48 protein-coding genes are annotated in these 57,671 nt (G+C 41.1%); 25 read left to right on the top strand and 23 right to left on the bottom strand.

Going from position 1 to position 57,671, the window contains the following annotated elements:
* Window positions 1-37: 37 nt before the first annotated feature.
* From dapD to map, 3 genes are read right to left on the bottom strand one after another with little or no spacing between them, the layout of a single operon-like run.
* On the bottom strand, window positions 38-862 hold the full coding sequence (dapD, locus tag Q4600_RS00240) for a 2,3,4,5-tetrahydropyridine-2,6-dicarboxylate N-succinyltransferase (RefSeq protein ID WP_102527878.1): 825 nt from the start codon (window positions 860-862) through the stop codon (window positions 38-40).
* Between the two features lie 20 nt (window positions 863-882).
* Window positions 883-3,462, bottom strand: coding sequence for a bifunctional uridylyltransferase/uridylyl-removing protein GlnD (glnD, locus tag Q4600_RS00235; protein ID WP_303512844.1), 2,580 nt, complete (start codon window positions 3,460-3,462; stop codon window positions 883-885).
* Between the two features lie 25 nt (window positions 3,463-3,487).
* Window positions 3,488-4,279, bottom strand: coding sequence for a type I methionyl aminopeptidase (gene map / locus Q4600_RS00230; protein WP_303512846.1), 792 nt, complete (start codon window positions 4,277-4,279; stop codon window positions 3,488-3,490).
* A gap of 336 nt (window positions 4,280-4,615) precedes the next feature.
* Here map and rpsB point away from each other — a divergent pair, with 336 nt between their 5' ends.
* The 17 genes from rpsB (at window position 4,616) to tilS (ending at window position 24,597) form a co-directional block, all read left to right on the top strand.
* Window positions 4,616-5,344 carry a 30S ribosomal protein S2 gene (gene rpsB / locus Q4600_RS00225; protein ID WP_102527881.1) on the top strand — a complete coding sequence of 243 codons (729 nt, stop codon included), beginning with the start codon at window positions 4,616-4,618 and terminating at the stop codon, window positions 5,342-5,344.
* A 116-nt stretch (window positions 5,345-5,460) separates the two neighbouring features.
* Entirely contained in the window at window positions 5,461-6,312 is an 852-nt protein-coding gene (gene tsf / locus Q4600_RS00220; RefSeq protein WP_102527882.1) for a translation elongation factor Ts, read from the top strand.
* A 67-nt stretch (window positions 6,313-6,379) separates the two neighbouring features.
* The gene (gene pyrH, locus Q4600_RS00215; protein WP_102527883.1) at window positions 6,380-7,111 is read left to right on the top strand and encodes a UMP kinase; all 732 of its coding nucleotides are present in this window, start codon (window positions 6,380-6,382) and stop codon (window positions 7,109-7,111) included.
* Window positions 7,112-7,229: 118 nt separating this feature from the next.
* Window positions 7,230-7,787, top strand: a complete 558-nt coding sequence (frr, locus tag Q4600_RS00210; RefSeq protein ID WP_102527884.1) for a ribosome recycling factor — start codon at window positions 7,230-7,232, stop codon at window positions 7,785-7,787.
* A gap of 83 nt (window positions 7,788-7,870) precedes the next feature.
* Window positions 7,871-8,695 (top strand): isoprenyl transferase, encoded by an 825-nt coding sequence (locus tag Q4600_RS00205; RefSeq protein WP_102527885.1) that lies wholly within the window; start codon window positions 7,871-7,873, stop codon window positions 8,693-8,695.
* A gap of 22 nt (window positions 8,696-8,717) precedes the next feature.
* Window positions 8,718-9,575: a phosphatidate cytidylyltransferase gene (locus Q4600_RS00200; protein ID WP_248954665.1), complete on the top strand. Its 858-nt coding sequence runs from the start codon at window positions 8,718-8,720 to the stop codon at window positions 9,573-9,575.
* A 6-nt stretch (window positions 9,576-9,581) separates the two neighbouring features.
* Window positions 9,582-10,772, top strand: a complete 1,191-nt coding sequence (gene ispC, locus Q4600_RS00195; protein WP_102527887.1) for a 1-deoxy-D-xylulose-5-phosphate reductoisomerase — start codon at window positions 9,582-9,584, stop codon at window positions 10,770-10,772.
* A 14-nt stretch (window positions 10,773-10,786) separates the two neighbouring features.
* Entirely contained in the window at window positions 10,787-12,172 is a 1,386-nt protein-coding gene (gene rseP / locus Q4600_RS00190) for a sigma E protease regulator RseP (RefSeq protein WP_102527888.1), read from the top strand.
* 30 nt (window positions 12,173-12,202) lie between these two features.
* The gene (gene bamA, locus Q4600_RS00185; RefSeq protein WP_303512864.1) at window positions 12,203-14,686 is read left to right on the top strand and encodes an outer membrane protein assembly factor BamA; all 2,484 of its coding nucleotides are present in this window, start codon (window positions 12,203-12,205) and stop codon (window positions 14,684-14,686) included.
* Window positions 14,687-14,742: 56 nt separating this feature from the next.
* The gene (locus Q4600_RS00180; RefSeq protein WP_102527890.1) at window positions 14,743-15,240 is read left to right on the top strand and encodes an OmpH family outer membrane protein; all 498 of its coding nucleotides are present in this window, start codon (window positions 14,743-14,745) and stop codon (window positions 15,238-15,240) included.
* Window positions 15,240-16,259 (top strand): UDP-3-O-(3-hydroxymyristoyl)glucosamine N-acyltransferase, encoded by a 1,020-nt coding sequence (gene lpxD, locus Q4600_RS00175; protein WP_303512867.1) that lies wholly within the window; start codon window positions 15,240-15,242, stop codon window positions 16,257-16,259. Before Q4600_RS00180 ends, lpxD begins: the two co-directional genes overlap by 1 nt.
* Before the next feature lie 38 nt (window positions 16,260-16,297).
* Entirely contained in the window at window positions 16,298-16,759 is a 462-nt protein-coding gene (gene fabZ, locus Q4600_RS00170) for a 3-hydroxyacyl-ACP dehydratase FabZ (RefSeq protein WP_303512870.1), read from the top strand.
* A complete protein-coding gene (gene lpxA, locus Q4600_RS00165; RefSeq protein WP_102527893.1) occupies window positions 16,756-17,526 on the top strand; it encodes an acyl-ACP--UDP-N-acetylglucosamine O-acyltransferase in 771 nt (256 codons plus the stop codon). The genes fabZ and lpxA overlap by 4 nt, the downstream gene beginning before the upstream one ends.
* An 8-nt stretch (window positions 17,527-17,534) precedes the next feature.
* Window positions 17,535-18,683 (top strand): lipid-A-disaccharide synthase, encoded by a 1,149-nt coding sequence (gene lpxB, locus Q4600_RS00160; RefSeq protein ID WP_102527894.1) that lies wholly within the window; start codon window positions 17,535-17,537, stop codon window positions 18,681-18,683.
* A 44-nt stretch (window positions 18,684-18,727) separates the two neighbouring features.
* Window positions 18,728-19,357 carry a ribonuclease HII gene (rnhB, locus tag Q4600_RS00155; protein ID WP_102527895.1) on the top strand — a complete coding sequence of 210 codons (630 nt, stop codon included), beginning with the start codon at window positions 18,728-18,730 and terminating at the stop codon, window positions 19,355-19,357.
* A gap of 208 nt (window positions 19,358-19,565) precedes the next feature.
* Window positions 19,566-23,039, top strand: a complete 3,474-nt coding sequence (dnaE, locus tag Q4600_RS00150) for a DNA polymerase III subunit alpha (protein WP_303512877.1) — start codon at window positions 19,566-19,568, stop codon at window positions 23,037-23,039.
* Window positions 23,040-23,115: 76 nt separating this feature from the next.
* Window positions 23,116-24,597: a tRNA lysidine(34) synthetase TilS gene (gene tilS / locus Q4600_RS00145; protein ID WP_303512879.1), complete on the top strand. Its 1,482-nt coding sequence runs from the start codon at window positions 23,116-23,118 to the stop codon at window positions 24,595-24,597.
* 76 nt (window positions 24,598-24,673) lie between these two features.
* On the opposite strand, the gene Q4600_RS00140 is transcribed toward tilS, so the two are convergent.
* Window positions 24,674-25,567 carry a GGDEF domain-containing protein gene (locus Q4600_RS00140; RefSeq protein WP_303512881.1) on the bottom strand — a complete coding sequence of 298 codons (894 nt, stop codon included), beginning with the start codon at window positions 25,565-25,567 and terminating at the stop codon, window positions 24,674-24,676.
* 192 nt (window positions 25,568-25,759) lie between these two features.
* Between Q4600_RS00140 and Q4600_RS00135 the strand changes: the two genes are divergently transcribed.
* Together Q4600_RS00135 and Q4600_RS00130 are read left to right on the top strand one after the other, a co-directional pair.
* A complete protein-coding gene (locus Q4600_RS00135) occupies window positions 25,760-27,712 on the top strand; it encodes a monovalent cation:proton antiporter family protein (protein ID WP_229367432.1) in 1,953 nt (650 codons plus the stop codon).
* Window positions 27,713-27,832: 120 nt separating this feature from the next.
* Window positions 27,833-31,093: a DEAD/DEAH box helicase gene (locus Q4600_RS00130; protein ID WP_303512885.1), complete on the top strand. Its 3,261-nt coding sequence runs from the start codon at window positions 27,833-27,835 to the stop codon at window positions 31,091-31,093.
* 849 nt (window positions 31,094-31,942) lie between these two features.
* Here the strand turns inward: Q4600_RS00130 and Q4600_RS00125 are convergent.
* From Q4600_RS00125 to Q4600_RS00110, 4 genes are all read right to left on the bottom strand, one after another.
* The gene (locus Q4600_RS00125; protein WP_303512888.1) at window positions 31,943-32,170 is read right to left on the bottom strand and encodes a hypothetical protein; all 228 of its coding nucleotides are present in this window, start codon (window positions 32,168-32,170) and stop codon (window positions 31,943-31,945) included.
* Window positions 32,171-32,321: 151 nt separating this feature from the next.
* Window positions 32,322-33,404: an L-dopachrome tautomerase-related protein gene (locus tag Q4600_RS00120; RefSeq protein ID WP_303512891.1), complete on the bottom strand. Its 1,083-nt coding sequence runs from the start codon at window positions 33,402-33,404 to the stop codon at window positions 32,322-32,324.
* A gap of 82 nt (window positions 33,405-33,486) precedes the next feature.
* Window positions 33,487-33,777, bottom strand: a complete 291-nt coding sequence (locus Q4600_RS00115; RefSeq protein WP_055026561.1) for a putative quinol monooxygenase — start codon at window positions 33,775-33,777, stop codon at window positions 33,487-33,489.
* Window positions 33,778-33,976: 199 nt separating this feature from the next.
* A complete protein-coding gene (locus Q4600_RS00110; protein ID WP_102322248.1) occupies window positions 33,977-34,267 on the bottom strand; it encodes a putative quinol monooxygenase in 291 nt (96 codons plus the stop codon).
* A gap of 216 nt (window positions 34,268-34,483) precedes the next feature.
* On the opposite strand from Q4600_RS00110, the gene Q4600_RS00105 reads away from it, so the two are divergent.
* Entirely contained in the window at window positions 34,484-35,407 is a 924-nt protein-coding gene (locus Q4600_RS00105; protein ID WP_303512894.1) for a LysR family transcriptional regulator, read from the top strand.
* Between the two features lie 60 nt (window positions 35,408-35,467).
* On the opposite strand, the gene Q4600_RS00100 is transcribed toward Q4600_RS00105, so the two are convergent.
* The 3 genes from Q4600_RS00100 to Q4600_RS00090 all read right to left on the bottom strand — a co-directional run bounded on the left by Q4600_RS00100 (window position 35,468) and on the right by Q4600_RS00090 (window position 37,421).
* Window positions 35,468-36,247, bottom strand: a complete 780-nt coding sequence (locus Q4600_RS00100) for a glycine betaine ABC transporter substrate-binding protein (RefSeq protein WP_102475383.1) — start codon at window positions 36,245-36,247, stop codon at window positions 35,468-35,470.
* A gap of 44 nt (window positions 36,248-36,291) precedes the next feature.
* Window positions 36,292-37,032, bottom strand: a complete 741-nt coding sequence (locus tag Q4600_RS00095; RefSeq protein ID WP_102531179.1) for a sulfite exporter TauE/SafE family protein — start codon at window positions 37,030-37,032, stop codon at window positions 36,292-36,294.
* 98 nt (window positions 37,033-37,130) lie between these two features.
* Entirely contained in the window at window positions 37,131-37,421 is a 291-nt protein-coding gene (locus tag Q4600_RS00090; protein WP_136974663.1) for a putative quinol monooxygenase, read from the bottom strand.
* Between the two features lie 299 nt (window positions 37,422-37,720).
* Here Q4600_RS00090 and Q4600_RS00085 point away from each other — a divergent pair, with 299 nt between their 5' ends.
* Window positions 37,721-38,749 (top strand): radical SAM protein, encoded by a 1,029-nt coding sequence (locus Q4600_RS00085; protein ID WP_055023927.1) that lies wholly within the window; start codon window positions 37,721-37,723, stop codon window positions 38,747-38,749.
* Between the two features lie 17 nt (window positions 38,750-38,766).
* The gene (locus tag Q4600_RS00080) at window positions 38,767-39,324 is read left to right on the top strand and encodes a DUF1349 domain-containing protein (RefSeq protein WP_303512906.1); all 558 of its coding nucleotides are present in this window, start codon (window positions 38,767-38,769) and stop codon (window positions 39,322-39,324) included.
* Window positions 39,325-39,614: 290 nt separating this feature from the next.
* Here the strand turns inward: Q4600_RS00080 and Q4600_RS00075 are convergent, their stop codons facing one another.
* The 6 genes from Q4600_RS00075 to Q4600_RS00050 all read right to left on the bottom strand — a co-directional run bounded on the left by Q4600_RS00075 (window position 39,615) and on the right by Q4600_RS00050 (window position 47,451).
* Complete coding sequence (locus Q4600_RS00075; RefSeq protein ID WP_303512908.1) at window positions 39,615-40,865, bottom strand: CDP-glycerol glycerophosphotransferase family protein; 1,251 nt, start codon at window positions 40,863-40,865, stop codon at window positions 39,615-39,617.
* 111 nt (window positions 40,866-40,976) lie between these two features.
* Window positions 40,977-41,372 carry a glycerol-3-phosphate cytidylyltransferase gene (gene tagD / locus Q4600_RS00070; protein ID WP_303512910.1) on the bottom strand — a complete coding sequence of 132 codons (396 nt, stop codon included), beginning with the start codon at window positions 41,370-41,372 and terminating at the stop codon, window positions 40,977-40,979.
* A 58-nt stretch (window positions 41,373-41,430) separates the two neighbouring features.
* Window positions 41,431-42,825, bottom strand: a complete 1,395-nt coding sequence (locus tag Q4600_RS00065) for an NDP-sugar synthase (protein ID WP_303512912.1) — start codon at window positions 42,823-42,825, stop codon at window positions 41,431-41,433.
* An 8-nt stretch (window positions 42,826-42,833) separates the two neighbouring features.
* Window positions 42,834-44,822: a WecB/TagA/CpsF family glycosyltransferase gene (locus Q4600_RS00060; RefSeq protein WP_303512915.1), complete on the bottom strand. Its 1,989-nt coding sequence runs from the start codon at window positions 44,820-44,822 to the stop codon at window positions 42,834-42,836.
* A 228-nt stretch (window positions 44,823-45,050) separates the two neighbouring features.
* Window positions 45,051-46,109, bottom strand: coding sequence for a glycosyltransferase (locus tag Q4600_RS00055; protein WP_102527906.1), 1,059 nt, complete (start codon window positions 46,107-46,109; stop codon window positions 45,051-45,053).
* Between the two features lie 10 nt (window positions 46,110-46,119).
* Window positions 46,120-47,451 (bottom strand): oligosaccharide flippase family protein, encoded by a 1,332-nt coding sequence (locus Q4600_RS00050; RefSeq protein WP_303512919.1) that lies wholly within the window; start codon window positions 47,449-47,451, stop codon window positions 46,120-46,122.
* A gap of 335 nt (window positions 47,452-47,786) precedes the next feature.
* Between Q4600_RS00050 and Q4600_RS00045 the strand changes: the two genes are divergently transcribed.
* The 3 genes from Q4600_RS00045 to Q4600_RS00035 all read left to right on the top strand — a co-directional run bounded on the left by Q4600_RS00045 (window position 47,787) and on the right by Q4600_RS00035 (window position 49,781).
* Window positions 47,787-48,116, top strand: coding sequence for a hypothetical protein (locus tag Q4600_RS00045; protein ID WP_303512921.1), 330 nt, complete (start codon window positions 47,787-47,789; stop codon window positions 48,114-48,116).
* Between the two features lie 306 nt (window positions 48,117-48,422).
* Window positions 48,423-48,968, top strand: a complete 546-nt coding sequence (locus tag Q4600_RS00040) for a thioredoxin family protein (RefSeq protein WP_303512924.1) — start codon at window positions 48,423-48,425, stop codon at window positions 48,966-48,968.
* Between the two features lie 156 nt (window positions 48,969-49,124).
* Window positions 49,125-49,781: a nitroreductase family protein gene (locus Q4600_RS00035; RefSeq protein ID WP_303512926.1), complete on the top strand. Its 657-nt coding sequence runs from the start codon at window positions 49,125-49,127 to the stop codon at window positions 49,779-49,781.
* 203 nt (window positions 49,782-49,984) lie between these two features.
* Here Q4600_RS00035 and Q4600_RS00030 read toward each other — a convergent pair whose 3' ends face one another.
* The 6 genes from Q4600_RS00030 to Q4600_RS00005 form a co-directional block, all read right to left on the bottom strand.
* Window positions 49,985-51,268, bottom strand: coding sequence for an O-antigen ligase domain-containing protein (locus Q4600_RS00030; RefSeq protein ID WP_303512927.1), 1,284 nt, complete (start codon window positions 51,266-51,268; stop codon window positions 49,985-49,987).
* Window positions 51,208-52,785 carry an exopolysaccharide biosynthesis protein gene (locus tag Q4600_RS00025; RefSeq protein ID WP_303512930.1) on the bottom strand — a complete coding sequence of 526 codons (1,578 nt, stop codon included), beginning with the start codon at window positions 52,783-52,785 and terminating at the stop codon, window positions 51,208-51,210. Before Q4600_RS00025 ends, Q4600_RS00030 begins: the two co-directional genes overlap by 61 nt.
* A 10-nt stretch (window positions 52,786-52,795) precedes the next feature.
* Window positions 52,796-54,004: a polysaccharide biosynthesis/export family protein gene (locus Q4600_RS00020; RefSeq protein ID WP_303512931.1), complete on the bottom strand. Its 1,209-nt coding sequence runs from the start codon at window positions 54,002-54,004 to the stop codon at window positions 52,796-52,798.
* A 59-nt stretch (window positions 54,005-54,063) separates the two neighbouring features.
* Window positions 54,064-54,459 (bottom strand): STAS domain-containing protein, encoded by a 396-nt coding sequence (locus Q4600_RS00015; RefSeq protein WP_102527913.1) that lies wholly within the window; start codon window positions 54,457-54,459, stop codon window positions 54,064-54,066.
* Between the two features lie 812 nt (window positions 54,460-55,271).
* Entirely contained in the window at window positions 55,272-56,399 is a 1,128-nt protein-coding gene (locus tag Q4600_RS00010; protein WP_303512934.1) for a zinc-binding dehydrogenase, read from the bottom strand.
* A gap of 121 nt (window positions 56,400-56,520) precedes the next feature.
* Window positions 56,521-57,198, bottom strand: a complete 678-nt coding sequence (locus tag Q4600_RS00005; RefSeq protein WP_303512937.1) for a glutathione S-transferase family protein — start codon at window positions 57,196-57,198, stop codon at window positions 56,521-56,523.
* Between the last annotated feature and the right edge of the window lie 473 nt (window positions 57,199-57,671).

The following is a 57,671-nucleotide window of genomic DNA, read 5'->3' as shown; positions in this document are numbered from 1 at the left end:
TGGTCGTTATGACTTATCACACTCAGTGTTTTATCGATTAATCGACGATACGTAATAATTCGTTAATGCCTACTTTACCGCGAGTTTTAGCGTCAACTTTCTTAACGATGATAGCTGCGTATAAGCTGTAAGTACCACATTTAGATGGTAGGTTACCAGAAACCACTACAGAGCCTGCAGGTACGCGGCCGTAATGCACTTCGCCAGTTTCACGGTCAAAGATACGTGTGCTTTGGCCAATGTATACGCCCATTGAAATTACGCTGCCTTCTTCAACCACAACGCCTTCAACAATTTCACTACGTGCGCCAATGAAACAGTTATCTTCAATGATTGTTGGGCCTGCTTGTAATGGCTCAAGTACGCCACCAATGCCAACACCACCTGATAAATGCACATTCTTACCAATTTGTGCACAAGAGCCAACTGTTGCCCATGTATCAACCATGGTACCTTCATCAACGAATGCGCCTAGGTTAACGTAAGATGGCATTAATACGGTGTTCTTACCGATAAATGAACCTTTACGAACGGTTGCTGGTGGAACAACACGAATAGCTTCTTCTTTAAAGCGTTCAGCTGTGTAGTCTGAGAATTTTTGTGGCACTTTATCAAAGTACTTAGTGTCACCGCCTTCAACAACTTCGTTGTCGAAAATACGGAAAGAAAGTAAAACAGCTTTCTTTAACCACTGATGTACATGCCATTCGCCATCAATCTTTTCTGCTACGCGAGCTTGGCCTTTATCAAGCATGCTAATAACAGTTTCGATATCTGCACGAACACTCGGCTCTACCGTGCTAGGTGTGATGTCCTGACGAGCCTCAAATGCAGCTTCTATGCGTTGGCGTAATGCCTCCATTACTTTCTCCCAAATTGTGTTTATTGATGTAAAGGTTGAGTAAGCGCCTCTGAAAGCGCTTCTGATAATTGTGTTTGTTGAGCTTCGTTGAGCGCTTGGCCTTGAGCTGTTTGTAAAATAAAGAAATCTTCTGCTCTTTCACCAATGGTGGTAATTTTTGCTGATAATAACGTGATATCGCAGCGGTAAAGTACATCACCTACTTTGGCGAGTAAGCCAGGGGTGTCCAGCGCAATTAGCTCCATCATACTTGTATCATGCTTCGCACCCGGTAAGAAACTCACTTGTGTACGAACTTTAAAAGGTTTCATGATTCGTGACATCTTTCTAAACTTTGGAGGTTTAGATTTTTGTGTCGCCAATCTCTTTTCAAGCGACTTTTTAATCGATTGAATACGTGAAAGCTGGCTGATTGGTTCGCCATCTTGCTCTAATATAACGAATGTATCTAAGGCGAAGTCATCGTTTGATGTCATGATGTTAGCATCATGAACATTTATGTTTTTGTTATCTAACACTGTCATAACAGTGGCGAATAACTTGGGTTTGTCTTTGGCGTAAACAAACAGCTCGCTGCCACCACGAGTCGTGTGCTTTGAAATTAACACGAGTGGCTTCTGTTTATCATGTTTGAGTAATGCTTCAGTATGCCATGACACTTGATTGGGTTGATGACGTAAAAAATAATCATCTTTGAATCGGCTCCACAGCTCATTAATCGCTTTTTGTTTAACGCCACGTCTTAATAATTCTTTTTGGGCTTTTTGCTGAATTTCAAGAACCCTGTCAGCCACATCGATTGGTTTTTCTTTGCCACGAGATAGTACCCGCTGAGTTGCAAAATATAAGTCTCTTAACAGAGAGCCTTTCCAGTTATTCCAAGCTTTGTGGTTAGTTGCGCAAATATCTGCCACGGTGAGGCAGTATAAATAACTTAAATGCACTGCATCTTGAACACGATCAGCGAATACTGCGACCACTTCAGGATCTGAAATATCGCGGCGCTGAGCGGTAACTGACATCACTAGATGGTTTTCAACTAACCATGCCACAAGTCGCCCATCGTGATCGCTTAACCCATGTAACTTACAAAAGTCTAATGCATCAGTGGCGCCTAATTTACTGTGGTCGCCACCTCGACCTTTAGCGATGTCATGAAATATGGCGCCTAACACGAGTAAGCCTTTCTTTGGCAATTGATTTATTAGGATTGCGCCCAGTGGGAACTCATCTTTTTGATCGGGTTGGGCAAAGCGTTCAATATTTAGCAGTAATCTATGTGTATGTTCATCAACCGTATAAGCATGGAATAAATCAAACTGCATTTGGCCTTCGATTTTACGCCATGCAGGTAAATAGGAAGATAAAATTCCATGTTTGTGCATTAACGATAATGCGGCAATCCCCCGAGGATGCTTCAAAATTGCCATGAAATACTTGCGGCATTCTGGGTTATCTTGCAATGGGGCTTTTAGACGACGTCTAGCTTGTCGCAATAGACGCAATGTTGGTGCATATATACGACGGACATTAGAGTTTTTGGCAACAAGTAAAAATAGATTTAGAATTTGCTCTGGTTGTTGTTCAAATAACTGGTCATCTAATACTTCAATGTATCGACCACGGCGTTGATACTTGTCATTAATTGGGTAAATGGTTAGCGAAGATGACAAGCTTAATGTGGCACGCTTAAAAAGCTGTAGCAGCATTTCATTAAGCTCCATCACACGTCTTACCGTGCGATAGTAACGCTTCATCATCTGCTCTACAGCGAGCTGAGTACCATCTTCAAAGCCCATCATGCTGGCGACTTGCCTTTGTAAATCGAATAACAATCGATTTTCGTTACGTCCCGAAATCATGTGCAGGCAAAAACGCAGTTGCCATAAAAAATCCTGACATTCTAGAAATTCTGTAAGCTCAACAGGCTCTAAGAAGTCGTGTGCAACTAATTCAGATAGTGAGGCCGCATCAAAGTGGCGCATGGCAACCCATGCGACAGTTTGAATATCACGTAACCCGCCAGGGCATGATTTTAAATTGGGTTCTAAGTCAAAGGCATTTGCTCTGAGGTGGCGTTGGTGCTGCTCTTCAATTTTGCCTAAGAAAAAAGTATCAGACGGCCAAAAATCTTCTTGTCTAATGGCATCATAAAGTTCATCGAACAATGCCTCTTGGCCAATAAGCAACCTGGCTTCAAGTAAATTGGTGGCGGTAGTGATATCGAGCTGACCTTGCTCTAATGTTTCTTCAATAGAGCGAACACTGTGACCGAGTTCTAATCCTGAATCCCAAAGATAGGTAATAAACTGACTGATGGCATCTTTAGCTTGTTGGCTGACACTATCTGATTGGGTTAATAATAGGAGATCGATATCTGAATGGGGATGAAGCTCGCCGCGACCATATCCGCCCACGGCAATAAGACTCATTTGATGATTATCTAAATCAAATTTGAGCCAGCTTTGTTTTAAAAGGTCATCAACAAATTGGCAACGCTGCTGCACGAGATCCGTTATTGGTTCATTAGCAGTAAATTGCTCCAATAAGCGCTGGTTAAATTCGATGAGCGTGTTTTTAGCTACCAGCGCAGTGTTCATTGATGTCCTTATTTTTACTTAAAAGTTAAATTGATCTTGGGAGGTCTTCTTCGCTTCGCAAAGTCAGAACTTCAACACCTGTTTCAGTGACAAGTAATGTATGTTCCCATTGAGCTGATTTTTTACCATCTGAAGTAGTTACTGTCCAGTTATCTTCTTTATCTAAAACAGTTGTGTAACGTCCAGCATTGATCATTGGCTCGATAGTAAAACACATGCCGGCTTTTAATACTGTGTTGTCATTATTTTTATAGTGTACGACTTGTGGCTCTTCGTGAAAGCCTTCGCCAATACCGTGACCACAGTAATCTTGAACGATTGAGTATTTATCTAAACCAGATTTACTGGCTTTAATAAATTTCTCAATGGCAGTACCAATTTCGCCTAGTTTAACCCCTGGACGAACTTTTTTAATCGCAAGGTACAAGCTTTCTTGAGCAATGCGAGCCAATCTTCTGTCTTTTGGGCTCACATCACCAATTAAAAACATTTTTGATGTATCACCATGGACGCCATCTTTAATGACTGTGATGTCGATATTCAAGATATCGCCATCTTTTAATGTGTAGCTACTAGGGATGCCGTGACAAACCACTTCATTTACTGAAGTACAAATAGATTTTGGGAATCCGTGGTAGTTAAGCGGTGCAGAAATAGCGCCGTGTTCTTCGGTAAATTTTGCACAAATGTCGTTAAGCTCATCTGTGGTTACGCCTACCTTGACGAAAGGTGCAATCATTTCTAATACTTCTGCAGCTAACTTACCAGCTACACGCATTTTTTCGATTTGTTCTGCTGTCTTGATGACTATGCTCATGAATTATCTCTTACCGTTATATCAGTCAAAAAAGGCGCAAATAAATTTGGCAAAATTTGTGCTTTACACCTAGTTATGGTATAAAGCGCGCCGTTGTGTTTAAGTCTTAATGAAGCTGTAATTTGAATAAAGTATAAATACTTTCTTCACTTACTGTTCCACTAAGCGTAAAATATGGCGGCCATTATACATGTTATAGATGGCAATTTAACTAAATACTAAATCACACACGTATCGACACATTCTTCGGGGTGCTCTTAGTGCGCTTTTTAAGCAAGCAAGAGTCGAAGGTATGGGATCCGTGGAGGTCTAACCCCCCAAATTAAGGTATATAAAATGACTACTGTTTCAATGCGCGACATGCTTCAAGCTGGTGTTCACTTCGGTCACCAAACTCGTTACTGGAATCCTAAGATGAAGCCTTTCATCTTCGGTGCTCGTAATGGTGTTCACATCATCAACCTTGAGCACACTGTGCCAATGTTCAACGAAGCACTAGCGTTCATCAGCAACGTTGCTTCTAAAAAAGGTAAAATCCTTTTTGTTGGTACTAAGCGCGCTGCTGGCGAAGCTATCAAAGAATCTGCAATGTCTTGTGACCAGTACTACGTTGATCACCGCTGGTTAGGCGGCATGTTGACTAACTGGAAAACTGTTCGTCAGTCAATCAAACGTCTTAAAGAGCTAGAAAGCCAGTCAGTAGACGGTACTTTCGACAAGCTTACTAAGAAAGAAGCGTTAATGCGTACTCGCGAGCTAGAGAAGTTAGAAAAATCTCTTGGTGGTATCAAAAACATGGGCGGCTTACCTGACGTATTATTCGTTATCGGTGCTGACCACGAGCATATCGCTATTAAAGAAGCTAACAACTTAGGTATCCCAGTTGTTGCTGTTGTTGATACTAACTCTGCTCCAGATGGCGTTAACTACATCGTTCCTGGTAACGATGATGCTATGCGTTCTATCCGTTTGTACACTTCTTCTGTTGCTGCAGCTGCTAACTCAGGCCGCGGTCAAGATTTAGCTGTTCAAGCTGAGCAAGACGGTTTCGTAGAAACTGTTTAAATAAGGCGTGATGGTTTCCATCCCCCTTATTAACCAATAAAAATTGGTGAGCAGGGGCCTTATGGGCCCCTGTTTTTAAATGCAATATTAGACGAATTAAAATAGAGGATTTAACAATGGCAATTACTGCTGCCCAAGTTAAAGAACTTCGTGACCGCACTGGTGCTGGCATGATGGACTGTAAAAAAGCATTGACTGAAACTAACGGTGATATCGAGCTAGCTATCGATAACATGCGTAAAAGTGGTGCTGCTAAAGCTGCTAAAAAAGCAGGTAACATTGCTGCTGAAGGTACAATCCTTATTCAAGGTGGCGAAGGTTACACAGCTTTATTAGAAGTTAATTGTCAAACTGACTTCGTTGCTAAAGATGGTAACTTCTTAGCGTTTGCTAATGAAGTACTAGCTGTTGCAGCTGCTTCTAAAGTATCTATTGAAGATCTTAAAGCACAATTCGAAGAAACTCGTGTTGCGCTAGTCGCTAAAATCGGTGAAAACATCAACGTTCGTCGCGTTGAATACATCGATGGTGCTGATCAAGCTTCTTACCGTCACGGCGACCGTATCGGTGTTGTTGTAACGGGTGAGGCAGATGCTGAAACGCTTAAGCACATCGCTATGCATGTTGCTGCTTCTAAGCCTGAATTCGTTAATCCAACTGACGTACCTGCTGATGTTGTTGCTCGTGAGCAAGCGCTTCAAGTAGAAATCGCGATGAACGAAGGTAAGCCTCAAGAAATCGCTGAGAAAATGGTTATCGGTCGTATGAAGAAGTTTACTGGTGAGATCTCTCTTACTGGCCAAGCTTACATCATGGAACCAAAGAAAACTGTTGGCGACATTCTTAAAGAGAAAGGCGCTTCAGTAACTAACTTCATTCGTTTAGAAGTTGGTGAAGGTATTGAGAAGAAAGAAGAAGATTTCGCTGCAGAAGTTGCTGCACAAATTGCTGCTACTAAAAAAGCGTAATTAAACATCTCTTCATACCCTAAAGCCGCAGCAACCGCTGCGGTTTTGTTATAATTAGGAAAAAATTATGAGCACCAATCCAAAACCTGCATTTAGACGCGTTCTTTTAAAGTTAAGCGGCGAAGCGTTAATGGGCGAAGAAGGCTTCGGTATTGACCCTAAAGTTCTTGACCGTATGGCGCAAGAAGTAAAGGAGTTAGTTGAACTTGGCATCCAAGTTGGGGTTGTTATTGGTGGTGGTAATCTATTCCGTGGTGAAGGCTTAGCACAAGCTGGTATGAACCGTGTTGTTGGCGACCATATGGGTATGCTTGCAACCGTAATGAATGGCTTAGCAATGCGTGATGCTTTGCATCGTGCCTATGTCAATGCTCGTTTGATGTCTGCAATTCCTTTAAAAGGTGTGTGTGACGATTATAATTGGGCAGAGGCAATCAGTTTATTAAAGTCTGGCCGAGTTGTTATTTTCGCTGCTGGTACAGGTAACCCGTTTTGTACAACTGATTCAGCTGCGTGTTTACGTGGTATTGAAATTGAAGCGGAAGTGGTATTAAAAGGAACAAAAGTTGATGGCGTATACTCAGCTGATCCTATGAAAGACCCTGAAGCTGTAAAATACGACTCATTAACTTATGATGAAGTATTAGAAAATGAATTTAAGGTGATGGACTTAGCTGCATTTACGCTAGCCCGTGACCATGACATGCCTATCTTAGTTTTCAACATGAATAAACCTGGTGCTTTACGTCGTGTTATCATGGGTGAAGAAGAAGGCACGCATATTAAAACTAAATCTTAATAGGTTAGTTTTTAGCTGACAATTTTCATTTGTACGACTGTCGACATAGTAAAATCTATGTGCCATTTTCAGAGAGTCGTTCAAATTATAAGTATTTGTGACCAAAAGGATATTTATCGTGATTGATACAATTAAAGAAGATGCTCAAGACCGTATGAACAAGTGTGTTGATGCTACTAAAAACCAAATGGCTAAAGTACGTACTGGTCGTGCTCACCCAAGCCTACTTGATTCAATTCAAGTGTCTTACTACGGTTCAATGACACCGCTTAAGCAAGTTGCAAATATTGGTATTGAAGATTCTCGTACCCTAAATGTAACCGTATTCGATGCGACTATGGTTCAAGCTGTAGAAAAAGCGATCATGAGTTCTGATTTGGGTCTTAACCCAATGACTGCGGGTAACGCAATGCGTATCCCATTGCCTGCATTAACTGAAGAACGTCGTAAAGATTTCATTAAAGTAGTACGTGGTGAAGCTGAAAATGGTCGTGTTGCCGTACGTAATGTACGTCGTGACGCTATCAGTGAAATCAAAAAGCTTGAAAAAGCGAAAGAGTGTACTGAAGATGATGTTCGTCGTAGTGAAGATGAAATTCAGAAGTTCACCGACGCAAGTATCAAAAATATTGATGGAATTTTAGCTGCTAAAGAAAAAGAATTGATGGAAGTCTAATTCTCGTCCTAGCAAAGCTAGAGTTAAAGCGCCGTGTAAGGTTATACTACACGGCGTTTGTCTATTTGAAAGGGTTGTAATAGATGTCATCCACTGTTGGATATGAGCCAAAAACACAATCGAGTGCTGATATAGAATCGTCGGAAATTTTGCCTGGTCAACTTTCTGATGTGGTTAAGCAGTCGCTTCCTAAACACGTCGCTATAATTATGGACGGTAACGGTCGCTGGGCTCAGCAACAAGGAAAGCCAAGAGTGTTTGGTCATAAGGCTGGGGTTAAAGCAGTGCGCCGCGCTGTGAGTGTCGCCAGTCAACTGGGTATTGAGTCGTTAACCTTATTCGCTTTTTCAAGCGAAAACTGGCGTAGACCAGATAAAGAAGTCAGTTTATTAATGGAATTATTTTTCTCTGTCTTACAAAGAGAAATAAAACTGTTACACAATAATCAAGTTCGATTAAATATCATTGGGGATATCAGTCGTTTTTCTGCACGTTTACAAAAACAGATCGACAAAGCACAACAACAAACTGCAGGAAATACAGGGTTGGTTCTCAATGTTGCCGCAAATTACGGCGGGCGTTGGGATATTTTACAAGCAGCTCAAAAGCTAGCAGATAAAGTCGCTCAAGGTGAAATTGAATCAAGTGAATTGACTGAAGAAACATTAAATCAACAGCTTTGCATGAATGAGCAAAATGAAGTTGATTTGATGATACGTACAGGCGGTGATTACCGTATTAGTAACTTTATTTTATGGCAGGCTGCATACGCGGAATTAGTCTTTACTGAGACTTTGTGGCCAGATTTTAATGAGCAGGCATTTAAAGATGCCCTTGCTGTTTTTGCCAGTAGGCAACGTAGATTTGGTTTGACGGGTAGTCAAATCGAAGAAATACGTGCTATTTAAAAATATTTAAGAGGCTTTTGCTTTGTTAAAACAACGAATTATTACAGTGTTATGGTTACTTCCATTAGTGATTGGCGCCATATTCTTCCTTCCTACTGAGTACTTTGCTTGGGTATTAATCCCTGTCTTTATGATTGGTGCAAAAGAGTGGGGTAGTTTTATTGACCCTAATTGCACTGCAACCCAGTGGACATTTACAGTCACTGTTTCGCTTATTCTAGTGGCGCTTAACTTCTTTGTCCCTGTCGAGAGTTTATGGCTTAAGGGGCAATTGCACCCAATTTATTTTGCCATTATTACCATTGGTCTATTTTGGTGGATTGTTAGTACAGTATTAGTATTTAGCTTTCCTAAAAGTGGTAGCGTCTGGAAAGACAGCCACATGCTTAAATCCATGTTTGGCCAATTGACACTTATCCCTTGTTTTGTATCGTTAATTACCCTTAAATCAATCAGTGCAAACGTTGACCCATACTTTGGTGCTAGTTTAGTGTTTTTAGTCATGTTAGTGGTTTGGGCTGCTGATACTGGTGCTTATTTCGCTGGACGTTCATTGGGCAAACATAAACTAATGCCAAATGTTAGCCCAAATAAGACTTTAGAAGGCTTAGGTGGTGGTTTAGCCGCGACTATGGCTGTTGTTATTGGTGTGATGTATTACTCCCCAGAACAAGAGTTAGGTTTAGTGATAGCAGTTACCTTAATCACAGCCGTTGCTTCTGCATTTGGTGATTTATCTGAAAGCATGTTTAAACGTGCTGCCAATATTAAAGATTCAGGTAAAATCTTACCTGGACACGGCGGTGTATTAGATAGAATGGATAGCCTAACAGCGGCATTACCTGTCTTTACCTTTATTTACCTTGCGTTCTGGATTTAATTTACCATGCAAAATATGGTTATTCTTGGAGCCACGGGCTCGATTGGTAGCAGCACATTAAGTGTGATGAGTCATAACCCTGAGCAGTTTAAGGTTTATGGTCTAGTGGCCAATTCAAGCGTGGATAAAATGTTAGCGCTGTGTATTAAGCACCAACCACGTTTTGCGCATATGGTGGATGCAACAGCTGCGAAAACACTTAAGTCAATGTTGCCAGCTAACCTTGCGACAGAAGTTATTACCGGTGAAGATGAACTGATTGGCTTAGTGACTTCATCCAGTGTTGATACTGTGATGGCAGCAATTGTTGGCGCAGCGGGGCTAAGATCTACATTTGCAGCTGTAAAAGCAGGTAAAAGAGTATTGTTAGCCAATAAAGAAGCCTTGGTAATGTCCGGTGAGCTCTTTATGAATACGACTCGCGACAGTGGCGCCACGTTACTTCCAGTCGATAGTGAGCACAATGCGATTTTTCAATGCATGCCAGCAGAAGTGCAATCAAATCTTGGCCAATGTGATTTATCCGCTGCGGGTATTTCGCATATTTTGCTGACAGGTTCAGGTGGACCATTTTTAACAGCAGATCTTGCGACGTTAGATGCGATGACCCCTGCTCAAGCTTGTAATCACCCTAATTGGTCAATGGGGCCTAAAATATCAGTTGATTCAGCGACTATGATGAACAAAGGTCTTGAGTTTATTGAGGCTCGTTGGTTGTTTAATACCAATGCCGAACAACTCAAAGTTGTTATTCATCCTCAAAGCGTCATTCATTCAATGGTGCAGTATTTAGATGGCTCGGTTATCGCGCAAATGGGTAACCCAGATATGCGTACACCGATTGCTCACTGTATGTCTTTTCCTGAAAGAATTTACGCTGGAGTTGAACCTTTGGATTTTTTCAAAGTCCGAGAATTAAGCTTCTGTGAACCTGACTATAATCGTTTCCCTTGTTTAGCACTGGCAATGCAAGCCTGCGAAAAAGGCCAAGAAGCAACAACAGTGTTAAATGCTGCCAACGAAATAGCCGTTGACGCATTCTTACAGCAACAAATTAAATTTACAGATATCGCTCGCATTAACGAGGTTTGTTTAGAAAAAACGCCTCAATCTTCATTAAGCAGTATCGAAGATATTATGAGTTTAGATGCACAAGCTCGTACCATCGCTAAAGAAGCAATCAAAGCAATTAACTAGTTCGTAGGAGAACGATGTTCGATTTTTTTTGGAACCTAGGGTCATTTATTGTCGCACTGGGTATTTTGATTACTGCACATGAATACGGACATTTTTGGGTCGCACGTCGTTGTGGTATCAAAGTAGAACGTTTTTCTATTGGTTTTGGTAAAACCTTATGGCGCAAAATAGGCAAAGATGGAACTGAATACGTCATTGCAATGTTGCCATTGGGTGGCTATGTCAAAATGCTGGATGAACGTGTTGAAGACGTACCTGATGAGTTGAAAGATCAAGCTTTCAATCGTAAAACTGTTTGGCAACGTATAGCTGTAGTTTCAGCGGGTCCCATTGCTAACTTTTTGTTCGCGATAGTTGCCTTGTACATTATGTACATGATTGGTGTTTCTTCCCTGAAGCCTGTCATTGATACAACAAGAGCGAATACACCTGCGGCACAAATTCAGCTGCAAGAACCTATGCAAATTGTTTCAGTGTCAGGGCAAAAGGTGAGAAACTGGGAAGAAGTTAACCTTGCATTGGTGAGTCATATAGGTGGTACAGAGCTGGATATTAGCCTAATGCCGCTTTCTTTATCTGCACAAAATACTTCAGCACAAGAACAAGCTCAAGTAACAACGTATCAGCTGGATATCAGAAATTGGCAATTTGATCCTGATAAAGAGTCACCGATTACAGCAATGGGATTGGGTATTTATCGCCCTGGTATTGAACCTATTATTGCTTTGGTTACTAAAGGCAGTGCTGCTGAGATGGCAGGGTTAGCTTTAGGCGACGAAATCCTCGAAATTAATCGTCAGCCTTATCAAGATTGGAATGGTTTTGTAGATGTGATACAAACGTCTGCGGACAAAGATGTAGAACTAACAGTTCTAAGAGAAAACAAACAAAAGACCATCATTGTTACTCCTCAGGCGCAGACAAATGCTAATGGGGAAACAATTGGCGTTGTAGGTGTTAGCCCGACTCAAATAGATTGGCCTGAAAGTATGCGCTTCCAGCTTGAGTATGGCATAGTAGATTCCTTTACAGCTGCTGCAGATAAAACATGGCAACTGGTGGTTGTCAGTTTTAAAATGATTGGAAAACTATTTACCGGCGATGTGTCGGTGAAAAACTTGAGCGGTCCGATTTCTATAGCCCAAGGTGCTGGTACCAGTGCTGACTATGGATTGGTGTATTTTCTCGGGTTTATCGCACTCATCAGTGTGAACTTAGGCATCATAAACTTAATGCCTTTGCCAGTGCTTGATGGGGGACACTTGCTGTATTACTTTATCGAAGTGATTACGGGTAAGCCTGTACCAGAGAAGGTACAGGATATAGGATTCAGGTTTGGTGCGGCTATGCTGCTGTTGTTAATGAGCGTTGCGCTTTTTAACGATTTTTCCAGACTCTGAGCAGGGAACACAAATAATTAGAAGTGCTCTATGAGATTGAATAAACTTTTTGCCTCGATGATTTTAGTCGGTGCGTCATTTTCAGGCAATGGTGTGGCTGAGACTTTCCAACCATTTGAAGTGACCGACATCCAGATTGATGGTTTACAACGAGTTGCACTAGGTGCTGCCTTGTTAAGTCTCCCCGTTAAAGTGGGCGATACTGTTGACCAAGTAAAATTACAACAAGCGATTAAAAGCTTGTACGCCTCCACTAACTTTGAAACGATCAATGTTGCCCGTGAAGACGGCGTATTGATTGTGACTGTAAAAGAACGTGCAACAATCAGTGCAGTTACCTTTGAAGGTAACAAAGATATTAAAGATGAGCAGCTTCAAGAAAGCTTGGATGGCTCGGGAATTAAGATCGGTGAGTCACTTGATAGAACCATGTTATCCGGCATTGAAAAAGGCCTACAGGATTTCTATTACGGTGTGGGTAAATACGGTGCAAAAGTTGAAGCGGAAGTTATCAATTTACCTCGTAACCGTGTTGAACTTAAATTCAACTTCACTGAAGGCTTAGCAGCTGAAATTCGCCAAATTAACGTGGTGGGTAACTCAGTATTTTCAGACTCTGAAATTATCGGCTTACTTGAGCTTAAAGATTATGTGGCTTGGTGGGATTTATTCGGTGAACGTCGTTATCAAAAACAAAAGCTTCAAGCTGACTTAGAGACGGTTAAAACCTATTATCATAATCAGGGTTATATTCGATTTGAAGTCAGTTCGACTCAAGTTGCAATGACTCCAGATAGAAAGGGACTTTATATCACCATCAATGTTGATGAAGGTGAAAAATATAAAGTGTCTGAAGTTAACTTAACCGGCGAACTAATGGGCCGCGAAAAGTTAATGAAGGCTATTTTGCCAATCAAAGAAGGCGATATGTACAACGGCGGTGATGTGACTTTCACCGAAGAAATGTACAGTAAATATTTAGGCCGTTTTGGTTATGCATACCCAGAAGTTAAAACTTTCCCAGAAATTAACGACGAAACCAAAGAGGTTTCATTAAATATTAATGTTAATCCAGGTAAGCGTGTCTACGTTCGCTCAATCAACTTTAGTGGTAACGCGGTTACCAAAGATGAAGTCATGCGTCGTGAACTGCGCCAAATGGAAGGTGCATGGTTGAACTCGGCGCAAGTTGAGCAATCAAAAGCGCGTTTAAACCGTTTGGGATACTTTGAAACAGTAGATACCGAGACTGTACAAGTTCCAGGTAGCGATGATTTAGTTGACGTTGCATTTAATGTGAAAGAGCAACCTTCAGGTTCGTTTAATGCTGGTGTGGGTTACGGTACTGAGTCTGGTTTGAGTCTTCAGTTTGGTGTTCAGCAAAGTAACTTCTTAGGTACTGGTAATCAGGCTGGTGTCAGCTTGAATACTAACAAGTACTCTAAAAATGTTAACTTTTCTTATACTGACCCATATTTCACTAAAGATGGCGTGAGTTTAGGCGGGAGTATTTACTGGAATGAATTTGATGCGAACGAGGCTAACCTTGAACGCTATAAAAACAAATCATACGGCATCGCGTTAAACTCAGGTTTTCCGATCAATGAATATAACCGCTTAAATGGTGGCATTGGTTATCGTCATAACTCGATTTCAGAAATTTCAGCATATGAACAAGCATTACGTTTTTATAATGTATATCGTGAGTCAGATGATCCTAATGCTGATTTAAGTTTTGATAACTTTGAGATGAATGGCGGCTGGTCTCGTAGTACGCTAAACCGTGGTACGTTCCCAACTGATGGTTCGTCACAGCGCTTTAGTGCTAAGGCGACAATTCCTGGTTCAGATCTGCAGTATTTTAAAACAGATTTAGATACTAACTTCTATTTACCATTAACCCGAAATCACGGCTTTGTATTATTGACACGAGCTCGATTAGGTTACGCGAATGGTTATGGTAGCTTCAACCAGAACGATCAAATTTTACCATTCTGGGAAAACTATTATTCTGGTGGTAGTAGTTCATTACGTGGCTTTAAGTCTAACTCTGTTGGCCCACGTTCATTCTATCTCTTCCGTGGTAGTGAGCCATGTGCACCGGATCCATCTGGTGACAGCTGTTCTTTACCTGGTGAGCCTAACCTAATTCAAGTGAGTTCTGGTCGTTCTATTGGTGGTAACGCCATTGCGACTGCGAGTATGGAAATGATTGTTCCAACTCCGTTCTTGGATGAGGCTTATTCTAATTCAGTACGTACTAGTTTCTTCGTTGATGCCGGTAACGTATGGGATACCGAGTTTGATTATGACTCGTATAGATATCTTCCAGCTGATGAGTTTGATAAATTGGAAGATTATAGTGACCCAAGTCGAATCCGTGCCTCTTGGGGTATGAGTGTTCAATGGTTATCACCGATGGGACCTATGGTGTTTAGCTTGGCTTGGCCGATTAAAGAATACGAAGATGATGAAACTGAAATATTTTCGTTTAATATTGGCAAAACATTCTAAAACAAATATATTCGGCAAGTTTTGCTGATCATAACAAGGAGTCTATTTTGAAAAAGATGGTAAATCGCGCGTTAGTAACAATGGCATTTTTAAGTGCACCTATGATGGCACATGCTGAAAAAATTGCTGTGGTTGATATGGGCGAAGTCTTTGAGCAACTACCTCAACGTGAACAAATTTCACAATCACTAAAAACTGAATTTGGTGATCGAGTTGCTGAAGTACAAAAAATGCAAGAAGAAATGCGTACTATGGTTGAAAAGCAGCAACGTGACGGTGCGTTGATGAGCGAAAGCCAGAAAACAGATCTTGTTCGTAAAATGGAGTCATTAAAATCAGACTTCCAACTTAAAGGCAAAGCACTAGATGAAGACATGCGTCGTCGTCAAGGTGAAGAGCAAAACAAGCTGTTAGTTCAAGTTCAACAGGCTATTGACACCATCGCTGAAAAAGAATCATATGATATCGTTCTTCAACGTGGTGCAGTTATTTATGTTAAGCCTGACGCTGACATCAGCGATAAAGTTGTTCAAGTGTTAAGTAAAGGCAACTAATGAAAACTGTGACTTTAAAAGAGCTTGGTCAGCTGTTGGGCGCATCAATAAAAGGTGACGAATCATTGGTCATAACCAGTGTAGCGACCTTAGAAGATGCGACTCAAGATCAACTTTCTTTTTTAGCCAATAGTAAGTACCGTGCACAGCTTGAGGCTTCTCAAGCTGGTGCGGTGTTATTGAGTGAAAAAGATGCTGAAGATTACCAAGGTAATGCTTTAGTTTTGAAAGATCCTTATGTCGGCTTTGCCCGAATAGCTCAACTTCTCGATACCACTCCGAAAGTGACTACTGGCATTCATCCGTCAGCTCAAATCGACCCTTCTGCTCAATTAGGCGATAATGTGGCTATTGCTGCCAATGCTGTCGTGGGCGCAGATGTTATTATTGGCAATGATGTTCAAATAGGTGCAGGCTCTGTTGTCGGAGAACAATCTATTATTGGTTCTGGGACTTGCTTAAAAGCGAATGTTACTTTTTACCATAATGTCATTGTAGGTCAGGATTGTATTTTCCACTCAGGTTCTATCATCGGTTCTGATGGTTTTGGTTATGCTAATGAAAAAGGTAACTGGATTAAGATACCGCAAACTGGTGGAGTGAGAATTGGCGATAATGTCGAGATCGGTGCAGGAACAACTGTTGATTGTGGCGCACTTTCTCCTACAGAAATTCATGATGGTGTGATAATCGACAACCAAGTGCAAATCGCACACAACTGTATCATTGGCCAGAATACTGCAATTGCGGGTGCCACAATTATTGCTGGTAGCACAAAAATCGGTAAGTATTGTATTTTCGGTGGCGGCTGTGGTGTCTCAGGGCATTTAAATGTCGTTGACGGGACTCAAGTATCTGGTGGTACCAATGTAACTAGTGATATTCGTAAACCAGGTCTGTATTCATCTGCTACAATTGCAATGGATAACAAGACGTGGCGTCGTAATACTGTTCGTTTTCGCCACTTAGACGAATTATTCAATCGTGTTAAAACGATTGAAAAGAAAATCAAAGATTAGAAGTCATGGCTCGACAGAGCCATTGCGAGGAATTAAGCGTGTCAAACCAATTAAATACAATGGATATTGAAGAAATTCTTCAGTATCTTCCTCATAGATATCCATTTTTGTTAGTTGACCGTGTATTAGATTATACCGTAGGTGAATCTTTGCATGCGATTAAAAACGTGACGTTTAATGAACCATTTTTCCAAGGTCACTTCCCAGTTAAGCCTGTTATGCCTGGTGTTCTTATTATTGAAGCTATGGCACAAGCAACAGGTTTATTGGCATTCAAGACCATGAGCCCTGAGCCTTCACCAGATGTTTTATATTTGCTAGCTGGTGTCGATAAGGCGCGTTTTAAACGCGTTGTGTCTCCTGGTGACCAAGTTCATTTCCATGTCAAAATGATTAAAGAGCGCCGAGGGATTGGTGTATTTGAAGGACAAGCATTCGTCGATGGCGAGTTAGCTTGTTCTGCCGAAATTATGTGTGCACGTAGAGAGATCAGCAAGTGATTGATAAGTTAGCATTCGTACACCCTGACGCAAAAATTGGCAATAATGTCACCATTGGCCCATGGAGTTATATTGGCGCAGATGTTGAAATTGGCGACGACACTTGGGTCAGTTCTCATGTTGTTATCAAAGGCCCTAGTGTCATTGGTAAAGGTAACCGCTTTTTCCAATTCTCTTCTATCGGTGAAGAGTGTCAGGATAAAAAATATGCCGGTGAGCCAACGACCTTAGTCATGGGTGATAATAATATCATCCGTGAAAACGTAACTATTCACCGCGGCACAATTCAAGATAACAGTGAAACCCGTATTGGTTCAAACAACCTATTGATGGCTTATGTGCATATTGCTCATGACTGTGTTTTAGGTGACAACATCATCATGGCAAATAATGCATCTATCGCAGGTCATGTCCATGTTGGTGATTGGGCTATTTTGGGTGGTATGACTGGCGTTCATCAGTTCGTGCATATCGGTGCGCATGCTTTTACTGCTGGCTCATCAACTATTTTCCAGGATGTACCTCCGTTTGTAATGGCTGCAGGTAGTCCGGCGATTCCTCGAGGCTTAAATGCTGAAGGTCTTAAACGTCGCGGTTTTACCAAAGAAACCCAACATGCAATCCGTCGTACTTATAAGTCGCTGTACCGTAAAAACTTAACCATCGAAGAAGCACTTGCTGAAATCACAGAAGATGCTGAAACTGATGAATACGTTAAAGGTATGGTTGATTTTATTAATGGCTCATCTCGTGGGATCATTCGATAGAATACACAATGACAAATAATACCCCTCGTATATTTGCAATGGTCGCCGGAGAAATCTCCGGCGATATTTTAGGTGCAGGATTAATTAAATCTTTGCAAAAACAATATCCAGATGCCCGATTTATCGGCATTGGCGGCCCGCAGATGGAAGCATTAGGCTTTGAAAGCTTTTTTTCTTATGAAGAGCTTGCTGTGATGGGGATTGTTGAAGTCCTAGGGCGATTACCAAGATTACTCAAGGTTAGGGCAACGCTAATTGAAGAAATATGCCAAGCGAAACCTGACTGTTTTATTGGTATCGATGCACCTGATTTTAATATCGGTCTTGAGCTAAAGCTTAAGAATAAAGGCATTAAAACTGTTCATTATGTCAGTCCATCTGTGTGGGCTTGGCGCCCAAAACGAATCTTTAAAATAGCGAAAGCCACTAACATGGTATTGTCGCTACTGCCTTTTGAAAAAGCATTTTACGATAAGTACCAAGTGCCTTGCACTTTTGTTGGTCATACATTAGCTGATGATATTCCAATGGAAAGTGATAAATTAGCGGCTCGAAAATTACTGGGCTTAGATCCTCACGCTGAGTACCTAGCGGTATTGCCAGGTTCTCGTGGTAGTGAGCTTAAACAGCTTGCTGAGCCTTTTATCAAGGCGATTGTCATCGTTAAACAGAAATATCCAGACATAAAGTTTGTCACGCCATTAGTTAATCAAGCTCGCAGAGAACAATTTGTTGCCGCGCTTAAAGAGTTTGCTCCTGACTTAGAAATCGAATTGATTGAAGGGCAGTCTCGTGAAGTAATGGCAGCATCAGATGCAATATTATTAGCATCAGGTACTGCAGCTTTAGAAGCTATGCTAGTTAAACGTCCGACAGTCATGTCTTATCGCGTGAATGGGCTGACATATAGTATCGCTAAAAGACTGATGAGCCTTGAACATTATTCGCTACCCAATTTATTAGCCGATCGCGCTTTAATTCCGGAAGTTGTCCAAGACGAATGTAATGAACATAATATTGCCGCAGCAGTAATTGAACAATTGAATATCGATTTTGCACCTTTGAAAGCTGAGTTTGAAAAGATGCACCTAACACTTCGTTGTAATGCGAGTGACCGAGCTGCCGACGCAGTAATTAAAGTGATAAACGAGCACTAACGAACCATTATCCAAAATAATAACCCATCACAAGAGAAAGTGTCATGAGTAGAATTCCTGCGGTGATAAAAGGCATTACACCTGAACAAGTTGAATACATTAGCCGTGGTGTAGTTGCTGGTGTGGATGAAGTCGGTCGTGGCCCACTAGTAGGGGACGTTGTTACCGCTGCAGTTATATTAGATCCTAACAATCCGATTACTGGATTAAATGACTCGAAAAAACTGTCTGAGAAACGCCGCGACATTTTATTTACCGAAATCATGGATAAAGCCTTAGCGATTAGCATAGGGCGAGCAACACCAGCTGAAATTGATGAGATAAATATTCTCCATGCAACCATGTTAGCAATGCAACGTGCAGTTGCAGGGTTATCAATTACTCCAGAGCGTGTATTGGTTGATGGTAATCGTTCTCCAGACTTTGGCATTCAAAGTCACGCAATCATCAAAGGTGATGGACTCGTTGCAGCTATCAGTGCAGCATCAATTATTGCTAAAGTAACTCGAGACAAAGAAATGACTGAGCTTGATGCGCGTTATCCTCAATATGGATTTGCCAATCATAAAGGTTACCCAACAAAAGCTCACTTTGAAGCACTTGAGGCCCACGGGGTTTTAGATGAGCATCGTAAGAGCTTTAAACCAGTGATGGCGCTTTTAAATAAAAGTTAATTCTCAACCAAATATCTACGTTTAATATAAGTCGGATGAGCTGTTACTCTAATTAATACAGATGGATAGAGTAAATGTTTTTCAGCTCATTTAAAAATCAATCTCGACATCGCAATATTGATAATTCACTATTATAAACTGGGTTAGTTTGCTAATCTGGTCAGCGGTTTTTTCCTTTTAATTAAGCATTCCAAAGATATTATAATCTATGTCCGATCCTCGTTTCGTCCACCTTCGTGTTCACAGTGATTTTTCCATGTCTGATGGCGTGGCAAAAGTTAAACCTATTCTCGCTAAAGCTTCAGAGCTTGGAATGGGGGCTTTAGCCATAACCGACCAAAATAATTTTTGTGGTTTAGTTAAATTCTACGGTGGTTGTCATGGCGCGGGCATCAAACCGATTGTCGGTGCCGATTTTTGGATGAAAGTGCCAGGTTTTGATGACGACTTTTGCGCACTAACCATCATTGCCTTAGATAATGATGGCTATCAGAGTTTGACTCAGTTGATCAGTGAAGCCTACTTACGTGGTCAGATTAATGGTCGCGTTGTAATTGATCAAGAGTGGTTGGTCAAATTTAATAAAGGTATTTTATTAATTTCAGGGGCGAAAGAGGGCGATGTCGGTAAGGCGCTATTAAAAGATAATACAACTCAAGTGACTGAGTTAGTCGAGTTTTATAAAACCCATTTCGAAAATCGATATTTTCTAGAGCTCATTCGAACAGGGCGTCCCGACGAAGAACGCTATTTACATATGGCGGTTAAACTCGCCTCAGAAAATGATTTGCCAGTCGTCGCAACCAATCAAGTTGTGTTTTTGAAGGCCGATGATTTTGAGTCCCATGAAATTAGGGTCGCCATTCATGACGGCTTCACCTTAGCCGATCCTCGCCGACCTAAAAAATACAGCGAACAACAATATTTGCGCACAGAAGAAGAAATGTGCGAACTATTTGCTGATATCCCGTCGGCAATTGCCAATACTGTGGAAATAGCTAAACGTTGTAACGTGACGATTCGTCTAAATGAGTATTTTTTACCTAACTTTCCAACAGGTGACTTATCTATTGAGGATTTCCTCGTTGATATTTCAGAGAAGGGATTAGAGGAACGACTCGAGTTTTTGTTTCCAGATGAACAAGAGCGAATAGAAAAACGTCCAGAGTACGATGAACGCCTTGATATTGAATTGAAAGTAATTAACCAGATGGGGTTCCCTGGTTACTTCTTGATCGTAATGGAGTTCATTCAATGGGGTAAAGATAATGATATCCCCGTTGGACCTGGCCGTGGTTCTGGTGCGGGTTCACTGGTGGCTTATGCGCTTAAAATTACCGACCTAGATCCACTAGAATATGATTTACTGTTCGAGCGTTTCTTAAATCCTGAACGTGTCTCAATGCCCGATTTCGACGTCGATTTCTGTATGGATCGTCGTGATGAAGTCATTGATCACGTAGCCGAACTATATGGTCGTGACGCTGTATCGCAGATTATTACCTTCGGCACCATGGCTGCAAAAGCGGTTGTACGAGATGTTGGTCGTGCGCTCGGTCATCCATATGGTTTTGTTGAGCGCCTCACGAAAATGATCCCGGCAGAACCAGGGATGACACTGACAAAAGCGTTTGAGGTGGAGCCATCGCTTCCTGAAGCTTATAGCGCAGATGAAGATGTACGCGAACTCATTGATATGTGTCGCCGTTTAGAGGGCGTGACACGTAACGCGGGTAAACATGCCGGTGGTGTTGTTATCTCGCCAACCGTCATCACAGACTTTTCACCACTATATTGCGATGCTGAAGGTTTAAACCCAGTAACCCAGTTCGATAAGAATGATGTTGAAACTGCAGGCTTAGTAAAATTCGATTTCTTGGGATTAAGAACCCTAACGATTATTGACTGGGCACTGCAAATGATTAATCCACGCCTAGAAAAAGTGGGACAAGATCCGGTAAGAATTGAATCTATTAGCTTAACCGATCCTAAATCATTCAGATTATTGCAACGTTACGAAACTACCGCGGTATTCCAATTAGAATCACGCGGAATGAAAGATTTGATTAAGCGTCTTCAGCCCGATTGTTTTGAAGACATGATTGCACTGGTTGCACTTTTCCGTCCAGGCCCACTGCAATCGGGTATGGTAGATAACTTTATTGAACGTAAGCATGGCCGTGAAGAGGTGTCATACCCTGATGCTGAATATCAGCATGAGTCATTAAAAGAGCTGTTAGAACCGACCTACGGCATTATTTTGTATCAAGAACAAGTAATGCAAATTGCACAGGTACTTGCTGGTTACACCCTTGGTGGAGCAGATATGCTTCGTCGTGCAATGGGTAAGAAAAAACCAGAAGAAATGGCTAAACAGCGTGGCACCTTCGAAGAAGGGGCGATCAACAACGGTGTAGACGGCCCCTTATCGATGAAAATTTTCGATTTGGTTGAAAAATTCGCAGGTTACGGTTTTAACAAATCTCACTCAGCAGCCTATGCTTTAGTGTCATATCAAACCCTATGGCTCAAAACCCATTACCCTGCTGAATTTATGGCTGCGGTAATGTCTGCAGATATGGATAACACAGATAAAATTGTTATCTTAGTCGATGAATGTGAACGAATGGGGCTACCGCTTATTCCACCTGATGTGAATAAAGGCCTGTTTAAGTTTACCGTCGATGATGACCTTAATATTGTTTATGGTATTGGTGCGATTAAAGGTGTGGGTGATGGTCCTGTAGAGTCCATTCTCAACGCGCGTAAAGATGGACCTTTTACCGATTTATTTGACTTCTGTGCACGTATTGATCTTAAAAAGCTTAATAAGCGTGTGATTGAAAAGCTTATTTGCGCCGGCGCATTAGATAACTTAGGCCCACATCGTGCCTCGATGATGGCCACCTTGCCAGAAGCGATTTTAGCCGCAGCACAACATGCTAAAGCTGAAGCCATTGGCCAAAACGATATGTTTGGCTTATTAAATTCAGAGCCTGAAGACAACAAACAAAACTTTGTGCAATGTGCAACTTGGCCTGACAAGATATGGTTAGAAGGTGAGCGAGATACGTTAGGATTATATCTAACTGGTCATCCAATCAACCAGTATTTAAAAGAGTTAAAGCAATACACTTCAGGTCGTTTAAAAGATGTTCACCCAACTGATCGCGGCAAAACCATGAAAGCGGCAGGGTTAGTGATTGCTACCCGAGTGATGATTACTAAACGTGGCTCAAAAATGGGCTTAGTCACCTTAGATGATAAAAGTGCGCGTTTAGAGGTTATGCTATTTACTGAAGCATTTGAAAAATTTAACCACCTTTTAGAAAAAGATAAGATTCTGATTTGTGAGGGTGAAGTTAGCTTTGATGATTTTGCTGGCGGTAATCGTATGACCGCCCGAAATATCATCGAAATAGGCGAGGCTCGCAGTCACTTTGCTAATGCGGTAGAAATTAATATTACCGCTGATGATATCAATCAAGCTTGGCTAGAGCAGTTCGAGCAGGCATTATCACCATGGAAAAATGGCAGTGTACCGGTGATTATTCATTATCAGCAGCAAGAAGCGGCGGGGCAGTTAACCCTAGGTGATGAATGGCGGGTGAATCCAACTGATGAACTGATGTTAGCCATTGAAAGCTTAGTTGGCTCTAAAAATGTGAAAATTGTTTTTTAACTGATTAATATGTTCAATGATGATTATTGCTTAATGAACCATGTCTTTGAGCCTGCTACTTATGGAATTAACTAAGATGACAGTGAATGATATTTGTCAGGCTCTTGAGCGTTATACCTTACCTTTAATGCAAACACAGGCTATAGCAACTGAGCCTGTGACTGCCCAAGCCTTGAACAATCAATCAGCGAAGTTAGTATTAGCTTACAGTGGCGGTGTTGATTCGGAATGCTTAGCGTATGGGTTAAGTTTGTTTGCGCAGAAAAACCCTCATATTCCTTGTCTATTAGTTCATGTACATCATGGCTTAAGTGCTAATGCAGATACTTGGGTTGAACACTGTATTTCTCAAGCTACCAAGTATCAATTACCTATTCAAATTGAACGGGTTAATTTAACTAAAGCGCCGCGTAAAAGTTTAGAGGCAATAGCGAGAGAAGCACGTTACAACGTGTTTAAAAAGTATCTTAATCCTTCCGATATATTACTTACAGCTCATCATCAAGACGACCAACTTGAAACACTGTTATTAGCGTTAAAACGTGGGCAAGGGCCTAAAGGCTTAGCTGCTATGGGGGGCATTCAGCCTTTTAATCAACACAGCTGGATTGTTAGGCCATTGCTGGATGTCTCAAAAGGGCAAATTGAGTCATTTGCTGCATCTGTGGAGCTTAAACACATTGAAGATGAAAGTAATCAAGACGAGCAATTTGATCGAAACTTCTTACGCCAAGATATTATTCCACGTTTGAAACAACGTTGGCCAAGCATTGCAGTCACCGCTTCAAGAAGTGCTAACTTGTGTGCTCAGCAGCAACAAGTTATCGAGCAAGAAGTGAATAATCGCTTACCGGCATTTATTGATGATTCAGGCGCTGGTCACTATTCCGCTTTTAAATTACTAGAGTTGCGAGGGCAATCGACTCAATGGCAAAGCTTATTACTTCGGGGCTACATTCAATCTCAAGGGTTTAATTTGCCATCCCAGTCTCAGCTGGAGCAAGTACTAGAACAAGTGCTATATGCCGCTGATGATGCCAAAGTCGATGTGCATTGTGGCGACTATTCAATAAAGCGTTTTACAGGTAAAGCTTATATTGTTCCTGCAATTAAGCTGGCTGAGTTGGCTAAAGAGCAGAAGCTGATTACAGATAAACTGGTCAATTTTGTTACAAAACCTCAGTCAGAGCTTATTTCGGGTACTTTCTTTGAGTTACAGAGCTCTGAGTTACCGAGCTCTGAGCTAATAAGCACTGAAGCTGGCATTAATCGTTTGAAGGTGAATGTTGTAACAGATGGAGTGCGGTTAAGGCTGCCTAATGCTGAACAAGTGAGTGTGGTATTCGGCGCTAAAGGCAGTACACGTTGTCAGCCTCATTTTAGAGATAAAGGACGTGAGCTTAAAAAAATATGGCAAGAACTTGCCGTGCCGCCTTGGATCAGAAGTCAAATTCCACTGGTTTTCTATAACGATAATCTTGTTGCAGCAGTGGGACTTTGGGTCGATAAGCGTTATTTAGCCAAGCAGCAAACATTGGGATTTGTTTTTACGTCTTAATATCTCAACGATAAAACCAATGCACTTAGTTTAATAAAGCTTCTTAACTACTGGATATACTAATTCGCATATCCAGTTAAAGGTTTTTGTTGCTCATTTTAAAGCAATTTCTTCCAGCAGCTTTCGCACTATATAGTGCTTTATCAGCGGCTTCATATAACTTATCTTGCACATTTGAAACGGTCGAATCCGTCACACCGATACTGCACTGAACATTAAAAGCATGCATTAATGGGTGCTCAGCCATTGCTGTAATAATGCGTTGACACAAAGGTGTCATTTCGAGTTCATTTCCTTGGGCTATAATAATAAATTCATCACCACCAATACGGAACGCTTGGTCGGTATTGCGAATGGCTTCATTGATTAATTCCGCAAATTCAGACAATACCGTGTCACCTAACTTGTGACCGTGTTTATCATTTAGACTTTTAAAATTGTCTAAGTCTAAAACTAACAAAGCAATATCACCTTGGTTACGATTAGCTCTCGCCAATGCATTTTTAATGGTTTGGCGATAGTAGTAACGATTGCCTAAACCGGTCAACGCATCAAACATGGCTTTATTAGACATTTGATCAAATTTAATCGCATTAAAAAATGGCTGAGAAAACAAAGATTCAAGTTCGTTTAATTGCAGTGTTTGGCTCGGTGTTAACGGCGCTGTTAGATAATATTTAATGCTGTATGGCTCACCAAACCCACTGATAACACGTTGTTGGTTTAAACCATGACAGCGTCCCCAGTTAAGTTTGAGCTGTTGATTAAGTTGCAACCCCTGGATCGGCAATAGTTGGCCGAGCGTTTTGCCGTAGCTGGCAAACACTGTTCTAGGGTCTAAACTCGAATGCATTTGCTGCAGGATATTCATCAAATTACGTTCTGAGTTAGCGCTGTTATATTTTGTATAAGACGCTGATTTACCCCAGTTTTGTTCTGGATATGGCTGTGAAGCAATTGCGTAATCCATTGTTAGTACCTCATTCAATGATTGCTTCCTGCAAAAAGTGGTGAACCGTTTGTTATTAACTTGTATAACTAATGCAAAAAGTGCGCCTACTATTTTTTATACCTTATTTTCATATAGTTATTGTTAATGAATTACTTTGTTAATAGACTGTTTCTTTAATCGTTGGTTTTTTGACTCGGAGAACACGTATTTATGGAGCACAGCATTTTTATCCATATTCTCTCAATGTTGGTGATTGCTATTGTGGCAATTTCAATACTTCGACGATTTGGGTTGCCGCCTATTCTTGCTTATTTACTGACAGGTGTTGTGAGCGGCCCTAGTGGTTTTCATTGGTTTACTCAACAACAAATGCACTCTGTGGCTGAGCTTGGAGTGGTATTACTGATGTTCAGTTTAGGGCTTGAGTTTTCGGTACCTAAACTTTGGTCAATGCGGCGCACAGTATTCGGTTTAGGTAGTGCGCAAGTGACTTTTACTGCACTCATTGCTGGATTAGTGGCTTTGCTATTTGGGCAAAACATGATTTCAGCTGTGGTGATTGGTTCTGCAGTGGCACTCTCTTCAACTGCAATTGTCCTTAAGCTAGTCAATGAGCAAGGCTGGATGCGAAGACGGCATGGCGAGCTATCGGTCAGTGTGCTGTTGTTTCAAGACATTGCCGTCGTGCCTTTATTGATTGTATTACCGCTATTATCAACCAACGGCGAGCCGATAGGCTTTCTTGAAATTGCATGGGGAATGCTGACAGGGATCTTAGCGTTTATTGGTTTAATGTCTTTTGGTAAGTGGATCCTACCGCGCATATTTGATGAAGTTGCACGCTCTCGCTCAAACGAGCTTTTTGTTCTTTCAACCTTGGTTGTTGTATTAGTGACGGGTGCGTTTACTCAGTGGCTTGGGTTATCAATGGCGCTTGGGGCATTTATTGCTGGCATGCTATTAGGTGAAAGCCAATATCGCCGTCAACTCGAAGCTGATATAAGACCGTTTCGTGACTTGTTAATGGGTCTGTTCTTTATTTCCATTGGTATGCTGCTTGATTTCTCAATTGTCGCTGAATTTTGGTGGCAAATATTATTGATCCTAATTGCGGTGTTATTAACTAAAACCATAGTGGTGTTTGGGATCCTTAAACTGGGTGGTGAGCAATTTAAAGTCGCGTTAAGTACGGCTATCAGCCTTGCACAAGTAGGCGAATTTAGTTTTGTCGTGCTGGCGCTAGCGGTTAATTATGAACTGCTTGAAACTCAGATGAGCACGATATTTGTCATGGTTGCGGTGCTTTCAATGTCGATAGCGCCATGGCTTGTTCGAAATAGTCTTATCATTGCGCAAAAGATTGAAGGTAAGACATCAAAAAAATCGACAATAGAAGATGAGTTTCAATTGCCACCACCAGAAGACGGCGATTTGGTATTGATCTTAGGTTATGGCCGTGTGGGCCAAACCATTGCCCGCTTTTTAAAAACAGAGGCTGTGCCTTTTGTGGTGTTAGATTTAGATCCTAAACGTGTGTCCGAAGCCAAACTTGCTGGTGAGCCCGTATTCTTCGGTGATGCTTGTAAAATGGGTCTGCTAAAACAAATTGGTATTCGCCGCGCCAGTATGGTGGTGATTACCTTTGGCGAATCAAGGCAAGTTGAAGATTGTTTAGCATTGTCGAGAAAGCTTGCCCCAGAGACTAAAATTCTTGTCCGCACCACAGATGATGCGGAGCTTGATAGCTTAAAGGAAATGGGCGCAACACAAGTTATCCCCGAAAAACTAGAAGGCAGTTTGATGCTTGTGTCACAGGTACTTTATAAATGTGGTGTACCTTTGCCGCGAATTATTAAGCGTCTTGAATCAGAACGACGCAATCATTATCAATATCTGCACGGCTTTTTTACTGGGGCAGAAACCGACTTCACCCTTGAGTTATTGCATGCGGTGTCTTTAGATACAGGTTCTAACGCGGTAGGTAAGACGTTGACGGCTATTCCATGGTCTGAGTTAGGGGCTGAAATACGCGCTGTAAGGCGAAAAGGAGAGGAAATTAGTCCTCCGCCTGAGGATTGGGTATTTCAACGTAAAGACATCATTATGTTAGTGGGAAAACCCCGTGCAATAGAAACTGCTGAAGAGTATTTATTGCAAGGGTGATGGTTTTTTTTGAAGATGGCCGAATACAGTAGAATTTTGCCATCTTCTTCCATACAATGGATGGTTACGTTCGTTGTTGTGTAGCCAATTTTTCTTGCTACAGCTTGTATGGAATAGTGCATGTCGGCCAAATTATTTAATCTTCCAATTAAAATTAGCTTAGACCTTATTGCTAAGTTATTTTCTTCTGCTCAACTTCAAAAAGCACAGAACTATCTAATTGAAGGGCGTGTACTTGAAGTACATGCAAGCCAAGAGAATCATAATATTGAATCTTACGTGGTGGGCTCTGCGATTGAGCCTTATCGACAAGATATAACCTTGGTTAACGTGAACCATAAAATTGTGATGAAATCTCACTGCTCTTGTCCTGTTGCAAGCAACTGTAAGCATGTTGCAGCAGCACTCTTGGCCCTAATTGACAAAAAGCCAGTTGAAGAGCAACGCTTAAGTCAGTGGTTAATGCAGTTAGAAAAACAAGATCTTATTAATCCAGTCGAAGAAGAGGATGAAGAGAAAGATCGTATCATCTTCTCTTTATCTAGCGATCATCATGGCATTTTTGTTGACTTCAAGCGCAGCAAATTGAATAAGAAAGGCCAATACAACAAAGGCAGTAAAGTCGCCTTAAACGATGTTAAGTATCATCTTCCTTGGTGGATTAACCCTGAAGATAGCCAGATAATCAGCTTGTTATTATCTTCTTCAAAAAGTGCCTCAAAGATTTATCTAGAAGGTGAAATTTGTGCATTAGCATTGAACAAAATGCTGGAATTAGGCACATGTTTTTGGGAAGAGAGCCGCACACCATTAGCAATAACACATCCCGTAGCTCCTGATTTTGTTTGGCAAGAAACTGATGCACGTCATACGCAAATTAGTATGAGCATGCCTGAATTAGACAACTGGGAATTTATTGCCACTTGTCCGCCGATGTTCGTTGATTTGGACTATTTAAAAATTGGTGCAGTTGCAACGGATTTAACTGTTGAAAAGCTCAAGCTATTACAACAAATGCCGCCAGTGCCGCTGGATAAAGTCGACTCGATCAGCGACAAAATGCTACGTCATTTCTCGCCTAAAAGTGTGCCTGTTCCCAGTGAGATAGAGTTTCATGAGATTGAAGATCCATTAAAGGTAAAATTAACCTTTACCATGGTGCAGCTCAATGACAGCGCGGTGCTTCAACCAGTATTACAACTTGAGTTTGCTTATGGTGATATTGCGATTGCAGGTAAAGTGAGTCGTGAGAAAATCAGCTTAATTAAACAAGGTAAGGTGCAATATCAAATTCATCGAGAACTAGAAGGTGAAGCACAAGCAATAGCATGTTTACAAAGCCTGCAGTTACAAGCCATTGATAATAGTTTATTAACATATACCAATCATTCAGCCTGTTTTTATAGTCTAGGTTTGATGCCTGAAATGGTGAACGAATGGGCGCAATTAACCACGTTTGGGATTATGACCCTTGAAGACTTAGGTTATGAAGTTGAGTTTGCTCCTGAGTTTGATCTCAACATTATTGATGCAGACATCGAAGTAGATTTAGATGACGATGAAGACAGTGGTTGGTTCTCATTATCACTGAATGCGGATATCGAAGGCCAAAGCGTGCCTTTATTGAGTTTAGTTGCTCGTTGGCTACAGCAAAATGGCGAGCCTGATGATGAGCAAGAACTTATCCTACCAGGGCCAAATGGCCGATTTGTGAAGATAAAAGCCAAAACCATTAAACCTTTGATTTCGGTAATCCAAGAACTGTTTCAACGAGGCGGCGGCGATTTACTGGAAGTACCACGTAACCGAGCTGACTTACTCAATGAGTTATCTGAAAGTGATATCCGTTTATTAAACGGTGAGCGCGTCAGGCACCTTGCAACTAAATTGTCAGAGTTTAAAGGTATTCAAGCTGTTGAGTTACCAACAGGCTTAAATGCCACGTTACGTGATTATCAAAAACAAGGCTATGATTGGCTTTGCTTCTTGAAAGAGTACCAATTAGGCGGGATCCTTGCCGATGATATGGGCTTAGGTAAAACGCTTCAAACACTAGCATTTTTGTTAAAAGCAAAACAGATGAAAGCATCTGCAGCGAGTACCAGCTTAAATACTCCAGCAAGAACGACCTCAGGGAAAACCAGACCCAGCCTGATTGTTTGTCCTACCAGCCTTGTCGGGAATTGGTATAAAGAAGCACAGAAATTTACCCCAGATTTAAAAGTGCTGGTGGTACATGGTAACAAGCGCCAAGCACTGTTAGATAAAATTGAAGATTATGATGTCATTGTGACCACATATCCATTAATTTTGCGCGATGAAATGGTTTACAGTGAATACAGCTTTGAGCACATCATTTTAGATGAAGCGCAGCAAATCAAAAATGCCCAAGCAAAAGTGACTCAAGCGCTGAAAACCTTTAAAGGCCAGTTTAGATTATGTTTGTCAGGTACGCCGCTTGAAAACCATTTAGGTGAATTAAAGTCGTTAATGGATTTTTGTTTACCCGGGCTTTTAGGCCAGCACGCCTACTTTAACAAAGAGTTTAGAGGACCTATTGAAAAGCAAGCTGACACTGAAAAATCAGCGATTTTGCTTAACCGTATTGCACCTTTCTTATTACGCCGTACTAAGATTGAAGTGATGTCGGAACTGCCTGAAAAAACCATCATTGTGCAAACGCTAGAGCTTGAAAAAGACCAACGTAATTTATATGAAAGTATCCGTTTAGTGATGGAGAAAAAGCTGCGTGAACTGTTTGCTAAACAAGGTGTTTCGAGCAGTCATATTGAATTTTTAGATGCATTACTTAAGCTACGCCAAGCATGTTGTGATCCACGCTTAGTGAAACTCGAACAAGCTCAACATGTTGAGAATAATGCCAAACTAACTTGGCTAACTGAAAACGTGCCTGAAATGGTGGAGGAGGGGCGTAAGATACTCATATTCAGTCAGTTTACTGGGATGCTTGCGCTTATCGAGCAAGAATTTATCAATATGGGGATTAGTTACAGTAAGCTCACTGGGCAAACCCGTAATCGTCAGGTTGAAATTGATGCATTCCAAGAAGGTGAAGTACCCGTGTTTTTGATCAGTTTAAAAGCTGGCGGAACAGGGCTTAACTTAACCGCTGCAGATACAGTGATCCACTTTGATCCTTGGTGGAACCCAGCAGCTGAAAAGCAAGCAACTGATAGAGCGCACCGCATAGGGCAGCTAAATCCGGTGTTTGTTTACAAACTAATTGCTCAAGGTACAGTTGAAGAGAAAATTCAAGAAATGCAGCAGCATAAACAAAGCTTAGCTGACAGTATTTTAGCGGGTAGTGCCAAGAGTCAATGGCAAGGTAATGCGGACGATTTATTGTCATTATTGCGTTAGTTAACAGCGGCGTATTTCACTGCGGTTGTTTATTCAGGATGGCGATTATTGATAGTTTCTGGCACTTTATGCTGGTCGAAACGGGGTAGGAGTCGCTCATTTCTACCCCAAATTTGTTTACTATTTTGAAAAATCAACGTAGTGGTGCTCTCTTGATTTCCAAACTTCGTTTGGATTAATGTCAAGGTCGTGGCGCTTCGCCCACACCAGACGAAAGGGAAACAACAGCATTTCCCTTTTCGATATCCCTTGCCGCCCCAACGAAATTACTCTTTCAAAACGAGTAAGCCTCATGCTTATTCGAAAATAGCTAACGCTTTAGACAGGCCATCCATGGCCAACTAAAGCTAGCCTGACGTCCTGTCAGGCTTACGCTATTTTCTTCAACGCATTTCAGCAATTTCAATGGGGATTTAATGCACCTGCAGGTTCGTTTGTATCCACAATTATTTTCTGAAATTATTCTTAGGCTTGAATGCTCAATTCAAATTGAATCTTCTAGCTAATTAGAACTAGATATTTTAGTTATTTAAATTGACATAAATACCGTCAAATCGAAGAGACAATAATCCCAGTGTAGATGCGGCAGCGAGCTTCCAAAACATGGATGTTTTGGTAGAGCTTACATGGACGTACTTACAGCGTCTCGCAGTTGTATCTGCACAAAAGCCTGCGGCAGGCAATGGATTAGACTGAAGATATGGTTTCCCATAACTGTCCCAATATAAATTTAGTTATCGTAAAACGTTTTTGCCCCAAAACAAGCTAGAGCAGGATTGAGGCTAATTTCAAGACACGCGATTAGACTTACTTTTCCTTATGTCTAGAGTTCTGACTATGTGGCCAAATTTACTGATCCACTACAGTTGATGCTTCTTCGTAAGAAAGGTGATCTGGAAAAGTTATAAAGCGATCTTCATGACCAACCACTTCCTGAGCTAACATACCATCAGTACTGCCTCCGCCTCTGGCCACATCGTTGCTACCTTGATTGATCGCGACAGTGTCCCAAGTCGGAAAAACAGACCAACCACGCGGTTCCAACCTGAAGATGTGTAACCTTGCTACCGTCAGCAATCACATCACCTCCGCCAACAGCAGATGAGGCAAATTCAGACATCTGGATAAGGTCTCGACTCGGTTTTATCGTGAATTTTTCATGATGGGCTCGCTATTGAATTGAAAAATAAGGACAGGAGAGAATGACTCCCGCCATAAAGACCATCAATTAGTTAAGTTTGATTCGAAGCACATGGTATGGCTTGGTTGAACCTTCTTCGCCTTCGTTGAAAGCAGGGTGGAAGTGAAGAGAGTTTTGAGTGACGTACAAGTAATCACCCTGGATAGAGAAACCATCTGCCCATGACAATAACTTGTCATCTTGTGCAAAGATTTTGTAGCCGTCTTTATTCACCACACCAACAGCATTTTTCTCAATATCACCGACATAGATATCACCGTTATCTGCGATAATCATGCCATCACTTGGACGTTTTTCACTGAAAAATTCAATCTGCTCGGCCAATGCATCTTCACTAAGCGCTGTGTTAGCAAGAGCAGCGGCAGGAATACGGTAGATAGCACTACCATTGACTGTACCAAAATATAGCCATTCATTATTTGCATCAATAGTGATTGGATTCACACCAAGATAAAGCGCATCAACGCTACCATCTTCACGCTTTGTCGCCATACGAGAACTATCAATCACAACTTCATGCTCAGGTGAAAGCAGTGCTTTATTTGATTGCAAAACGCGGCGAGATTTACCTGTATTTAAATCTACAACAACAAAGGCAGGCGCAGCTTCGCCATACAGATTACCTAAACTCGTATCGGCAATGTACATCTGGTTACGCAGTGTATCTAATGCAAAATCCTGTAAAAAAGAGTTACCGACCTGTACGTTTTTTCCAATTTCAATGCGTTTAAATAGCTTATCGTTGACGGTATCCCATGCAACAATTTGCGAAGGCGAAGTTTCACTGCCCATATCTAACACCCACACAACACCATCATCGGTACTATCAATACCGATTACTGAAGCCAAACCAACCTCACCTTTATCTGGACCATCTGCCCAGTCTTGGGTTGGAAATGCTTTGGTTGAGCCATCCTTCATCAATTCAACAACACGAAGTTCAGGTGCATCAAGGGGTTGCATAGAAAGGAAAGTACGCCCCTGCTTCGTTACTGTAATGTTCCCTGGTCGTGTGCCATCAAGCTTGGCAACCACTTCGATATCAGCCGCTTGCGCTGTGTTAACTATCATCGCAGTCGCAAGTGTTAGTAAGATTTTGATATTTTTCATGTCGAGCCTCATTGGTGTTCTTTGATGCCCTAACCGTTTTAGTCAGGGCATAGTGCTATAACAAGCTTGTTTTATGTTGTCGTTACGCGATCTTAGTCATTTCGTTGACTGTGAAGCTTGCGACAGAGCCTTCCGTTGCTGTCATGTAGTCCGCAAGGTGCTGGTTGCCCATATGAGCCTGCCAAAGTTCACGTGATACCCAGTTTTCATAAAAAGTAAAATGCGCTGGGTTTTCGTTGTCTTGATGAAGGTCATAGTTGATGCAACCTTCTTCAGCGCGAGTAATGTCGATAAGCTTTAGTAGCTCGGCTTTCACCAGTTCAATTTTGTCGTCATTAGCTTTGATGTTTGCAACAATCGTTAATGTAGTCATGGGATGTTCCTTTTAAATTTGATACCGAAATCGTCGGTAATTTTGATGTCTTTAATGTTTTAGTGATAGGGCAACTCGTCATGTCATATTGAGTTACTCACTAAATGTAGTACAGGTACTACACTCAATTACTGACTTATATTGTAAATACTTTCAAATCTATTTTGATAATTGAATGTTTAAATACGTTAATTTTTAACTAAGCGATCTTGGTCATTTCGTTGACAGTGAAACTTGCGACAGAGCCTTCGGTTGCTGTCATGTAGTCAGCAAGGTGCTGGTTGCCCATATGAGCTTGCCAAAGTTCACGTGATACCCAGTTTTCATAAAAAGTAAAATGCGCTGGGTTGTCGTTGTCTTGGTGGAGGTCATAGTTGATGCAACCTTCTTCAGCACGAGTTATCTCGATAAGTTTTAGTAGCTCAGCTTTCACAAGTTCAATTTTGTCGTCATTGGCTTTGATGTTTGCAACAATCGTTAATGTAGTCATAGGAGTTTCCTTCGTTCTGAGTTAGTGCCGTGCTTAGCGCACTGCGTTGTTGGTATGGAGGTATAATAGTGCGAACATTACCAATGAAAAACAGCCCATCAATTGAATAATTACCAATTAAAATTTGATAATAATCTTTTAATATTTCATGTGGTGCGATATAAAGGGATAGTCATTTTCAGATTTTGTTAACACACTGATTAAAAGGTAACGGTTATGCTCTTAGAGGATTTTCAGGTCATTTTAAAAGTCGCAGAGTTTCGCAGCATCACTGCTGCTGCGACAAATCTGGATATGCGCACGGCAACGGCAAGTGCGGCGGTGAAACGTGTTGAGGCATCATTAGGGGCTGAATTATTTGTACGAACGACTCGTCATTTACGCTTATCTTCTGCCGGCGAGCGTTATTTGCCTCAGTGTGAAGAGGCGTTGCAGATGCTTGAAAAAGCCAAAATGAACATGCGTGAAGAGCTAGGGATTATTGATGGAGAGATCCGCATCGCCCTTTCGTCTGATTTGGGCCGAAATGTGGTCACACCTTGGCTTGATGAATTTTTGTTGGACTACCCAGACGTTTCACTTCGCTCCAGTATCAGTGACAGCAACATCGATTTTTATCGAGATTCTGTTGATATGGCGCTGCGCTATGGCTCACCAACCGATGCGAGTATGTACGGTTTTAAAATTTGTGATGTGCCAAGGCTGTTGTGCGCCAGCCCGGAGTATTTAGCAAAATACGGTACTCCATCCGAGCCAGATGATCTGCTTGAACATAATGCCCTGTTTTACCAGTTACATGATATTTTGCAAAATGAGTGGTTGTTTAATGATGGAAAAGAGGACATTAAGGTAAAACTGAAAGGTAACAGGGCATCTAATGATGGCGATCTTGTTCGGCGCTGGTGTGTGGCGGGGAAAGGGGTAGCAATCAAGTCTTGCCTCGATATGGCCGATGACTTGCTAACAGGGAAAGTGGTCAATGTAATGGCAGACTATAAACCGACTTCCACTGAGCTTTGGTTAATATGCCCAAGCCGACAATCTATTACCCCAACCGTCCGCCTATTAAGGGATATGCTTAGAGAAAAGACCGAACAGATTCTAATCCAAATGAAGGACAAAGGGATTCTATTGGGTTAACTGTTGAGGTTGTGAGGGCGTGGAAATTGCCAGCCCTCAGTAAAGCGGTGATGGTCTTAACTACTGATGGTTGTCCAACCACTCACGAGTCACATCATCAACCGCTAATCCCGCACGGCAAACCTTGTAATCCAATTCTGCGATGATTTCATTTGAAAAGCGCAATTGATCTAGCTGTGCCAACTGTGCTGGGGTAAATACGATTGATCTTTCTTGTCGAAGTAATAATATGGCGCGATCAACGCTACCCAATAATCCTTTGGGCTCTTTTAATTCACGGATAGTAAATAGGTGGTGCAAGAACTGTGGTTTCCACAATGGCACAATAACCCACTCATTATTTTCAACCGCACGTTCGTAGGCACCAAAGCAATCCTCTTCTGAACCAGAGTGAAAATGATAACCCACATCGCTTAATCCATATTGGTCCATCATTTCAATAGAGAATCGGGTAATGCCAGCACCTGGGTTAATACCTTGAATGTGTTTGTTGGTGCGCTTAACGACTTCTGGTTTTAATAGGTCACTGATTTGTGAAACAACCTCCTCAGGTACATAATCGGGCACCCCCCATAGAGCGTACGGTTTATAGTGCAAACCTAACTCTAACAAAGGCTCTACCGTTTCAACATCGGATTTATAGATACCGTGGCTTGAAGGTAACCAGGCCGAAGAGAGCATGTCGATACGGCCCGCTTTTAGATTTTGGAAATTTTCTTGATGTGGTGCGTAGACACGTTCCACCTGAAAACCCATATCAGTTAAGACATGGCTAACTATCGATGCAGTAACGCGATGAAAAGATAAATCGGTAACCCCGAGATTGATAATGTTAGACATAACGTGACCTTATGATAAAAGAAAAAGAGGTTTTAAAATCGCATTTAAAGTGCCGTGAGGCCGGAATAGAGCATCTTTGTTCCCGTAAGAAACAGAACGCTATAACTTATCTTGTAAATCAACTCTTGAGAGATGATATTCACCATCCACACACCGGCTCTAACCCCTAAAAACGCAATCGGCACCAAAACTAACGAGGTCATCAAGTTTTGCATATCGAGCAGCCCCATATAGCTGTATGGGATCAACTTAATAAAATTAAGCACCGTGAAAAATACTACGCTGGTGCCGATTAATTGTTCTTTCGGCAGATTTTTTGGCAGTAGATGCATGCTTGCAGGCGGACCACCGGCATGGGCAATTGTACTGGAAAACCCAGACAACATACTTAAGGCATAGCCCTTTATCGGGTGGCTAAATTGAACCTGCTTTAGCAGAAACTTTTGTGTTAAAAAGACCAAAGCCAGCCCCCCAATGATAAGTTCAACGACAGATGTTGACAGACTACCCATAAAATAAGCTGCACTCATCACCCCCATAATAGCGAAGGGCATCATACTTTTTAGCTCGACGTAATTGCAGTTCTTGTGGTGGTAAAACAGCGCCATTAAATCCATACCACACAATAATGGTAATAAAATCGCAGCGGCTTGAACTGGCGATACGCTCATCGCCATCAAAGGTACCGATAGCATCCCCAAAATACCGCCGACCCCTCCCTTGCCCATGCCATAGAAAAAAACGGCAGGTATCGCTGCAACATAAAACCAAAGGTCTGTGATCATGATATGTAAACCAAGAAAATACGTAGATGAAAACAAGTGTATTTGAGCAAAAAGCTTTTAAAGCCATTCACTCAAATAAGGGGGAATACAAAGTTGGCTTAAGCGATTTGGGTCATTTCGTTGACAGTGAAACTTGCGACAGAGCCTTCGGTTGCTGTCATGTAGTCAGCAAGGTGCTGGTTGCCCATATGAGCTTGCCAAAGTTCACGTGATACCCAGTTTTCATAAAAAGTAAAATGCGCTGGGTTGTCGTTGTCTTGGTGGAGGTCATAGTTGATGCAACCGTCTTCAGCGCGAGTGACGTCGATTAATTTCAACAGCTCTGCTTTTACCAGTTCGATTTTGTCTTCATTGGCCACGATGTTTGCAACGATAGTTAGCTTAGTCATAGTGTGTTCCTTTGTATGGAGTTGAAGCAGCTGATGGTGTGCTGCGTTGTTGGTTTGGGTGTATATTACGGTGATTATTGCAAAGTAAAAACAGTCTAAAAATTGATTTATTATCAAATTTAGTTTGAGAATTGATTTTTAAGTCTGACCATAAAGAGGGAATTAGATCGCGTTGTGTGGTGATGTGTACGGTGTTTATCTATTTATTTTTGATAATAATTCAAATAATACCGCGTTTTTACCGTGTAAAATTTGCCGTAGGATGGCCAAATCAATTTCAATTCATTGGATAAATAGCCATGTCACAGATACATTTTCAACAGGGCCCAATACGCCCACCATCAGAAGCAGACAGTTTGCTTATCAGAACCACACAAGGGTGCCCGTGGAATAAATGTAAGTTCTGCACCCTTTTTGAAGGCATGGAGTTCTCTATTCGTCCGGTTGAAGATATTAAGCGTGATATCTGGGCGGCGAGGGCGTTTTATAAAAACAGAACCTTTGATAGCTGTTTTTTGCAAGATGGCGACTCATTCGCCATGGAAACCCAAGACTTACTTGACGTGCTCAATACACTGAAAGAGGCTTTTCCGGAGCTTAAACAGATCAGCTCTTATGGCCGGGCGCAGACCATGACTAAAAAATCGCCAGCGGAGATGAAAGCAATCTGCGATGCTGGGCTAAACATGCTTTACTGCGGTATGGAGTCGGGATCTATCGAGGTTCTAAAACTGATGAAAAAGGGGATCACCCCGAAATCAATCTTGAAGTCAGCCGAATATGCCAAGCAAGCGGGTATGAAAATGATGACCTTCATTATCCTTGGCTTAGGTGGAAAAGAACTGTCAGAGCAACATATCGCAGCAACGGCCGAGCTACTGAATCAAATCAACCCAGACGAAATTCGCATACTCTCGCTGGCGGTTAAATCGGGAACTGAATTGGATGAGTTAGTACAAAACGGCCAATTTACACCACTAACAGAGCGAGAGATGCTTGAAGAACAATATCAGCTTATCAGCAAGCTAGACGGCATAACGGGTAATTATGGCAACTTCCATGGCATCAATGTATTGACGGAACTTAATGGACAATTACCACAAGATAAAGAGACATTTTTGCGCACCATTGAGCACTTTATGATGATGAGTGAAAACGACCAGAATAACTTTGTTTTAGGTCGCCGCATGCACTATTACGCCACACTGAGTGATATGCGAAATCAGCTTATGTATGACAGCGTACAAAAAGAACTAGACCGAATTAAGCTGCAAAATCTTGGCAATCTTGACGATATTTTCTATCAACTCCGCCAACGTATGATCTAATAGTAAGGAACAGCGCAATGATAAACAATCTAGATAATTGGACGATTCAAAATGAAAACCCAGAGCACTGGTTGTTTAAAAATGAAGTGCTTACAATGCAAGTTCAAGAGGGCAATATCTTTGGTGCTGGCGCTAATGATGTAAAAAACATCTTTATTTATCCGGTAGACAAGCCAGAATACAGCGCGGAGGTGACGATTAATCTAGATCCGAACCTCAGTTTCGAGCAGGCTGGACTAGGGATTTACTGGGACAATGATAACTATATAAAAATCAGTAAAGAGATGTTTATGGGTGCGCGATCGCTGGTGTTTGTTGTAGAACAAAATGGTCAGCCTGATATTAAACATCGCTTATTATTCGGTGAGTCGACAGTATCGGTAAAGCTTGAAAGAAGCGACACTAAAGTTCGCGCTTATTATCGAACGCAAGATAACGACACATGGCAGTCAATTATAAGCACTGCCGCACTATCAGGGCACGAGCAAGGCGTTATGCTTTACACCTTTAGCGGCAGAATCACTGTGCCCAACTTTGCTGAATTTAGTGAGTTTGAGCTAACTGATTTGAACTAATGTGCATCCCGCATAAGATGAACTGGCCTGCTCCATTAATAAAGATTGAGTGGGTTAGTTAAGTGACGTTGCCATACTTTTAATGATCCATGTGTTGCTGAATTAGCAATTTCGCTAAAACGGAATTGTCCAAATGTGTGTTATAGCAGTATTGGCGCTAATTAGCTTAGTTCAAAGAAACGCTGCATAGTCGCGTTCCTGCTGCTTTTACCAAAATCTAAAAGTTAGCTATTTTGATAAAAGCTGGCTAATTAAAAAAGTTATAAAAATCTACCCGTAACGCTATGCGGTTATGCGTTGACTAATTTATCCAGCTCAATGAAGCTTTCATTGTGTTGATATTGCCAATAGAGCTGAGTTAACTCTGCTCTATTTTTTTTGTTCGTCAAAGAGGTAATATTCTGGTTTTGACTTAAATTTTGTAAATAGTCTGCGAGCTGCAGGTTGTCAATTAACACCTCGCCAGCCATGGGTATTTCATCGGCATAGGGATAGCATTGCCTACTGTCGGTTTGATATTGCTGTTGATCAAATTGAAAAAAGACAATATTAGCTTTGGTTTGTAGCATATCAATATACAAAGATGAGTAATCAGTAATCAATAAATCCACATCATTGATGATTTCATAAGTATCTTGCCAATCGGAAATGTTTAAAATATTCGGATAGTTTTTTATGTCATCAGCAAGGTTTGCTTCATTGGGATGGAGCCTGAGTAATAACAGTTGCTCGTTACTGACTAAAGATGCCGATAGGGCTTCAAAGTTAATCGCTTTAGTATAAGGGTTATGAGCAACCTCAGAGTGTGATGGGTTAGAAAGCGCTGAACTGTCTCGCCAAGAAGGCGCATAAAGCAACACTTGTTTTACCTGATTGATTTGCTTTAGTTCTTCAATGACAGAGGTTTTCGACTGGTTATGAGTGTCTATATTTGAAGGGTAACGTTTGTAATAGTCTGTACGAGGGTTACCGCACAATAACATTTGTTGTTGCTCTATTCTGAAAGCACTAGCAAACAGTGTTGATACTAATTCACTGGGTGCAATCATATGATCAGGCCGAACTTTTTGTTGATGGTACTGTGCTGCTGAAATGAATTTATCGTGCAGTGTTTGTGGATGATAAACCTTGAAAAGTGGGCCATTATTGATATCAAATTCAATTCTTTTTAATGGTGAGCCATGCCACAGATTTATTTTTATTGCTCCCCTGGCGAAATATTGATTAATATCGCCAATATAGCTGTTGTACACATAATATTTAGCCGTTAAAGCATGATAAATGCCTTTAAAGCTCCATCTTGTATACGCTTCATATCCTTGCTCAACTAGTTGGTTTACCAGTACTTTATCGCCACTAATCCAAATAGCCCTTATGGCTAATGCTTGCTGCCAATGTAAGAATAAATACTTACTGTTATCTGCAAATTTATTCTTATAGCATCCCATCACCGCTTTGCGGGAGCGAGGACAAAAACCGCCAATAAAGTACAAAGATTGCGTCACGATATATCTAATACAATTAACAATGAATTGGCTCATATAATCTCTCCGTGACTATAAAAATCCTTTAAATACAAAGATAGCATTTATTTTTGCTGAGCCAAGATGAATATTTGATAATCACAATTATATTTCTAGTCTCAATGATTCTTAGCTAATAGTGGTGCTTAAATTGTTTTTAATTTCAGTGGTTGAGATGTCTTCTGTTCTGGTTAGGTAGAGCACTTCACACTGACTTGCTAGGTGATCAAATTGTCCTTTCCAGTCATCGCCAATAGCAAATATATCCACATTATAGTGCTCAATATCCTGAGCTTTTTGTTGCCAATTATTTTCAGGTATTACTCGAGATACATATTTACAGGCATTAATAATTTCACTGCGTTGCTCGTAACTAAAAAAAGCTGCTTTGCCTTTAAGTGCATTAAACTCATCAGTTGATACGCCCACAATCAATTGGTCGCACATCTTACTTAAGCGCTCAAGTAGTCTAACGTGACCAAAGTGAAATAAATCAAATGTGCCGTAGGTGATAATGGTTTTCATAATATTATTCCTTTATCGAGACTAAAAATGTGAGTCGATTTAAATCAATAAGTAGATGTTAGCTTTTCATTTCAATTGCGGGATTGGACTTATCAAATTGCTTTTTCCACATGTTCACTAGATACAATGGCTTTTTAGATTGCTCAAACTCCATCTCAACCATTTTTACTTCTTCAATCGGGGTTGATTCATCAAAGTTAAGTTGTACTGGGCCGTATACGCCATAGGCCGTTGAATCTTCAGCTTTACTTTGGTATTTAGTTGAAGCGCCAAACAGGTTCAAGTCGCCTTTAATCACTAGCCAAATCTGCGGTAATAAAGCAAAACCAGGACTATCAATATTGAATTTATGCGCCTTTACGGCTTGTTGTTCGTTATTAATTACGGTCTCAGATATGATAGGTTTTTTGGGTTTTAGAATTAATGAACCTAAGAAAAGGCTGATTAACAAAGGCGATAATAAAAGGTATAGGAACATTAATACTGCACGCTGAAAAATGCCGTTGTAGTTAGTGGCTTCTTGAGTCGACTTTGCTATTAAGCTTTGATCTTCAACTTTGCTCCAACTGTTGGTTTGCGGATCAATAATGAGATCTTGTGAGATAATTTTGTTTTCAACACTTAATTGAGGCCCGACATAGGTGTTAGGTAAGATAATGCTATTTTGGATTTGGCTATCTTCAATAAAACAATATTCACCTACCACAATGCCCTGAGAAAGTTGTGCCTTACTGGATACTTTGGTGTATTCACCAATAGCGCCAAATACATCGGTTTCTGATAAATCAGGTAGCTGACACTGAGCTTCAACCACTAAACAACTCTGTGGCTGATTGGTATTAATTGTGCGGCCTTTAACACAAAAATCCTGACTATTTATCACATAATTTGAAGCGGCTACATACGCTGCTAGGCTATCAATATAAAAGCACTCCCCATGAAGTACCTGTGCCACACTGTTTGTATGATCAACTTCGGTCGTTTCTAATGGCCAATTTAATAATTGGTTATGCTTCCAGCCAGCAGGTAGCATCATCATTGCAGGGTTACGCTGCGCCATTTTTGCATGTACAAACTTTGATGGCATTAAGCGTGAGAATTCAATGAAACGCGCTAAACAAGGACTACGTAACATATCACCACGTACAACTAATGCTTGTGCGGTTTTATCAATACTCATACGTGATAGCACACTGTTAACGTGTTCTTCTGGCTTACTTAAAAAGTAATCAATGTTTAAGCCCCATTGTTCACCATTACCTATTTGCGATTCAATTTTTATAGCATCGTGGCTGATAACCATTTTTACATTTGTCACTCCTGCACAAGCTAAATCCTCTAGGGTATATTCCACTAAGGCTTTATTAGCGACAGGCAACAAAGCTGGGCAATAGTGTTGATCTAAAGGGTTTAATTCATTTCCGTTTCTGTTTGCAAATACGATAGCCTGCATAACATCTCCTAGTAGGCGCCACGCGCCAAAAGTACTGCTGGAATGGTTTTCAATAACAAGCTGATATCTTCTCTTAGTGATTGCTTGTAGATGTAATCAATATCTAGTTCTACTTGCTTATCAAAAGGAATATCTGAACGTCCGCTTACTTGCCAAATGCAGGTAATACCAGGTTTAACTCCCAATCTGCGACGGTCACTTAGTTGATATTGGCTTACTTCATTAGGTAGTGCAGGTCTTGGGCCAACTAATGACATATCGCCAATTAACACGTTCCAAAGCTGTGGCAACTCATCAATAGACGCTTTGCGGATGAGCTTACCTATGGTGGTAATACGTGGATCTTTTTTCATTTTAAATAAGACTCCACCTTGCATTTCATTGTTTTGTTTGATTTTTTCTAGTCTTTCTTCAGCATCAATATACATTGAGCGAAACTTCCACATGGTAAAAGGTTGGTTATTTCGGCCACTTCGTACCTGTGAAAAAAAGATCGCACCTTTCGACTCAATACGAATACTTAACGCAGTGAACATGAATAACGGTGCTAAGACGATTAGCAAAATGCTAGCGGCCACAATATCAAATGTGCGTTTTGCAAATTGACCACATTTGATGCCAAAGAAATACCAACGACGTTTATTCTGTGTGTTGGTTTGGCCTAAGCTCGATAGCATCGGCATCGGCTGTGGCTGTTTGCTTGTAGCCGAGTGGTTTGAATTAGCGCTGCTTGTATTCGCGCTGCTTGTATTCGCGCTGCTTGTATTCGCAAAGTGCACAGGCATATTACTTGAACGTTTTTGCTTTAATACACGAGCAAGAAATAATGGATTACCGATAACATATCGCTTCCACATTCGTGTTGGCTCTTGGCCTAAACGCCAAATCCACTCCATACCCACTTGTCTTAGGGCAACGGGTGCTCTTGATACGTTATTAGCAAAGAAATCAAACAATCCACCGACACCAATAGCTACGCCAGTATTCAGCTCAGCTTTATGATCACTAATCCATTGGTCCTGTTTTGGTGCGCCCATACCAACTAGCAAAATCTGAGCTCCGGATTGGTTTATTTGCTCAATCACTTGTTGTTCATTTTCTTTATTTAGATAACCGTGATGACAACCAACCACTTCAAGGTTAGGGAACTGTTTGCGAAGGTTGGCAGCCGCTTCATCAGTTGTGCCGTTTTGACCGCCTAAGAAGAATATTTTTATACCTTGCTTAGCCGCTTGCTCACACAACAGCGGTAACATATCAGTGCCATTAACGTTATCTTTAAGGCCAATATGATGTAACTGACAGGCGATACGTATTCCGCTACCATCTGCAAAAACTTGGTCACACTGATTTACGGTATTGCGGTAATCTTTATTAGTTGCTGCAAGGTTAAGGCAATCCGCATTTACAAAGGCAAATTGTTTTGTGGTTGTTGATTGCGCAGAACGAATAAGTAAATCCACACTTTCGCTCATGGTGTTGTTATCGATATTCACCCCTAATAAATTAAATTGCGCGGGGTAATTAAGCTGAGTAGAGACAACGACCAGTTTGCTGAATAAACACTTAAGAATATTAATGATGTAATGAATTAGACCCGATGATGCTTGTGAACCTGAATCGATATGTTGGATCCCCATACGACGTTGCATTTGCTCAACCGATAACATTCCTGGACGGCTGTTGTCTTGGGTTGATTCAAACACAGCGTACTCAAACGCACTGCCTAGTAAACCAATATCGCCTTTTAGAACACTGTAAAACAAAGGTAATGACTTAAACCGACCTTGAGAAAAACGATAGATAGCCACTTCTTTGTTATCAGAGTGAATGTAAAGGGTTTCAAATACTGGCTGTTTTGAACAAGCTAGCATTAAAGTTTTTAACACTAAAATTGGACTGACGATAATCATCATGTATAGCGCGATGACCCAATCAAATATTAAAATAGCGATAGGTGGGTTATCTTGGTTTTTATCTAAGTGTGTTGTTTTCATCGGCAGCCTCACAATAATGCTTTTAATCAGATACCTTGATATAGCAGGAAGTGTTCCAATGTTTTTAATTGACTGATTTTATGGGGTTATATGTGATTCTGTTGAAGGTTTTTAAAATGAGTTTTTCAGGTTAAACACTGACTTTGCAGAATGCGAACCACACTGCAAAGTCATTTTTAGGATAGTGAATACAGGTTTTTATTAATAAGTTATTTATCATGAAGTAGATTAAAACTTATTATCTTGCATGAACTCATTGGTGACACCGTCACGGGATATACGCATTTTTTGTATGATACTAATGCATTTTTGTCCCACTCCCTCGATTACGATATAACCCCAGGCTGGCATTATCCATTGTGCATATGCAGCAACTAAAGTGGTCACTGTACGACCTGTTTCAGCCTGTAAAATACTCGGTGATGTTGCAATTGCTTTATTCACTAATTCAACCGCTGCTTTACCATCACCTAAACGAATCGCTTGTCTTGCAAGGTAGCGTAATTGGTATGCTCTAGCGGCTTTTTCATGACGAGCAAGTAATGTTGGGGCAAAGTCTCGCGCTTTTTCAATCATCTTTTCCCATGATGCGTACTGCTTCAGTAAATTAGCTGATAAGCCGCCATGGTTTAAGCGGTAATAGGTTAAAGGCTCTGGTAAACCTTCGATTTTCCACGATGTCGTAGCAGCAATGCGTAACCAACATTCAATATCTTCTGATTGACGGAAGGTTTCATCGAAATAACAGCTATAACGTTCAGCTGTACTCATTGACTGATAACGGATGTCATTAAGTGTTGTACGGCGAATGACTGGTGCACTGCCATTACCCACAGGGTTACGACAAAGTAAGTGAGCTGCATCGATATCATTTAGTTTAGGCATTTGATAAAAGTCGATAAATTTACCGTCGTAATCGATAAAGCTTGAGCGAGAAAAGCTCACACCGATTTGGCTGTCATTATCTAAATGCTGTACATGACGAGCCAACTTTTCAGAATGCCATAAGTCGTCAGAGTCGATGAAAGCGATGAACTCACCTAACGCATGACGGATACCTGTATTTCGCGCAGCTGCTAATCCTTTGTTCTTTGCATGACGAATAATATGCACACGAGGATCGCCTATAAACTGCTTACAAATTTGAATGCTGCGGTCATCACCACGATCATCAATAATCAATAATTCAAAGTTATCAAATGTCTGGCTTAGTACAGACTCGATTGCCGCTTTAACAAATTTTTCAACGTTATAAACAGGCATTACTACTGAGATTCTTGGAGTCATAGTGTTTTCCTTAACTGTGTTTAACAGTTGATTGACTAAATGAGATGCGGCTGCTGTACCAGCAAAGCCAAGGCATGATGATTAAATAAGTCACCATCACGCTCAGTGCGACTGTGGTTAAGTCAAACTGGCTTGCAATACTGATGACCAGTGTTAGCAAAGCGGTGATAGCGATATTCAAATTGAAATTTAAGCGACTATGGCCGTTGGCAAGTAGTAGCTGGCTTGCAGCCTCTGCCATTGGGCGAACTAACCCGCTCAAACATAAGAAAATAAAAACGGCTAGTGCATCAGTTGATAACCATTGCTCACCGTATACAAAGGGGACATACAGTGGGGCTAAACTGGTTTGTAAGATGATGATTGGCGCTGCAATTGCTGTGATCGCAATAACGCTGTTACGGTATTTTTGCTGTGCAGATTGCACACTTAAATCATCGTTATCACTACAAAGGTGTGAGTAAAAAGCGGTGCCGAAACTTTGCACTAAACCTAAACTGACGCCTAAGCTCACGTTATAAGCAAAGAAGTAAACACCTAATGCTTCAACTCCCATAAAATACCCAATGACCAGATAATCGATGCTCTGTCTTAAGGTATTGATTAAGTCACTTAAACTTACTGGTACGCTGAAGTTTAATAATGTTTTTACACGCGCTATTGATGTTGCTTGGGTAAACACAGGTAACGGCGTTGCAGTTTTATGGATGTAAATCCACACAAATACCATGACCACTTTAGGGATGATAATGGCCCATATACCAAAACCACTTAACGCTAATACTGCAGTTAACACACCATCACCAATGGTTTGCCAAAGGTTAGCGCTAGCGACTTTACGCATATTGTTGTTACGTAAATTTACCGTGGCGTACAGCATGCCAAATGGGAGTAATAAGTAACTGCTAGCGACAAATAAAATAGGCAGTATTAACTGGCTGTCTTGATAGTAATAAGCTAACGGCAAGCTGATTAAGCTCATTAATACGAATGCACTAATACAAGATGCAAAGTTGATGGTATTGGCGCTGGCTAAATTATCGCTAAAGTCAGCATCATTCATACGAATTAACGCAGCTGAGGTGATACGTCTTGTTGGAGTACAGATTAGTTCGAACAAAGTTAGCACTATAGCAACTTGACCGAATATCTCAGGAGTAAGTAAACGTGCGGTAATAACACTTGCACCTAATCTCACCACTCGACCACTGAACTGTGCGCTCGCTAACCACAAAAGGTTTTTACCTAATGAACGAATGCCATGACTTAGCATCTCATTAAGCGCGAATTTTTGATTCAGCGATTGCTTCTGTTCAACTTGAAGCTTGGTGATGTTTTGCATAACCGCTACCCTTATTAATGAATTGCAATTTGCTGATTGAAACTTAATACAAACTGCGTCGATACTTAGGTATTACAGTTATCGTGCCAATTTTTAAGGTGTTGTTTTATAGTGGTTTTATGTTGTTTTTGGATGCTGGTTAATTTCTGTTTTAGCAATTTGAGAGAGCACGGTTGCAGATTGCAACATGCAAACATGATGGTTTGAGTGCGAAAAAAGTGTCGTTACAAGCTGGTATAAGATGTGGCGCCTAGCCCAATAGCGCGGATTAATGTTGAAACAATATGGGCTTGATAAGCTAAATTGAGTGCAAATCAGATGGACATTGAGGTGATATGAAAACTTTAGTTATTGGTGTGATAGTGAGCGCAGCACTGTTATCTGCTTGCAGTGAACCTTCAGTAGTAAAAGAGGGTATTAGCAAACAAGTTGAGCAAAGTGATACTGCAATAAAACAAGAACACCACTGTAATGAGCTATTTTTCAATCAAATTGAGCAGGAATTACTAACAGGTGATGGGCAAGGGCACGGACCTGATATTGGATCTGAAGAATGGAAATCTGTGATTGAGTTTAAGCTTGGCGTTAGAGGTCAAACAGAAGTCCCTGAAAGAGACACGATTGAATGGTGCGATTACATCCATTCTCAGATGGCATTACGGTAGAAATCTGCTCGATTATCAAATGAAATGAGAAAGTATTTCAAACATTAACCTGTTTAATCGACACCGATAACAGGTTAGTTTTAGTTTGTTTAACTCAAAAGAGCACTAAGCTCGAATGCACTTAGCATATTGCACTTATGTGGATGCATTTAGCAGATTGCACTTATCAGATTACACTTATTTAAGTGTCGTAAGCTAATTGCATATTACGGATTGTATGTGCTTGTTTAAATTACGCTAAGGGGTTTAATCAACAATCTAATATTTATATCAATCCCGCATTAATGTGATTTTAAGGAGAAGACAGTGCTGTTAAATACCCCAATTTGTGACTTTGGCTGGAAAGCACCTGAGTTCACATTAAAAGATGCATTCGGTGAGTCTTTTACCATGAGTGAGCATTTAGGCGAAAAGGGCTTATTAGTCATGTTTATTTGTAATCACTGCCCTTATGTAAAGCGCATAGGGGCTATACTTGCTGAAGATACAAGGCACTTAATGGCGCAAGGCATAAACGTATTAGCTGTGATGTCTAACGATTACTTAGCGGTGCCTGCAGATTCTCCAGAAAACATGAAACAGTTCGCCAGAGAATATAGTTTTACATTTCCATATCTCGTTGATGAAAATCAACGTGTTGGCCAGCAATATAATGCAGTATGTACGCCTGATTTCTTTGGGTTCAATAGTGCAGGTGAGTTGCAATATCGAGGTCGATTAGACGATGCAAAAATGGCTGACAGCAAGCATCGTACCCCTGAGTTATTAAATGCGATGCTAATGATTGCAGATACAGGTAAAGGCCCTGAAGATCAGTTCGCGAGCATGGGTTGTTCAATCAAATGGCGTTAATTATCAAGCCGGTATTTCTAAAGCTATGAGCGGTAAAGCCCAAATCCTTTAAACTCAAAGCCTTTAAACTCAAAGCCTTTAAAATCAAAGCGTTTTAACCCAAGCCTTAAAATAAATAACGAATTATGAAGCAACAAGATAGACACGGAGCAAATTATGACCCATCCAATTATTAATGATTTAAGTAGCCGTTACACAGCAAAGCGTTACGATCCAATCAAGCGCGTTTCAGCAGATGATTTAGCAGTGATATATGAAGCGATGCGTTTATCTGCATCGTCAATTAACTCACAGCCTTGGAAATTTATTGTGATTGAAAGTGATGCCGCAAAGCAAAGAATGCATGATACTTTTGCTAATAAATTCCAGTTTAATCAGCCTCATATCAAGGCTTGTTCCCATGTAATTTTGTTTGCCCATAACCCGCACTATACCCGTGATGATTATGCACAAGTTGTTGATAAAGGGATTGTAGATAATCGTACCAAGCCTGAAGATAGAGAGGCTGCATTTGGTGGTTTTGCTTTTGTTGACTTAAATACTGACGAGCAGGGTAATAATGCCGCCTGGACTAAATCGCAAACCTATTTAGCGCTTGGTAATACGTTACATGTATTGGCGCGTTTAGGGATTGACTCAACCACAATGGAAGGGGTTGATAGTGCAATGATTAATCAAACATTTGCCGAAGAACTCGGTGGATTTGAATGTGAGGTGGCGCTGGCGATTGGTTATCATCACAGCGAAGAAGATTACAATGCTAAGTTACCTAAATCACGCTTAGCAAAAGAGCAGGTATTAACGATTCTATAATTTGCACAGCATAGATAATCGAGCCTAGCTAATATTTTCAGTTAGTTAGGTGTTCGATGTTGATTGCTTTTAGCTGTTCGTCAAATCAAATATTCATGATGAAAAGTGAATATTTGATCCATCCAACTAAGCGACCTTTATAAATGATGAGTATCATAAATGATGAGTATCAAGCGGTGTTCACTTTATATTGGTTGAAGCTTTTAAGCTTCTTCAAGGTTTTGCGCTCTTTTATAGACATCTTCTGGCTCTTCCGCCCTTAAAGCCATACCCAGTACAATTAAACCTGGCCAAAATAAATAAGCTAAAATTTCTAAGTTCTCACCAAAGGTGTATAAACCTAGCAGCATTAAAATGGCCATACCCACTTTTGCCAATGGATTGGTAAATAACCTTACTAGCAAAGCAATAAAGGTGATTAACATTGGAATCGCTAATGCAATAGCGCCTACTACACCTTTGACAAACAATAACCCATACCAAGTGTGATGAGAGCCAATTGGCATGTATTCCACCATATGAGGCCCACGTTCGACAATCCCATGTCCGAAATAGATGGCTTCGTTCATCCATCTCTCAACAGCGATATCTGCTAATGATTGCCTGACACGAGTGGAACCTGCTCGCGCTGCTTTTACCGCAGTAATACTTTGCTCTATTTTTGTTATCAATGATTCACCGATGACCCCAACAAATAACATGACAGGAGCGAGTAATAGGTACAACCAAGGAGAGCGAACAAAACGTAAGGTTGCGAAGAAACCAATTAAGGCTAAATAGCACGCAATAGCCAAACGTGATTGCGATATTAAAATCATGAGCAGGCTGCCAGCAAGACCCCATCGTTTCCATTTTTGGTTTTTCTCTTGTAAGGCAAAAATAAAATATAAATTACCTAACATGCCTAAAGCAGGTGCCCATGGAGTGAATAAACGCCAGCGGGGCACACCGCTACCAGGGTCGATTTCGTATAAACTCACACTAAAAAACTCAGGACCGGGGCCACCAATAATGCTTAATGGTGAAACATATAACGTGCTGGGTAATCCAACTGCCCAAGCCATTACAAATACAGGGAATAGAATTACCGTATGCTTACAAACGCGGCAACTGGCGCGATAAATGATTTCAGGTCTGATAGGCATACAACCAATAAGTGGAAATATTGCGAGTAACGCCCAGCCTTTCGCCCAACCGATAGATGATTTTATTAATTTGCCCGTGCCAAGGCCAAATTGCAGATGACCGACTACCAATGCGATTAACATGACCCACATGCCCAACACCCAAACATAATGGCTAATGCTAATGCGCGACGCTGGCTGGCGAGCGAGTTTTTTATAAAGTAAGCGTAAAAATAGAATCCAAGCAATCACTGGTGCAATGACATATAACGCACCTAACAACCAAAATAAGTAACTAAAACTTATGCAGTTGTAGATGATTTTTTCGTCAATATTTTCCGCAGTAATGGTTTGCGAATCCATAAAATGCATAATCCTACTAGTGACATGAATGAGGCGCACAATCCGCCGAACGCAATAAGAATGACGGCAAGCTTATCGGGAGAAGATGGCAAGCTGGGCGCTGATAATAATTGCAACATTGGGTAAGCGGTATAAATATCCGATTTACCCACATCCATTTTGGCCATTGCAGAAGTTAATACTGCAGAGGCTAATTGATGTTCTCGTTGTAAGTCGGCAAGTTTTGCTGCGTCATCATTACTGTGCTGCAGACGTTGCTCCCAGGTATTGATCTGTGAGGTTAATGAGTCGACTTCAGACTGTGTCGCGTTACGGTTTGATGCAATGCTGATGAATTCTTGCATCATTTCCGCGCGGCCATCGACATCATTAAGGGTTAACAGGTTAAGTAAGTCATCATCTTGAAAACCGATAATGATTTTAAACCGTTGTTTCATGCTTTTTAAAATACTATCTAACTCAGCTTGCAATGACACCAACACAGGGTGCCTTGTACCTAAGCGACCTGCATTTTCTATATACTGGGTGTTTGCCGCATTATGTTTTTCAACTAACTGTTGGAATAGTTTGTCGTTGTTCAATTTTAATAAAATAGCAGCTTGGGCATCTGTAATGCCTAAATGGTTTTCATACAAAATATAACTGGCATTAAGGCCTTCAAGTTCAGCTAAAATGGTGACTTTACTGTGCCTTAATCGCTCGATAGTAATCGCCAACTCTTTAAATTGATCTAGCGTGACTAAACCGCGTTCAGATTGAAAATCAAGTAATTGCTTTTGGGTTTCTTTTACGCGAGTTGAATAGCTTTTAAGGCCTCTTTTAATGCCAACCTCACGTAAACCGATTTCATCTGCGCGTAAGTCAGTTAAGATATTTTGTAATGAGCGATACATTGCCCAGCCGCGCTCTTGTGCAGCTTCTGGCGTTGCTGCTTTTACGCTATATTCCATCAAACCTGTTTGGCTTGGTAACTTAAGTTTGGGTTTATTGATTGCCGATGTGGGTAGGTCAAGGTAATGGGCTGCACTTTCCATCAGCAAGGTACTCATCGAAATCGCTTTATAGTTCTCACGAGGATCAATCGCTGAGCTCATATAAGGTGAAATACTTGATGTACTTGCCTGGCCTAAGCTGTCTAAACTCAGCGATGAACCCGCTGCAGCCCCAGGCAGAATTAATACCCATTTACTGACATAGTTTGTTGGCGCAAGGTAGATAAAAATGGCTGCAAATACCCAGATTATCAATAAAGATCCAAACGCTGTTTTAAGGTATAGACGCTTACGCAGCTTTGGGGTTAATTTGCTGCCTTCTAGCGTTGCACGCTTAATCCAGTATAGATAGGCTAATTCAGAGAAACTGGTTTGCTCAACGGTTTCGTCTGCAGTGTAATGCTCATTATCTTTTGATTGTTCTGAATCAGTTGCGCTTGCTGCAATAGCTTGCTCAATGGCCGGGTTGCTAGGTGTGCTATCCGTGCTGTTCTGAGTCTTTTTTTCATCATGAATCCGGCTCATTACTCACTCCTTACAACCATCCAATAAGTGTTGTTGGTACCACTAGCTCTGTTACTGTTCTGGCAATTTCACGCATATTGGTCACACGTGAGTCGTAACAGGCAAGTCCGTCACCAGGGAGTAATACTGGGTTTGATTGATCATTCCATGCACTTTGAATCAGTCCATCAATAGAACGTTCAACAATATCAATCTGGTTAGAGAGTGGGTTTTTAGTTACTAATATGACGTAACGGCTAGCATTGGTTGATTGCGCACCACCGACACAGTTTGCTGCAATGGCGCCATTCAATAAACGGGTACCATAAGGGAAACGAGTTGCCTCACGGTCGACCGCTGATTGGCTATTTGAGCTTGCAGGCTGCGTTAAGTTTGACATAAATACCCTAATCCCTGGTGCTGTCAATTGCGATGGTCTAGCGAGTTGATCATTAAAAGAATGTGTTGATGGAACATGGACATGATCCCCAGCCATTAATGTCATACTGGGTACTTTTTCACCTGTTAGCATACCACGTAAATCCATATTGAAAACCTGCCCATCACGAATCACTTTTATCGCTGAAATATCGGCATCAGGGCGAACACCACCTGAAGATTTTACTGCGGCGCCGACACTACGTTTTATCGCCTGATCACCGGCATAGTTGCTACCGTCATCTTTTAATTCTATTGGTAGTTTTTTATTGATCATATGCTGGCCGGGCTCAAATACCGCACCTGAAGTGGTGATTTCAATCGGTGCCCAGCTGATAGGTAAAATACTGATGCGCACAGCATGTGCCAGCATTAAGTTTTCATCTATCAATAAGTCATTTATTAATTGGTTTAACTGTTTAAGGGTTAACCCTTTTGCTGCAATGGCAGGTAAGTAGGGTAGATAAATATTACCATCGGCATCGACTTCAACATCTTTACTGAAGTCTTCGCCGTTCAAAATGTTAATTGAAACTTTATCACCGACAGATAATGACAATGCTTGTTCAGTATCTACAACCATGGCTTTATTGCCAAATATTGGCGCCGTAGGAAAGGTTGTGTGGTTTGAGGTAACCGCACTGACTTTTCTGTTATAAGGCGTTTTCTGGCCAAAATAATGACAACTTGTTAACTGCTTTTCTAAATCACAAACGTCTTGCTTAGCTGGCTGCGAAGGGGTAACGCAAGCGGTTAAACTTGCGATCATAGCGACTGAAATTAATGTATTAATCGTTTTCATTGCGTTATTCCCTTTACGTTGAGTTTAGAACGGTTTAGAACAAATTTCTTTGACATTATTTAGCTAGCTAAATCGGCGATGACTCTTTTATCAAAGTCTGACTCTTCAACAATGCTGCTGTGACGTAAAAAATCTAACGCCAGTGTTTCAGTTTCAAATATTTCAAAAATATGATGTAAACGGGTTAATTCAATCAATGATCTCACTGCGGGTGATGGTGAAAGGAGAACAATGTTTCCTTGATAGTTCAGCGCTTGATTACGCGCTGAAATCAGCACAGATAATCCACTGGAATCGATATATTCAAGGTGCTGCATATCAATGACTAAACGGGTATGACCTCTATTGATGTAATCGATAAGGGCCGCTCTATAAGTCGGTGTGTGCGCCATAAACATTCTGATTGGTAGGGTCACTACGCTGGCATGTTGGGCAACTTTTAATTCAAATTTCATAACGTGCTCCTAGATTGAAATGACGCTCTTGTGCTTGTAATTGGATATTGCAGTTAGTGTGCCATACTTTATGTTGTTATAAATCAGTGGCTTATATGTTTTGCTTTTCGATTTGGTTTGATGTTTTGCTGTTTGCAATGAGGTTAATTGCTGTTTGCAACACGGTTTTGATGCTTGTTATTGCGTTTTGCAAATTGCAAAAAGGGATTATTTATTCGTGAAGAGTTAAATCAATGACTATTAAGCAACTTTGTTCCAAGTTGACGCGTGATGAGAGATTCATGGATGCCGAATGGGTCGTAGAATATGGAGATTATTTGTGATGCCGAGTTTTAAGGGGCTTTTACTTTAACTGGCTTTTACTTTCAGAGACTTTTACTTTCTGGGACTTTTACTTTCAGAGACTGTTAACTTATATGAACAAAGCAGCGTGTCGTAGTTGTATCTGCAGATAAGGTCGCTTGTTCATATCTGGCCCATAGGGATTTGGGAAATGTCATTATGATGTTGGGAACATCATTGACCATCTGGTTGGGGCATTTGTATATTCTATACATTTATTACGCCAAGCAATGGATTAGGTTGAAGTAATCACTGTCAGTAACAGAGCCAATACTGATGAAGTACAAAGCAGATGCTGGTAACTCGTTTGGCCCCTTTCCAAGCTAGAGTATTAGCTCATCACATTTCAATTCTAGGCATTTTAACTACTTTTTCTAATTGGTGCCGTGCTCAGAGAAAAGAGAGCTTACTAAATAAAAAGCAGAGTCCTATAATCGTCCTCTGCTTTTATTCAATCAGTTAATGCCTGATTATCCTTGAGGTGTAATTAAGTACTTCTCACCAGTCGCTTGTTTAGAATAAGACGCTATCGATTGTAATTTTAATACTTCTGCTAATGACACTTCATGTGTGTAGTGGCTAGCAAAAGTGGTGCTGATCTCTTCTGCAACGCGTTGGCGCATCGCAATCACCGTTTTAGTTCCTAGTTTACCGAGTGCATTGAATAACAAGAACCCATTGATACCCCATGCAAAACCGAAGTTACGATTTAGCGTAATAGGTCTACGGTCTAATGCGCCATAGATGTAAACTTGTTTGAAAATGTCTGAGCCATATACGCTGTGCTCTGTCATATCACGCGCCGCAGCAACTTCCATACAGTTAAGAATATCACTGGTTAATTGACCGCCACCAATGGGGTCAAACGCAATCGTTGCACCCGTTTCAATAATTGCTGCAGTTAAGTCAGCAAGAAAGGTATCACTACTTGAGTTAACAACATATTTTGCGCCCATATCACGCAACAGCGTTTCTTGTTCTGCTTTACGTACGATGTTAATTAAATCGACGCCATCGGCAATACAAATACGGTTTAACATTTGACCAAGGTTAGACGCAGCTGCCGCATGAATGATGGCCTTATGGCCTTCAGCGCGCATGGTTTCAACCATCGCTAATGCGGTAAGTGGGTTAATAAAAGAAGATGCGCCTTCTTTAGCCGTAGTGCCTTGTTTTAACTCTAAACAGCTTTGCACATTAGCGCATATAAATTGACGATAAGTTCCACCACCAATCACTGCAACAGTCTTACCCATTAATGCTTGTGCCGCAGGCGATGAACCTGCTGCCACTACAGTTCCAGCCCCTTCATTGCCAACTGGAGTTGCCTTACCCACTCGGGTTTTAACCGCAGGCATGAATTTAGCGGGAACATCAGCTGTAATAACAGGGCTTTGCTTTGAGCCTGATTCTGCCGCAGTTGTCATATCAGCAGCACTGAACAAAACGGCTAAATCTGACGGGTTCAATGGTGCTGCTTCAATGCGAATAACCACTTCATTGGCAGAAGGTTGTGGCATCTCGATGTCATTTAAAGCTAGGGTTAATTTATTATCTTGGCTGATTGTTGAAGTCAGTTGAATGTTGGTATCTTTCATGCCGCTTTGCTCCTGCAAATAACTAAATTCGATGAACCAATAACGAGATTGTATTGGCCGTAATTTGTTGGTAATTAATTTAAGTCAATATTTTAGTATTGGTTGTTTTTATCGCTAAGCACTATTCAGCATTTGCTGCTTGAAACTGAGCTTTTACCTTTTGGAGAAATTCGGGCATGTTTGTCAGGCGATCTGCCTCAACGCTTTGGGCAATGGCGGACTGACTCATTGAAGCGTTCCACTCTTTCATTCCAGGAACCTCTGCAAGTATGTCCCAATCAAGTTGGCTAGAGCCAAAGGCGCTAACGATGGTGTTTACGTAATAAACATAGATGTCAGCCATGGTGAATTGTTCACCTGCTACCCAAGGTGAAAACTGGCACAAGCGACTTAAGGCTGTTATTCCACGGTTTAATACTTGGCGAACTTCCGCTTTAACCGTTTCCGGCGCTGCAGTGCCTGACAATGCATAAGGTATTAGTCGTCTGCTTGGTAGTTCAAAATAAAGCTCTGCTATTTTCATAATTTGACGTACAACCGCTCGCTCTGTGGCATTGACAGGGTAGAGAGGGCTGTCAGGGTACGTCTCTTCAATAAAGTCACAAATCACACTCGACTCTGAAATATGAAGGCCTTCAGCCGTTGTGACCACAGGAACCTTGCCGGCAGGACTAATTGCCATTAACTTATCACTACCACCGTAAATCAGGTTTTCTTCAAACGGTAGTTCTTTGTGTAGCAGTACATGTTTCACTAGGTTGTAATAGTTGCTAGCGGCAAAACCGTGCAAAGTCATCATAAATAAGTTTCCATCATAAACGTGAAGGTGGTTTCTTTTGCCTGCAAAGCACAATTAACGTCCAGTCTGTATCACGCTGCAACAAGGTCATGGTTGCAATGTTTAAGTTAAACCAATTATTACTTGTTTTAATCAGGTTATATATATGGAAAAATACCAATCACTATTGCTTTAAAGACAATAATGGGTGGTGATAATTACTCAGATATTTATTTGATGGGGAAGCCTGTTGGATCATCTACGTGCAATAGGCTATTTCAGTAAAGCCGTCGAAACGGGTTGCTTTACTAAGGCAATTAAAACAATTAAGACACCCATCATTATTTTCAAAGCAGATGCTGGTAACTCGTTTTTGCCCTAAAACGTGTTTCAAATTTTTAAGTTATCATTTGAAAAAAATCAAAGTCGTGGCGCTTCGCCCACACCAGACTAAAAGGGAGTGAACTGCGACTCCCTCTTAGAACACCCCGCAG

This window comes from Shewanella sp. 2_MG-2023, from assembly GCF_030548905.1.
Classification (GTDB): Bacteria; Pseudomonadota; Gammaproteobacteria; order Enterobacterales; family Shewanellaceae; genus Shewanella; species Shewanella electrodiphila.
Note: the sequence above shows the minus strand (reverse complement) of the source record. Positions and strands in the feature narration are given on the sequence as shown.

What these genes read in the sequence shown, in the direction of transcription:
- Q4600_RS00065 (WP_303512912.1), bottom strand. Translation starts at nt 42,825, where the DNA reads ATGCAGGCTATCGTATTTGCAAACAGAAACGGAAATGAATTAAACCCT.
- Q4600_RS00075 (WP_303512908.1), bottom strand. Translation starts at nt 40,865, where the DNA reads ATGAGCCAATTCATTGTTAATTGTATTAGATATATCGTGACGCAATCT.
- dnaE (WP_303512877.1), top strand. Translation starts at nt 19,566, where the DNA reads ATGTCCGATCCTCGTTTCGTCCACCTTCGTGTTCACAGTGATTTTTCC.
- ispC (WP_102527887.1), top strand. Translation starts at nt 9,582, where the DNA reads ATGCAAAATATGGTTATTCTTGGAGCCACGGGCTCGATTGGTAGCAGC.
- Q4600_RS00030 (WP_303512927.1), bottom strand. Translation starts at nt 51,268, where the DNA reads ATGGATTCGCAAACCATTACTGCGGAAAATATTGACGAAAAAATCATC.
- Q4600_RS00035 (WP_303512926.1), top strand. Translation starts at nt 49,125, where the DNA reads ATGACCCATCCAATTATTAATGATTTAAGTAGCCGTTACACAGCAAAG.
- Q4600_RS00105 (WP_303512894.1), top strand. Translation starts at nt 34,484, where the DNA reads ATGCTCTTAGAGGATTTTCAGGTCATTTTAAAAGTCGCAGAGTTTCGC.
- rpsB (WP_102527881.1), top strand. Translation starts at nt 4,616, where the DNA reads ATGACTACTGTTTCAATGCGCGACATGCTTCAAGCTGGTGTTCACTTC.
- rseP (WP_102527888.1), top strand. Translation starts at nt 10,787, where the DNA reads ATGTTCGATTTTTTTTGGAACCTAGGGTCATTTATTGTCGCACTGGGT.
- Q4600_RS00060 (WP_303512915.1), bottom strand. Translation starts at nt 44,822, where the DNA reads ATGAAAACAACACACTTAGATAAAAACCAAGATAACCCACCTATCGCT.
- Q4600_RS00095 (WP_102531179.1), bottom strand. Translation starts at nt 37,032, where the DNA reads ATGATCACAGACCTTTGGTTTTATGTTGCAGCGATACCTGCCGTTTTT.
- bamA (WP_303512864.1), top strand. Translation starts at nt 12,203, where the DNA reads ATGAGATTGAATAAACTTTTTGCCTCGATGATTTTAGTCGGTGCGTCA.
- tagD (WP_303512910.1), bottom strand. Translation starts at nt 41,372, where the DNA reads ATGAAAACCATTATCACCTACGGCACATTTGATTTATTTCACTTTGGT.
- lpxB (WP_102527894.1), top strand. Translation starts at nt 17,535, where the DNA reads ATGACAAATAATACCCCTCGTATATTTGCAATGGTCGCCGGAGAAATC.
- Q4600_RS00140 (WP_303512881.1), bottom strand. Translation starts at nt 25,567, where the DNA reads ATGGATTACGCAATTGCTTCACAGCCATATCCAGAACAAAACTGGGGT.
- Q4600_RS00135 (WP_229367432.1), top strand. Translation starts at nt 25,760, where the DNA reads ATGGAGCACAGCATTTTTATCCATATTCTCTCAATGTTGGTGATTGCT.
- Q4600_RS00080 (WP_303512906.1), top strand. Translation starts at nt 38,767, where the DNA reads ATGATAAACAATCTAGATAATTGGACGATTCAAAATGAAAACCCAGAG.
- Q4600_RS00120 (WP_303512891.1), bottom strand. Translation starts at nt 33,404, where the DNA reads ATGAAAAATATCAAAATCTTACTAACACTTGCGACTGCGATGATAGTT.
- Q4600_RS00180 (WP_102527890.1), top strand. Translation starts at nt 14,743, where the DNA reads ATGGTAAATCGCGCGTTAGTAACAATGGCATTTTTAAGTGCACCTATG.
- lpxD (WP_303512867.1), top strand. Translation starts at nt 15,240, where the DNA reads ATGAAAACTGTGACTTTAAAAGAGCTTGGTCAGCTGTTGGGCGCATCA.
- glnD (WP_303512844.1), bottom strand. Translation starts at nt 3,462, where the DNA reads ATGAACACTGCGCTGGTAGCTAAAAACACGCTCATCGAATTTAACCAG.
- Q4600_RS00100 (WP_102475383.1), bottom strand. Translation starts at nt 36,247, where the DNA reads ATGTCTAACATTATCAATCTCGGGGTTACCGATTTATCTTTTCATCGC.
- Q4600_RS00015 (WP_102527913.1), bottom strand. Translation starts at nt 54,459, where the DNA reads ATGAAATTTGAATTAAAAGTTGCCCAACATGCCAGCGTAGTGACCCTA.
- Q4600_RS00090 (WP_136974663.1), bottom strand. Translation starts at nt 37,421, where the DNA reads ATGACTAAGCTAACTATCGTTGCAAACATCGTGGCCAATGAAGACAAA.
- Q4600_RS00020 (WP_303512931.1), bottom strand. Translation starts at nt 54,004, where the DNA reads ATGAAAACGATTAATACATTAATTTCAGTCGCTATGATCGCAAGTTTA.
- tsf (WP_102527882.1), top strand. Translation starts at nt 5,461, where the DNA reads ATGGCAATTACTGCTGCCCAAGTTAAAGAACTTCGTGACCGCACTGGT.
- tilS (WP_303512879.1), top strand. Translation starts at nt 23,116, where the DNA reads ATGACAGTGAATGATATTTGTCAGGCTCTTGAGCGTTATACCTTACCT.
- map (WP_303512846.1), bottom strand. Translation starts at nt 4,279, where the DNA reads ATGAGCATAGTCATCAAGACAGCAGAACAAATCGAAAAAATGCGTGTA.
- Q4600_RS00045 (WP_303512921.1), top strand. Translation starts at nt 47,787, where the DNA reads ATGAAAACTTTAGTTATTGGTGTGATAGTGAGCGCAGCACTGTTATCT.
- pyrH (WP_102527883.1), top strand. Translation starts at nt 6,380, where the DNA reads ATGAGCACCAATCCAAAACCTGCATTTAGACGCGTTCTTTTAAAGTTA.
- rnhB (WP_102527895.1), top strand. Translation starts at nt 18,728, where the DNA reads ATGAGTAGAATTCCTGCGGTGATAAAAGGCATTACACCTGAACAAGTT.
- Q4600_RS00110 (WP_102322248.1), bottom strand. Translation starts at nt 34,267, where the DNA reads ATGACTACATTAACGATTGTTGCAAACATCAAAGCCAATGACGACAAA.
- dapD (WP_102527878.1), bottom strand. Translation starts at nt 862, where the DNA reads ATGGAGGCATTACGCCAACGCATAGAAGCTGCATTTGAGGCTCGTCAG.
- Q4600_RS00205 (WP_102527885.1), top strand. Translation starts at nt 7,871, where the DNA reads ATGTCATCCACTGTTGGATATGAGCCAAAAACACAATCGAGTGCTGAT.
- Q4600_RS00025 (WP_303512930.1), bottom strand. Translation starts at nt 52,785, where the DNA reads ATGAGCCGGATTCATGATGAAAAAAAGACTCAGAACAGCACGGATAGC.
- Q4600_RS00115 (WP_055026561.1), bottom strand. Translation starts at nt 33,777, where the DNA reads ATGACTACATTAACGATTGTTGCAAACATCAAAGCTAATGACGACAAA.
- Q4600_RS00085 (WP_055023927.1), top strand. Translation starts at nt 37,721, where the DNA reads ATGTCACAGATACATTTTCAACAGGGCCCAATACGCCCACCATCAGAA.
- Q4600_RS00010 (WP_303512934.1), bottom strand. Translation starts at nt 56,399, where the DNA reads ATGAAAGATACCAACATTCAACTGACTTCAACAATCAGCCAAGATAAT.
- Q4600_RS00005 (WP_303512937.1), bottom strand. Translation starts at nt 57,198, where the DNA reads ATGATGACTTTGCACGGTTTTGCCGCTAGCAACTATTACAACCTAGTG.
- Q4600_RS00130 (WP_303512885.1), top strand. Translation starts at nt 27,833, where the DNA reads ATGTCGGCCAAATTATTTAATCTTCCAATTAAAATTAGCTTAGACCTT.
- Q4600_RS00050 (WP_303512919.1), bottom strand. Translation starts at nt 47,451, where the DNA reads ATGCAAAACATCACCAAGCTTCAAGTTGAACAGAAGCAATCGCTGAAT.
- Q4600_RS00055 (WP_102527906.1), bottom strand. Translation starts at nt 46,109, where the DNA reads ATGACTCCAAGAATCTCAGTAGTAATGCCTGTTTATAACGTTGAAAAA.